Below are 43,058 nucleotides of genomic sequence, written 5' to 3'. Positions count from 1 at the left end.
GATTTGTATAAGAGACAGCCCCGACACATCGCCCGATGAAACTCGAACGACTCTGTGCCGCAATCCTGTGCGCGCTGGCCCGCACGATCACCGGCGCCCGCGCGATCTGGCAAGGCTGCCCGCCCGACATGCGCCGCCGGATCTACTTCGCCAACCATTCCAGCCACATCGACTTCCTGCTCACCTGGGCTGCGCTCCCGCCGGTGGTGCGCGCAGTGACCCGGCCCGTAGCAGGGTCCGACTACTGGCTGGCGTCGCCGCTGCGGCGCTTCATTGCCTGTCGCGTGTTCCGCAGTGTGCTGGTCGACCGCCGCCCCGGCGCTGGCGGCGACGCCGTGGCGCGGATCGGCGAAGCGCTCGCGGCGGGCGACTCGCTGATCTTCTTTCCCGAGGGCACCCGCAACACGGGCGAGGAGCTGCTGCCCTTCAAGAGCGGCCTGTTCCACCTCGCGCGCAGCCACCCGGAGGTCGAACTGGTGCCGGTCTGGATCGAGAACCTCGGCCGCGTGATGCCCAAGGGCAGTTACCTCCCGGTGCCGCTGCTATGCACACTGACCTTCGGCACGCCACTGCGGCTCGAGCCGGGCGAGACGAAGGATGCCTTCCTGCACCGCTCGCGCAAGGCCCTGCAGGCCACCGCCTCCCTCCACTGCTGACCGACGCCCGACGATGACACCCGGAAACCTGCAACTGACCGTGTTCGGCGGCGCCTTCGCGCTGCTGCTGGTCGCCAGCCTCGTCGCCGCCATCCTCCGCCTGCGCCTGGCGCCGGAAGGGCAGCACGCGCTCGTGGACAACCTCGTCGCGCGCATCAACGCGTGGTGGGTGATGATCGGCGTGCTCGCCGGCGCCTTCCTCGTCGGCGACACGGGCATCGTCTTGCTCTTCGCCTTCATCTCCTTCCACTGCCTGCGCGAGTTCATGTCGATCACGCAGACGCGCCGCGGCGACCATCGCGCGCTGCTGTGGTGTTTCTTCCTGTTCCTGCCGCTGCAGTACTACCTGGTCGCGATCGACTGGTACGGGCTGTTCTCCATCCTGATCCCCGTCTATGCCTTCCTGCTGCTGCCGATCTCGGCCTCGCTGGGCCAGGACGCGACGCGCTTCCTGGAGCGCGCGGCGAAGGTGCAGTGGGGGCTCATGATCTGCGTCTACTGCCTGTCGCACGTGCCCGCGCTGCTGACGCTGGACATTCCCGGCCACGCCGGACGCAGCCCGCTGCTGATCCTGTTCCTCATCCTCACGGTGCAGTCGAGCGACGTGTTCCAGTACGTGTGGGGAAAACTGCTCGGCCGGCGCAAGCTCGCGCCGGCGATCTCGCCGTCGAAAACCGTCGAGGGGCTGATCGGCGGCGTGCTGACCTCGACCGCCGTGGGCGCCGCGCTGTGGCAGATCACCCCATTCACGCCGCTGCAGGCCGGCCTGATCGCCTTTACCGTGAATGTGATGGGCTTCTTCGGCGGCTTCGTGCTGTCCGCGATCAAGCGCGACCGCGGCATCAAGGACTGGGGCACCCTGATCGAGGGCCACGGCGGCATGCTCGATCGCGTCGACTCGATCAGCTTCTCGGCGCCGATCTTCTTTCACATCGTGCGCTACTGGTGGGTGCCCTGAAGCCGCTCACCGGGGCCGCCTGCGGCTCCGGTGCTTGCGGCCTGCAGGCACACCGCCTCAGAACGGCGCGTCGCTCGCCGACGCGGTCGCGAACGCGACCCCCTCCGCTGCGGCCGGCACCTCGCCGCCCTTCAGTTCCCCGCCCAGCGCCGCGACGACGGCCGGCAGCAGGCGCTGCAGCTCGCCGGTCATCAGCGCGAAGCCCGCGTCGAACAGCGCGCGCGCGTCCTCGGCGCCGGCCTGGTCGAGGTTTTCCTTCACCACGTCGAGGAAGTCGAGGCGCTTGATCTCGAACTTCTCGGTGAGCACGAAGCTCACGCGGTCGTCGAAGGTCAGCGCGAGGCGGGTCGGCAGCTTGCCCGCCGTGAGGTGAGCGCGCACCTCGTCGCCTTCGAGCGGATGGCGCACGTAGCGCACCGCGGCCTTGTCCTCGCTGACCGAACGCAGTTCGCAATCCTGGTCGATCGTGAAGCCGGCGGGCGCCTCATTGCCCGCGAGCCAGTCGGCCATCGCGCTGGTCGGCGACAGCTCCGTGCGCACGAGCGCGAGCGGCAGGGTGTCCAGCGTCTGGCGCAATACCTCCAGGACGTCCTCCGCACGGGCCTGGCTGGGCGCATCGATGCCGAGCCACCCCCCGACCGGGTCGATCCATGCAAAGGCCTTCCTGCGCCGTGTAAACGCGCGCGGCAGCAATTCCTGCAAAACCTGCTCGCGCAGATCCTTCATCTGCTTGCGCCCGGGCTTGTAACCCTGCTGCTCGGCCAGCGCCTCGGCGCGTTCCTCGGCCTCCTGCTTGACCACCGACGAGGGCAGCAGACGGTTCTCCACGCCCAGCGCGATCAGCCACTGGCCGCCGACCTGATGCACGAGGAATTCGTCACCGGTGGGCGAGAGCCAGCCGCGGGTTTCCTGGTCCTGGCTGCCGCAGGGCTGGAAGCGCTTGCGCGCGAGTTGTTCCTCCAGCGTCTCGGCCGTCATCGTCCAGCCGGCGGGAACGCGATAGATCTGCAAGTTCTTGAACCACATGGGGAAATTCGTCCGTGTTGCGGGGGGTTAAATGGAAAACTCGTGAAAAACTCGCGGAAAATGCGCGAGAAATGCGGGCGCAGCGCTACTGGACGCGCCCCGACTCGGCGATCATGCGGATCACGCGCAGGGTGTCGACATCCGACTGATGGTAGGCCGACTTGATGTATTCGACATAGGCGACATCGTCGCCGATGCCCTGCTCGGTCAGCGTCGTGCGGTACTGGAAGCGCAGCACCATGGTGTCCCGGGCGGGCTCCTCGATGCCGATCGTGAGGCTGCCGCCGGCATGCGCCGCGGTGCGCTCGGTGTCGAAACGCACCCATTCCATCGGCTGCAACGTCACGCGGTCGCGGATCACGGCACTGCCGAACCTGAGCTCGCGCACCAGCTCGGTGTCGCTGCGCGACAGGATCGTGCACGCCTCCAGGCCGGGCAGGAAGGGGCGCGAATCCTCGGCGCGGCACAGCAGGCCGAACCACAGCTCCTCACGCGTGAGCGGCGCCACGAGCGGGTTGTCCGGGTCGTTGACGACCAGCAGATGTTCAAAATTCACCAGCAGGCTCCAAGTACGGGTTCGACCATGGTAGCGGGGCGATAGTGTCCCACATGTTTCGGTTAGCATCCGCCCATGCACATCGAACGACTACTCCATTCCCAGGGGTTCGGCAGCCGCAAGGAATGCCGCGCCCTGATCCGTGCCGGCCTGGTCGCTGTCGCAGGCCGGATCCTCGACAACCCAGCCGAAGACTTCGCGCCCGAGGGCCTCGAATTCAGCGTAGACGACGAAACCTGGGTCTATCGCGAAAAGGCCTACCTGATGCTGCACAAGCCCGCCGGCTACGAGTGCTCGCGCCGGCCGCAGTTCCACCCCTCGGTGTTCGCGCTGCTGCCCGACATGCTGGCGAACCGCGACGTGCAGTGCGTCGGGCGGCTGGACCAGGACACCACCGGCCTGCTGCTGCTCTCCGACGACGGCCAGTTCATCCACCGCTGGAGCTCGGGCAAGAAGCGCACGCCCAAGGTCTATGAGGTCACGACCAAGCACCCGGTGGACGACGCCTTGATCGCCGTCTTGCTCGAGGGCGTCGAACTCCTCGACGAACCGGCACCGATCGCCGCGGCAGCCTGCCTGAAAACGGGGGAGCGGAGTCTACGGCTGACGATCACCGAAGGCAAGTACCATCAGGTCAAGCGCATGCTCGCCGCAGCCGGCAACCGTGTCGAGGCCTTGCACCGCAGCGTCGTCGGCGGACTGTCCCTGCCCGACGACCTCGCACCGGGCGAATGGTGCTGGCTCGAGGAAGCCGATCTCGCACGCCTCGCCGATTACGACGAGACCGACTGAGCGCGCGGTTTTCCCGTCGGGCGGGCGCAGCGCAGCGAATCCCGCCACGACTTCCTGCGGGCGATTTACGGAGCGTGAAGCGGCGGGATCCGCCTTCGGCTCCTCCCGCCCGATGTCCCTGAACGCCCCGCCTGCATGGTCCGCAACCCGGCTTTCGGACCGTGTCTTCCTGCCTCTCCCTGCAGACCACGCTCCCCTCGAACGAGGGCAGGTCCCCGTTCCGGGGCTTGCCCCGGCCGCTTCCCGCAGTTTCAGGTTTTGTTCTTCTGTATTTCTTTAAATTTAAAAGATAAAGAAGAATATAGGCGGCCATTTTCTGTGGATAAGTCCAGATCCACCAATGCCTGCAAGCCTTTCGTCGCGGTAGAACCCCGTAGACAAGTGCCCCGTTCACCTGTGTGGCGATTGTGGCTCGTTTTGGCTGTTCACGAATTTCCGCTCCTTCCCCACAAAGTCTCCCTGTGCTCCTCCACCGACTTATCCACTGGAGGAGCCGTTCAGGAACGGGAAGGCCGCTGTGCGATGCAGTTGACGCCAGATCGGACACCTGTCCGGCATCGCGATGCCGAGCCCGAACACGAGCTGCGGCCGACGCCGGTCTTGCGACCGATTCGGCTGCGAGGTGTGCAAGGCCATAGGACGGTGTAGCCGAAGGCCGAATGGGGCGACTTCACCGCCACTGCACCGAAGGCGCCTTGCTTGCACGGACCTCTGGCGGGAGACGCTTTGCTGCTCCCGCCCTGCGAGAGCGCGTGCGATTCCCCTGGCGCCGTGCCGTGGAGGTTTTCCTTTTAGTAGTTTGTTTTATTTAAAAGATAAAGATATATATAGTGTCGCGTTTTCTGTGGATAAGTCCGTCTTCGCCAGCGCCCGCAGGCACTCCGGGACGGTAGAACTCCGTAGATAAACCCCCGGTTCACCTGTGTGGCGATTGTGGCCCGTTTTCCGGTCGATGCCGATCCAGCCCTTTTCCCACAAAGCATTCCCCTCCTTTTCCCGCACTTGTCCACCGCCATGAGCCTTGCCGACGCCGCGCCCGCCTTCGACTGGGACATCTTCTGCCGCGTTGTGGATAACTTCGGGGATATCGGCGTCTGCTGGCGGCTGGCCAAGGCATTGGCGCACGATCACGGGTGCGCGGTCAGGTTGTGGGTGGACGACTGGGGGACCTTCGCGCGCCTGTGCCCGGCGGCGGCCGATGCGGGTGACGCAGTGCGGGTGGAGGGGGTCGAGGTGCGTCGCTGGCGCGAGCCCTTTCCCGAGGTGCTGCCGGCACGTGCGGTCGTCGAGGCCTTCGCCTGCGAGCCGCCCGCCTCCTACGTCGAGGCGATGGCCGCCGCGACGCCGCGGCCGCACTGGATCAACCTCGAATACCTGTCGGCCGAGGACTGGGTCGAGGGCTGCCACGGGCTGGCCTCGCCGCATCCGCGCCTGCCGCTGGCGAAACGGTTCTGCTTCCCCGGTTTCACGGCGCGCAGCGGTGGTCTGCTGCGCGAACGCGGGCTGCTCGACGCGCGTGACCGTTTCCAGGCCGACGCGATAGCGCGGCGCGACTGGCTCGCCGGCCGCGGCATTCCCGTGCCCGCGGAGGGCGCTCGCCTCGTGTCGCTGTTCGCCTACGAGCAGCCGCAGTTGCCTGAACTCCTGCGCCTGTGGGCCGGCGCCCCGCGCCCGACCCTGCTGCTGGTGCCGGAAGGCCGCGTGCTGGGCGACGTGCTGCGCTTCTTCGGGCGCGCGGAAGCACGGGCCGGCGAGATCCTTGCCGCGGGCGCTCTGAGCACGGTCGTCCTGCCCTTCCTCGACACCGCCGACTACGACCGCCTGCTGTGGGCCTGCGAGCTCAACTTCGTGCGCGGCGAGGATTCCTTTGTGCGCGCGCAGTGGGCCGCGCGGCCCTTCGTGTGGCACATCTACGAGCAGGACGAGGCTGTGCATCACGACAAGCTCGACGCCTTCCTCGCGCGTTACCTGGCCGGACTCGACGAGGCTGCATCCGACGCGACCCATGCGTTCTGGAAGGCGTGGAACGGCGAGGGCAGCCTTGCCGCCGCGTGGCCCGCGTTCGCCGATGCGCTGCCGCAGCTTGTGCCGCACGCGCGTCGCTGGTCGGACGGGCTCGCGGCGCTGCAGGATCTCGCGTCGACCCTGGTGCAATTTTCCGAACTCACGGTAAAATAACCGGTTTTTTACATTGTGCGGCCAAAATGTCCGCGCCCGATCTACATCAGGAAACAGCATGAAAACCGCACAGGAACTCCGCTCCGGCAACGTCATCATGGTTGGCAGCGACCCGCTGGTCGTGCAGAAAGCCGAATACAACAAGTCCGGCCGCAACGCTGCGGTCGTGAAGATGAAGCTCAAGAACCTGCTCACCGGCGCTCCCTCGGAGTCGGTGTACAAGGCCGACGACAAGTTCGAAGTCGTCCAGCTCGATCGCAAGGAAGTGACCTTCTCCTACTTCGCCGATCCGATGTACGTGTTCATGGACGCCGACTACGAGCAGTACGAAGTCGAATCCGAGAACATGACCGACGCGCTGAAGTACCTCGAAGACGGCCTGCAGTGCGAAGTCGTGTTCTACAACGGCAAGGCGATCTCGGTCGAACTGCCGAACTCGGTGGTGCGTGAAGTGGTCTACACGGAACCCGCCGTGAAGGGCGATACCTCGGGCAAGGTCATGAAGCCCGCCAAGCTCGCGACCGGCTTCGAACTGCCGGTGCCGGCCTTCGTCGAAATCGGTGACAAGATCGAGATCGACACCCGCACCGACGAGTACAAGAACCGCGTGAAGTAATCCGCGCGTTCCGCGTCGCGACAGGAAGGGCCCGCCAAGTGCGGGCCCTTCGTCTTTTGCGGCGCCCGTTCGCCTTGAACTTTCGGCATCCGGCGATATCTTGAGAGCACCATGCCTGCAAGGAGTACAAGAATGAAGAAGACCCTGTTTGTCGTGCTGATCGCGGCCCTGTCTGCCGGACTGGCCGCCTGCAACCGCGAAGCCCCCGCCGAGAAGGCCGAAACCGCCGGCAGCCAGGCGATCGAGGCCGCGAAGGAGTCCGCCGCCAAGGCCGGCGAGGCGGCCCAGAAAGCCGGCGAAGCGGCGACGGCAGCAGCCCAGGCCGTGACCGAGTCCGCGAAGGAGGGCGTCGAGAAGGGCAAGGAAGTCGCCGGTGAAGTCGGCGAGGCCGCGAAGGAGAAGGCCGTCGAAGTCAAGGAAGCGACCACCGAGGCTGCGCAGAAGGCCTCGGAGCTTGCGCGCGACACCGCGACGAAAATCAAGGAGGCCGGCAAGGAAGCGGTCGATGCCGCAAAGGATGCGACGCGCAAGGAAGAAAAATAAACGATGTCCGACCGCATCCGCATCTTCGGCGCGCGCCAGAACAACCTCAAGAACCTCTCGCTCGATATCGCGCTGAACGAGCTGACGGTCGTTACCGGAGTCTCGGGCTCCGGCAAATCCTCGCTGGTCTTCGACACCTTGTACGCCGAAGGCCAGCGCCGCTACGTCGAGACCTTCTCGCCCTACGCGCGGCAGTTCCTCGACCGCATGGACAAGCCGCAGGTCGACCGCATTGAGGGCGTGCCGCCGGCGATCGCGATCGACCAGACCAACCCGGTGCGCACCTCGCGCTCCACGGTCGGCACGATGACCGAGCTGACCGACCACTTCAAGCTGCTGTACGCCCGCGCGTCGAAGTTGTATTGCCGCGGCTGCGGCAAGCCGGTGCGGCGTGACGACCCCGACAGCGTGCATGCGGCGCTCGCCGAACGCTGCGCGGCGGAGGACCCGCGCTTGGTGCTGACCTTCGCGGTGCCGGTGCCGAAGAATTTCAGCGAAGACGAAGTCACGCAGCTGCTGAACCAGCAGGGCTACACGCGCATCCATGCGCGCGAAACGACGGATAGTGGCGACCTGCTGCACGTCGTGCAGGACCGCTTCCGTTTCTCGAATGCCGAACGCAGCCGCGTCAGCGAAGCGATCGAGACGGCGATGACCCATGGCCATGGCCGCCTCGCGGTGCGCGCGCAGCATGACGAAGGCGAGACGGTGTGGCGCTTCTCGCGCGACCTGCACTGCGCCGACTGCGACATCCACTATTCAGATCCGACCCCGGGCCTGTTCTCCTTCAACTCGCCGATCGGCGCCTGCGACACCTGTCGCGGCTTCGGGCGCGTGATCGGCGTCGATTTCTCGCTGGTGATCCCGGACGAATCGAAGACGCTCGCCGAAGGCGCCGTGAAACCCTGGCAGACCGCGAGCTACCGCGAATGCCAGGACGACCTCGCGAAGATGGCGAAGAAATACGGCGTGGCGATGGACGTGCCGGTGCGCGACCTGCCGCCGGAACATCGCGCGTGGCTGCTCGAAGGCGACCCGGAATGGAAGAGCTGGGAGGCCTCGTGGCCGCGCAAGTGGTACGGTGTGCGCCACTTCTTCGACTGGCTGGAGACAAAAGCCTACAAGATGCACATCCGCGTGCTGCTGTCGCGCTACCGCAGCTACACGGAATGCCCGGCGTGCAAGGGGGCCAGGCTGAAGCCGGAGGCGCTGCTGTGGCGGCTGGGTACGGAGCCCTTGAACGACTTTCGTGGGAGCGGCTTTAGCCGCGAATCCACCGGCTCGGCTCCGTTTGACGCCGATTCGCGGCTGAAGCCGCTCCCACAGCACCGCTACGGCCTCGCCATCCACGAGCTGATGGCCCAACCGGTGAGCCGCGTGCGCGACTTCATCGCCCGCGTCGAACTCCCCTCCGGCCTCGACGAAGCCACCGAACTGCTGCTCGGCGAGATCCGCAGCCGCCTCGACTACCTCGCCAACGTCGGCCTCGCCTACCTCACGCTCGACCGCCAGTCGCGCACGCTGTCGGGCGGCGAAGTGCAGCGCATCAACCTCACGACCGCGCTCGGCACCTCGCTCGTGAACACCCTGTTCGTCCTCGACGAACCTTCGATCGGCCTGCATCCGCGCGACATCGACCGCATCCTCGCGGTGATGACGAGATTGCGCGATGCCGGCAACACGCTGGTCGTCGTCGAACACGACCCGCAGCTGATGTCCGCCGCCGACCGCCTGCTCGACATCGGCCCCGGCCCCGGCGAACGCGGTGGCGAGATCGTCGCCTACGCCCCGCCGGCCGAGCTCGCCGCCGACCCCACGTCACTCACCGGCGCCTACCTTGCCGGCCGGAAACGCGTCGATGCCGGCCGCAAGCTGCGCCCGGTCGGCAAGCACGACCCCGTGCTGCGCCTCGTCGGCGCGCGTGAGCACAACCTGCGCAGCCTCGACATCGAGATTCCGCTCGGCAAGCTGGTGTGCGTGTCCGGCGTGTCGGGCTCGGGCAAGTCCACGCTGATCCAGGACGTGCTCCACCCCGCGCTGGCGAAGCATTTCGGCCAGGCGACCGAGGCGCCCGGCGCCTACGAGCGCCTCGAAGGGCTGGACCAGCTCGCCGGTGTCGTGATGGTCGACCAGTCTGCGATCGGCAAGAGCGCGCGCTCCAACCCGGTCAGCTACGTCGGCGCGTGGGACGCGATCCGCGCGCAGTTCGCGGCGCTGCCCGAAGCCAAGAGCCGCGGCTACACGCCGGGCACCTTCAGCTTCAACTCCGGCACCGGCCGCTGCCCGACCTGCACCGGCTCGGGCTTCGAGCATGTCGAGATGCAGTTCCTGTCCGACGTCTACCTGCGCTGCCCGGACTGCGACGGCAAGCGCTACCGGCCCGAAGTGCTGGAGCTGACGTGGCGCGACAAATCGGTGTCCGACGTGCTCGACATGACCGTGTCGGAGGCGCTGGCCTTCTTCGCCGACCAGCCTGCCGTGCAGGCTGCGCTCGCGCCGCTCGCCGACGTCGGCCTCGAATACCTGAAGCTCGGCCAGCCGGTGCCGACGCTGTCCGGCGGCGAGGCGCAGCGCCTCAAGCTCGCCGGCCATCTCGCGGAAGCGGCGAAACTATCCGGCAAGAAGTCGAAGGCGAAATCGCAGCCCGGTCGCCTGCTCTTCCTCTTCGACGAACCGACGACCGGCCTGCACTTCGAGGACGTCGCGACCCTGCTGCGCGCCTTCGAAAAGCTCCTCGACGCCGGCCACGCGCTGGTCGTCATCGAACACAACCTCGACGTGCTGCTCGCCGCCGACTGGCTCATCGACCTCGGCCCCGAAGGTGGCGAGGACGGCGGCGAACTGGTCGTCGCCGGCACGCCGCAAACGGTCATGGCCTGCGCCAGCTCCCATACCGGGGTTGCGATGCGCGCCTACGCCCAATCGCTGGGCAAGCCGACGACCGCGGTGGCCGAGCCCGTCGCGCGCTACCGCCCGGTCGCCGCGCCGGCGATCGAGATCCGCCATGCGCGCGAGCACAACCTGAAGAACGTCAGCCTGACGATCCCGCGCGACCGTTTCACCGTCATCACCGGCCTGTCCGGTTCCGGCAAGTCCACGCTCGCCTTCGACATCGTGTTCGGCGAAGGCCAGCGCCGCTACCTCGAATCGCTCAACGCCTACGCGCGTCAGTTCGTGCAGCCCGCCGCGCGCCCCGACGTCGATGCGCTGTTCGGCATCCCGCCGACGGTCGCGATCGAGCAGCGCGTCTCCCGTGGCGGCCGCAAGAGCACGGTCGGCACGCTGACCGAGATCCAGCCTTTCCTGCGCCTGCTGTACGTCAAGCTCGGCACCCAGTTCTGCCCGAAGTGCGACGTCCCGGTGTCGCCACAGAGCTTCGACGCGATCGCGGCGCAGATCCTGCGCGACTACCGCGGCGCCTCGGTCGAACTGCTCGCGCCCCTGGTGACGAACCGCAAGGGCCTGTACACCGCGCTCGCGAAATGGGCCAAGGGCAAGGGCTACGCCCAACTGCGCGTCGATGGCGACTACCTGCCGACGGCGAAATGGCCCAGACTGGACCGCTACGTCGAGCACACCATCGAGCTGCCAGTCGGCCTCGTCGTCGTCGGCCCCGAGCACGAGGCGGCGTTGCGCACCCAACTGGCCGAGGTGCTCGAGCACGGCAAGGGCGTCGTCAAGGTGCTGCAGCTCGGCAAGGTCGGCGCCCAGCCGCACACCTTCTCGACGCTGCGCGCCTGCCCGTCCTGCGGCGACAGCTTCCCGGAGCCGGATCCGCGCCTGTTCTCGTACAACGCCAAGCATGGCTGGTGCGAAAGCTGCTACGGCACCGGCCAGCGCACCATCGGCCGCGTCGAGGACGCCAACGAGCTGGATCTCGCCGAGACCGAACAGGTCACGGAAGAAGTCTGCCCGAGCTGCGACGGCGCGCGCCTGAACCCGGTCGCGCGCGCCGTGCGCTTCCGCGAGCTCGGCATCCATGAACTCTCCGCGCAGCCGGTCGCCAAGGTCGCCGGCTTCTTCGAGACCCTCAGCCTGGAAGGCCGCGAGACCGACATCGCGCGCGACCTGGTCACCGAGATCCGCGGCCGGCTCGACTTCCTGCAGCAGGTCGGCCTCGCCTACCTCGCGCTCGATCGCGGCGCGCCGACGCTCTCGGGTGGCGAGGCGCAGCGCATCCGGCTGGCCGCCCAGCTTGGCTCCAACCTGCGTGGCGTGTGCTATATCCTCGATGAACCGACCATCGGCCTGCACCCGCGCGACAACCGCATGCTGCTCGACACCCTCGAAGCCTTGCGCGACCGCGGCAACACGTTGCTCGTCGTCGAGCACGACGAGGACACGATACGGCGTGCCGACCACGTCATCGACCTCGGCCCCGGCGCCGGCGTGCGCGGCGGCGAAGTCGTCGCCGAAGGCAAACTCGCCGACTTGATGGCCGCCCCGCAATCGGCCACCGGCGCCTGCTTCCGCGCGCCGCTGCAGCACCCGATGCGCCCGCCGCTGGCGATCGGCGACGACCACCCCTTCCTCGTCGTGAAGAACGCGACGCTGCACAACCTGCGCTCCGTCGAAGCGCGCCTGCCGCTCGGACGGCTGACGGTGGTGACCGGCGTGTCCGGCTCGGGCAAATCCACGCTCGCGCGCGACGTGATCCACGCCACCCTGCACGCGCTGCTCGGCGATCCCGACGCGCAGCGCGCCCGCCGCCGCGGCGAGGCGCAGACGAGCGCCGCTGAGCCGGTCGGCTGCGAACGCATCGAAGGCTGGCAGGCGGTCGGCCGCGTGCTCGAAGTCGACCAGACCCCGATCGGCAAGACGCCGCGTTCCTGCCCCGCAACCTATGTCGGTTTCTGGGACGCGATCCGCAAGCTCTTCGCCGAGACTTTCGAGGCGAAGACGCGCGGCTGGAACGCATCGCGCTTTTCGTTCAACACCGGCGCCGGCCGTTGCCCGGTATGCGAAGGCCAGGGCCAGACCACCGTCGAGATGAGCTTCCTGCCCGACGTGAAGCTGCCGTGCGATGCCTGCGGCGGCGCGCGCTTCAACCCCGAGACGCTCACCGTGCGCTGGCGCGAAAGGACGGTCGCCGAGGTGCTGGCGATGCCGGTCGACGAGGCGGTCGACTTCTTCGCTGCACATCCGTCGATAGCGCATCCCCTGGCGCTGCTGCAGGACGTCGGTCTCGGCTACCTCACGCTGGGCCAGCCCAGCCCGACGCTGTCGGGCGGCGAGGCGCAGCGCATCAAACTCGTCACCGAGCTCGCGAAAGTGCGCGGCCGCGCAGGGGAGAGCGCCAAGACCGGCGGCCGTCCGCTGCCGGCCGAAAAACATACCCTCTACGTGCTCGACGAGCCGACCGTGGGCCTGCACATGGCCGACGTCGACAAGCTGATCCGCGTGCTGCACCGCCTCGCGGATGCCGGCCACACCGTGCTCGCGATCGAGCACGACCTCGACGTGATGGCCGAGGCCGACTGGCTGATCGACCTCGGTCCCGAAGGGGGCGACGGCGGCGGCAGGATCGTCGCGCAGGGGCCGGTTGCGGACGTGTGCGCGGGCAGCGGCTCGCATACCGCGCGCATCCTCGGGGAATTTCTCGCGTCGCGCGCTGTTAACGGGGAGGGCGCTGCCGCCTCGGTAATCCCCGCCTCGGGCAAGACGAAGAAAGGAAGAAAATCGTGAAGCACCCCATCCTGCTGTGGGACCTCCCCACCCGTCTCGCGCACTGGCTGCTCGTTGCGTTGGTCGCGAGCGCGATCCTCAGCGTGAAGATCGGCGGCAACGCCATGGAATGGCACGGTCGCATCGGACTGGCGATCCTCGGCGTCGTCGTGTTCCGCGTCGTCTGGGGCGTCGTCGGCTCCACCTATGCGCGCTTCACCCAGTTCCTGCCGACGCCCGCCGCGATCGGCGCCTACCTGAAGGGGCACTGGCGCGGCGTCGGGCACAACCCGCTCGGCGCGCTGTCGACGGTCGCGCTGCTGTCGCTGATGGCGGGACAGGCGCTGGCGGGCGCCTTTTCCAATGACGACATCGCCTTCTATGGTCCCCTCTACCAGGCGATCTCGAGCGAGCTGTCGACCTGGATCAGCGGCCTGCACCGCCAGGCCGAATGGATCGTGTACGGCCTGGTCGCGCTGCACGTCGGTGCGGTGATGTGGCACACGCACGTGAAGAAGGACAACCTGATCCGCCCGATGATCACCGGCGTGAAGGCGGTGGACGACCCCGCGATCCCGCCCGCGCGCGGCGGCGGTCCGGTGGCGCTGGTTTTCGCCCTCGCGATTGCCGGACTGGCGGTGTGGGCGGTGTCGGGCGGCCTGCTGCCGCCGCCGGTCCCGGTTCCCGCCGCGACGACGCCCGCCTGGTAGGCGCGGCCTTTACTGCCGCACGTCGCTCCATGCGGCGCCGGTGAGCGCCTGCAACTGCGCCGGCGTCAGCGGGAACACCGAGAACGGCGTGCCCGCGGCGGCCCACAGGGTGTCGAAGCGCCGCAGGTCCTCGTCCAGCAGCAGCTTCACCGGCTGCGCATGGCCGAGCGGGGCGACGCCGCCGATCGCATAGCCGGTCGCGCTGCGCACGAAATCGGCGTCTGCGCGCGCGAGCGCCTCGCCCACCTGCGCGGCGACCTTCGCCTCGCTGACACGGTTGTCCCCGCTCGCGACGACGACGACCGCCTGTCCGCTTTCCTTGCCGCGGAAGACGATGGACTTCGCGATCTCGGCGACGGTGCAGCCGATCGCCGCGGCCGCCTCCGCGCTGGTGCGGGTCGGCTGTTCGAACTCGACGACGCGCGTGTCGACGCCGGCTTCAGCCAGGAGTTGTGCGGTGCGCAGGGCGGTCGGATGCTGGGCGGGTTTCATGGCGGTACGGGGGCGCAAAGCGTGGAATCTTAGCCCTGGGCGCGAGCGCGTCCAAGCCACGCGCGGGGGGGCGCTTGACGCCTGTCAATGAGCGCGGGTGCGCGGCAGGCGATCCTTTTCCAACTGGTACGACGAGCGCACGGCGATGGAGCGGACGACATGAAAGGACGGGCGGCAGCGGGGATCGCTGCGGGATTCGGTATTGCCACGCGCGCGTGGGTGCGCCGGCTCGCGTGGCCGGCACTTGCGCTCGCGCTCTTCGCGGCCGCGTCTGCGCGCGCGGAGGACCTCGCCGCCCTGTCCGCCGCGCCGGCCGCGGTGAGCGCCGCGGACACCCGTCCTGCGGTTGTCGTGCTGTGGACGCCCGGCTGTCTCGCGTGCCGGAAATCGCTGGGCGAGCTCGAGCGATTCGCCGCAGGCGCGACGCGCGAAGGGGTCGTGCTGCGCACCCTGGTCCCCGCCGACGAATACGAGGCGGCACGGTGGATGCTCGCGGACCGCGGCATCGTCCTGCACCTCGCGGTCGTCGAGGACGTCCTCGACGCGCCGACCCGCCGCCTGCTGTTCGACACGCCCCTTGCCTACGCGATCGACCGTGACGGCAAGGTGGCTGCCGCTCGCGGCGGGCTGCTACGGCTGCGCCTGCTGGAAGAGCTGGGGAAGGCTGCGCAGGGCGGCGACTGACCCGAACCCCGCGTCGCTCACTTCTGGCTTGCGAAAGCCTCCACCTTGCGCGTCGGCCCCGACACGATCAGCAGGTCGTCGGCCAGGACGCGCGAGTGCGGGGTGGCGTGCTGGAAGTCCTCGTTGGCGCGCTTGATGCCGACCACCGTGACCCCGAACTTCTCGCGCACCCCGGATTCGGCCAGCGAGAGCTGGTGGGTCGCTGCGGGCGCATGCACTTTCGCGATCGCGAAGCCGTCGTCGAACTCGATGTAGTCGATCATCCGCCCCGAGATCAGGTGCGCGACGCGCTGACCCATGTCGGCTTCCGGATACACGACGTGGTGCGCGCCGATGCGCTGCGCGATCTGGCCGTGCTCGGGCGTCATCGCCTTGACCCAGATGTCCTTGATGCCGAGTTCGGTGAGCGCCATCACGGTCATCAGGCTGGACGCGAGGTCGGTGCCGATGCCGACGATGCCGTGCGCGAAGTCGGCCACGCCGAGCTGGCGCATCACCGAGACATTGGTCGAATCGGCCTGCACCGTGTGCGTGAGCAGGTCGGCCCAGGCCTGGACCGGCTCGCCGTCGCGGTCTATGCCCATCACGTCGTGCCCGAGGCGCATCAGCGACTGCGCGACGGCGCCGCCGAAGCGCCCGAGGCCGATCACGACGACGCTGTCGCCCTTCGAGAACGAGAACTGTTCGGTAAATAGCCTAGCCAACAATGGGATGCTCCTCAGGATAGCGGAAGGGCATGCGCCGCTCGCCCAGTGCGAGCGAGGCTGCGAGCGTGATCGTGCCGACGCGGCCGACGTACATCAGCGCGGTCAGCATCAGCTGGCTAGACGGCGGCAGGTCGGCCGTGATCCCGGTCGACAGCCCCACCGTGCCGAACGCCGAGATGACTTCGAAGATGATCTTGTCGGTCGCGAACTGGGTGCTGCGCAGCAGGAACAGGGTGCCGAGCACGATCATCGCGCTCCCGAGCACCAGCACCGTGATCGCCTGGCGCTGCGCGGAGCTGCTGACGCGGCGGCCGAAAGCCTCGCTGTCCGTATGGCCGCGCACCTCGGCAACCACCAGCAGCACGAGGATCGCCGCGGTGCCGACCTTCACGCCGCCCGCGGTGCCGGCGCTGCCGCCGCCGACGAACATCAGGAAGTAATGCAGCGCCCAGCTCTCGTGCGTCATCGCGCCGATGTCGAGCGCGTTGAAGCCGGCGGTGCGCGCCGACACCGACGCGAAGGCCGCGTTGAGCAGTTTGTGCGGGATCGCCATCGGCCCCAGCGTGCCCGGGTTGGACCACTCGGCGGCGAGCAGCATCAGGAAGCCGCCGGCCAGCAGCACCGTCGTGCCGACCAGCGTCAGCTTCGTGTGCAGCGACCAGTGGCGGGGATCGCGCACGCGCATGCGCAGGTCGTGCAGCACCGGGAAGCCGATCCCGCCGACGACGATCGCCACCATCACCGGCAGCAGCATCGCGGCGTCCGACGCATAGCGCACCAGGCTGTCGGCATGGATCGAGAAGCCCGCGTTGTTGAACGCCGACACCGAGTGAAACAGCCCGCTCCACGCCGCCTCGGCCCACGGCAGCTCGTAGGCGTAGTGCAGGCGCAGGGTCAGCACGGCCGCGATCGAGCTCTCGAACAGGAAGGTCACGAGCAGCACGAGGCGTGCGACGCCGGACACGTCGCCGATGCCCAGCGTATGGGTCTCGACCTGCGTGATGAGCTTGGTGCGCAGGCGCAGCGAGCGGTTCACCATCAGCCCCAGCAGGGTCGCGGCGGTCATCATGCCGAAGCCGCCGAACTGGAACAGCATCATCACGACGAACTGGCCGAAGCCCGACCAGTAGGTGCCGGTGTCCACGATCACGAGACCGGTCACGCACACCGCCGACACCGCCGTGAAGAAGGCGGGCAGGAAAGGTGCGCCGACGCCTTCCGCGTGCGCGACCGGCAGCATCAGCAGCGCGGTCCCGGCGAGGATCGCGAACAGGAAGCTCAGCGCCACGGCGCGGGTGGGATGGAGCAGGGATTTCATCGCAAGTCGGCGGCGAACATGTCCTGATTGCGGGTCCGGCCAGGCGGAAAGGTGTGGCAGCGTAGCGGAAATGCCGGCGGGCGACTACCTTCTGCGCGTGTCTAGGAGCCTGTCGGACTTAAAGGAAATCGGCTGCAAATCCGCCTGGGCGGTCCATATTTCGCCGCTTATTTGGTCAATAGAATGACCATTGACCTGCAAAATCGACAAAATCTGTCCTCGCACAGCCGAATTTTCGCTTCGATTCTTCAAGTCCGACAGGCTCCTAGGCCTGCCACGGCGGCACCGGCTTCAGCATCGCCTCCAGCTCGTCGATCAGCACCTTCACCTTCGGCAGGCGCGCCCGGCTCGGCATGTAGCACGCGTACAGGTGTCGACCGAAGTCGATGCGCGGCGTGTAATCCGTCAGCACGCGCACGAGCCGTCCGTCGCCCAGCTCATTGCAGCACAGGTAGGTCGGCAGGATCGCCAGCCCATGCCCGGCCAGCGTCGCATCGAGGATGCTCGCCGGCTCGTTGAACTGGACGCGGCCGCGCACCGGGATCGCGACTTCGGCGCCGGCGCGGTCGACCAGGTGCCAGATGCGCTTGTCGGAGAGCAGGAAGCTGAAGCACTGGTGATCGACCAGCTCGCGCGGATGCCGCGGCATGCCGTGCCGCGCAAGGTAGGCGGGCGCCGCGCAGATCACCGTCTGCATCGTGAAGATCCGCTTCGCGACGACGTCCTCGGGCGGCGTCTTGCAGAAGCGCAGCGCGAGGTCGATGCGGTCCTCCGCGAGGTCCACGAGCGAGTTGGTGAGGATCAGCTCGCACTCCAGCTCCGGGTAGCGGGCGGTCAGGCGTGGCAGCAGCGGGGCGACCCAGATGCGGCCGAACACCACGCTCGCGCTGATGCGCAGCAGCCCGCTGGGCGCGTCGCCGAGGTTGCGCACCGCGACCTCCGTCAGCTCCACCGACTCGAGCGCGCGCAGCGCATGCTGGTAGAACACTTCGCCCGACGGGGTCAGGAAGAGCTTGCGCGTCGAACGGTCGAACAGGCGCACGCCGAAGCGTCGCTCGAGCTCGCCGATCTGCTTGCTGACCTGTGCGCGCGTGCAGTCCAGGCGGCGGGCTGCTCCCGCCATGCTGCCGCTCTCGACGACTTTCACGAAGGTGTCCCAGCTTGCCAGCCAGCTCATGTGTCAATCTCTAGTGTCAACATATCGTTGACGTAACGGCAACTATTATCGGCTTTTTGTTTCCGTAATAGTCGGTTAAATTTCCCGTGACATACGCTAGGGTATTGAACATGCACACGAGCATCACACTTCCCGAAGCCTTCTTCCTGCCGCTCGGCGACGACGCCTACCAGCCCACCGAGGCCACGATCGGCCCGTGGTCGGTGGAGAGCCAGCACGGCGGGCCGCCGATCGCGTTGCTGGCGCAGGCGCTGCGGCGTTTTCCGTCCGAGTTCGGGCTCGACATCGCGCGCATCACCTTCGAGATCCTCGGCCCGGTGCCGGTCGAGCCGTGCGAGCTCCGCGTGCGCGTGCTGCGTCCGGGCCGGCGCATCGAGCTGATCCAGGGCGAGATGCTCGTCCGCGGCAAGCCGGTCCTGCTCGCCCACGCCTGGCGCGTCGAGCGCAAGCCCGAGAGCGCCGTCGCCGTCGCCGACCCCTTTGCGGTGCCGCCGCTGCCCGAGGCGCAGGCGCAGGTGTTCTTTCAGGGCGTCGACTACTTCCCCTATGCCGACGCGCTCGAATGGCGCTTCGCCGACGGCAGCTTCCGCGAACCCGGCCCGGCGGCGGTGTGGGCACGCCCGCGCATCCCGCTCGTCGCCGGCCAGCCGACCGACGGCATCGAGGCCCTGCTGCTGATCCTCGACTCCGCCAACGGCATCAGCGCCGAACTCGACATCCGCCATTGGACCTTCGTGCCGGTGGATCTCACCCTCAACATGCATCGTCATCCGACCGGCGAATGGTTCGGCATGTCCGCGCGCACCATCATCGACCCGGGCGGCATCGGCACCGTGACGACGGCGGTGTTCGACCGCGACGGCGCGCTCGGCCGCAGCCTGCACACGCTGTTCGTGCGCAAGAAGTAGCCGGGAAGCACGCCCCCGACCCCAATCCGACCATAACGATAAAGAAAGAAGGCCCCCATGCTGCGATCCCTCAACAGCCGCGCCGCGCTGATCGTCACCCTCTCCGCCGCCGGCATCCTCATGGTGACGATGGGCGCGCGCCAGTCGCTGGGCCTGTTCGTGTCCCCGCTCAACACCTCCACCGGGCTGGGCATCGCGACGATCAGCTTCGCGCTCGCGGTCGGCCAGTTCATGTGGGGCGCGATCCAGCCGGTCGCCGGCGCCTTCGCAGACCGCTACGGCGCCGCGAAAGTACTCGTCGCCGGCCTGATCGTCCTCGCGTTCGGCAGCGCCCTCACGCCCTTCATGGGCTCGGGCTTCGGCCTGGTCGTGTCGCTGGGCCTGCTCTCGGCAATGGGCGCGGGTGCGGGCAGCTTCTCGGTGCTGATCGGCGCGGCGGCACAGCGCCTGCCGCTCGAGGCGCGCGGCACCGCGTCGGGCGTGATCAACGCCGGCGGCTCCTTCGGCCAGTTCGTGTTCGCGCCGGTGCTGCAGAAGCTGATCCAGTCGATCGGCTGGATGGGCGCGATGTGGTCGATGGCGCTGATGACGCTGGCCGCGCTGCCGCTGGTGCGCGTGCTCGTCGATCCCAAGCACGCGACGCACCACCACGGCGCGCACGAGGACGCGGGCCTGTGGCGCACGGTGCGCCAGGCGATGGGCGACCGCAGCTACCTGCTGCTGCACGCCGGCTTCTTCACCTGCGGCTTCCATATCGCCTTCCTCGTCACCCATCTGCCGGGCGAAGTGGACCTGTGCGGCCTGCCGCCGACGGTCGCGAGCTGGTCGCTGGCGATCATCGGCCTGTCCAACATCGTCGGTAGCCTGTATGCGGGATCCTGCGTGTCGCGCTACCGCAGCAAGCACATCCTTGCGGCGATGTACGGTTCGCGCGCGCTGCTCGTCGCGATCTACCTGATGGCCCCGAAGACCGCGCTGACCTTCTACCTCTTCGCCGCCGGCCTCGGTTTCACGTGGCTCGCGACCGTGCCGCCGACCGCGGCCATCGTCGGCAAGCTGTTCGGCATCCGCTACCTCGGCACGCTGTTCGGCCTCACGCTGCTGTCGCACCAGATCGGCGGCTTCCTCGGCGCGTGGCTGGGCGGCATCGCGATCACCGAGTTCGGCGACTTCTCGTGGATGTGGTACGCGGACATGGCGCTTGCCGCGATGGCAGCAGTGGTGAACCTGCCCATCCGCGAGGCGCCGGTGCTGCGGCCCGCGGCGCAGCCGGCCTGAATGCCGTCCCCGAAATGAAGATGGCCACCCCGCAGGGTGGCCATCTTGCCGTTCACCGAATTCGCTGGACCGGCGCGGCGCGCCTCACTCCTCGACGCGGTACTTGTCGTGACAGGCCTTGCACGCCTTGCCCATCTCGCCGAACTGGGCCTTGATCGCGGCCTGGTCGCCGGTCATCGCGACCTTCTGCAGCGTGTTGGCCTGCTCGATGAAGTTCTTCGCGATCTTGCCGACTTCCTCCTGCTCCTTGAAGAACTCCGCCTTCACGCGCGTGTCCTTCCAGCCCTTGCCCTTGTCGGTGCCGGGCAGGTACAGGGCGCCCATGCCGGAGTTGGCCGTCGCCGCGATCACGTTCGCGGCGGCGATGACCTGGTCCTTGTTGTACGGCGTCGTGCCGTCGACGACCTGCGCCTTGATCTTGCCCATGTTCCACGCCATGAAGGTGTAGCCGGACTGGCGGTTCTTGATCGCGTCCTCGGGCTTCATCTGCGCGGCGGCGAGGCCGGCGAGGGACAGGGCGAGGAGGCCGGTGGCGGCATGGGTGAGGAGCTTCTTCATTGTTCGTTCTCTCATTCAGGTGGTTGGAAAAAAGCCGTAAGGCGCGAGCGGCCGCATGCGTGCCGGCTCGCAATGATCCTGCGCGAATATGAACAGCAGTCTATCGGGATTTATTCCACGGCCAAGACGCGTGTGACCCAGGTCACACAGGGCCGCTGTCGGGGCCGTCTGCAGCGGGGTCCGCCGCCGCCACGTGTGCGGCGCGGACCCGCTGCGGCGGGCTTCAGCTGCCCGTGCGGATCGGCACGAAGATGCGCGTGCCGCCGCGTTGCACCAACAGCGCGAAGCGGTTGCCGACCTTCTCCATCATCTGGCGGAAGGCCTGCACCGTGGTCACCGGCTGGTTGTTAACGGCCAGCACGACGTCGCCCTGCTGCAGGCCCGCCTGCGCCGCCGGACCATTCACGCGCTCGACCAGCAGGCCGCCGCGCACGCCCAGCTGCGCCGCCTCCTCGTTGGTCAGCGCCCGGCCCGCCAGACCCAGCTTGCCGCCCGCATCCTCGCCGCGCGGCTTGTCGCCACCGCCCTGCACCTCGGCCAGGGTCTCCGGATTCATCTCGCCCAGGGTCGCGCTCACCGTGCGGCTCTTGCCCTCGCGCCAGATCTCCAGCTTCACGCTCGTGCCGGGGCGCTTGTCGCCGATGATGCGCGGCAGGTCTGCCGACTCGCCGACGCTGGTGCCGTCCACGCCCAGTACCACGTCGCCCGGCTTCAGGCCCGCCTTGTCGCCGGCGCTGTCGGGCTCCACGCTCGCGATCAGCGCGCCGCGCGGCTCGGTCAGCCCGAAGGACTGCGCAAGCTCCTTGTCCAGCCCCTGGATCGCGATGCCGAGCTTGCCGCGCTGCACGCGGCCGTACTTCACGATCTGGTCCTTGACCTTCAGCGCGACGTCGATCGGGATCGCGAACGAGATGCCCATGAAGCCGCCGGAGCGCGAATAGATCTGCGAGTTGATGCCGATCACCTCGCCGCCGAGGTTGAACAGCGGCCCGCCCGAGTTGCCGGGGTTGATCGCGACGTCGGTCTGGATGAAGGGGACGTAGTTCTCGTCGGGCAGGCGTCGTGCCTTGGCCGAGATGATGCCCGCCGTCACCGTGTTGTCGAAACCGAAGGGCGAACCCACGGCGACCACCCACTCGCCCACGCGCGCGCGTTCGGCGTCGCCCGTGCGCACGGTCGGCAGTCCGGTCGCGTCGATCTTCAGCAGCGCGATGTCGGTGCGCTTGTCGGTGCCCACCACCTTGGCCTTGAACTCGCGCTTGTCGATCAGCTTCACCGTCACTTCCGACTCGCCTTCGCCGACCACGTGCGCGTTCGTCAGCACGTAGCCGTCGCTGCTGACGATGAAGCCCGAACCCACGCCGCGCTGGGTGCGCGGCCCGCGGTTGCCGTGCCCCGGCTGCCCGGGCATGCCCGGCATCGGCACGCCGAAGCGGCGTAGAAAGTCGTAGAACGGGTCGTCGGGCGACAGGCCCGGCACGTCCTCGCCCATCGGGCGCGCCTTTTCCTTCTGCGTCACCGCGATATTCACCACGGCGGGGCCGACCTGCTCGACCAGATCGCCGAAATCGGGCAGGCCGAAGCGGTTGAGCTGTGCCGCCTGGGCCGTCGGCACCGGGCTCGCGGCGAGCGCCGACGGCACCGCGAGGCCGTCAATGAAGGCGGAGCCGAGGCCCAGCGCCAGGGCGGTGACAAGGATCGTCTTGCGCATGTTGTGCTTTTCCCCTGAGTTGTCATCAATCCGTCGCGTAGACGCACCACGGCGGCCGGTGTTCCCGGCCGCGGCATGCAACACAGATTGGGGGCGAAGCGCACCGGACTCAAGTCCGGCGTGTAGCGAAATGCGTCAGAAGCTCGCCGAGACGCTCAACATCACGATCGGTTCGAGGCGATTGACCGGGTCGTCGTCCCCGGAGGCCTGCTGCACCGGGAAATTCGCCAGTTCCTGGTGGCGGCCGAGCAGGTTGAGGCCGGTCAGCCGCACTTCCAGCGTCTGTCCGCCGTCCAGACGGAACTCGCGCGCGATGCTGGCGTCCAGCGTCGTGTAGTCCGGCACGGTGTAATGGAAGCTCGGCGTGAACCCGTTGCCGGCGCGCACCGGCCCGACGCGCAGCAGGGTCAGCGCGCTCTGCCATGCACCCATGCGCTGCAGCCAGGTGATGCTCGCCGAATACGGCGCGACGCTGTCGGCGGTGCCGTCGTCGTCGGTGCGCACGCGCATCATCGTGTGGCGCAGCAGCAGCGTGCCGTCGTTCCACGGCTTGAAGTCGAACTGCGTCTCGATGCCTTCGATCTTCACCGTGCCATGGCTGTTTCCCCACTGCGAAGGCGGCAGGAAGCGCTGCACGAGCCCCTGGAACGGATTCTCGATCGGAACCTCGGCCTGCTCGCGCACGAGCTGATCGCGGATGCGCTCCTGGAACACGCGCACGTCGAGGCTGCCCTGCACAGCGGGGAAGCGGCGCGCATGGCCGATCTCGAAGGTGTCGAGGCGCGCCGGGTCGATTCCCGGGTTGGGTACGAAGCGGTGCTGCAACAGCAGGCCGGCGATTGGCGTGCCGGCCGGAGCGAAGATGCGCACGTCGCTATAGCGGCCGAACACCCCCGGGTTGCGCCACGCGCGCGCGTATCCGGCGCGCCAGGTTTCGGCTTCGTTCGGCAGCCAGTTGAGGAACACGCGCGGCGACAGGCGGGTCCGGTCGTGTTGGAAGCGCTCCGCCATCGCGCCGAAGTTCCATTGCCACTGCGGTGCCGCCCGCCATTCGAGGTTCGCGTATACGCGCCGGCTTTCCTCGGCCGGATCGGAGCGGCCGAAGAAGATGAACGGTGCATGGACCTGGTCGCGCCGCCACTCCGCGCCCCAGCTCAGCCGCAAGCCCTGCAGGGGCGAGAGGTTGTGCTGGAATTCGAGGTTCTGGCGCCGTGTCGTGAAGTTGTCGTTCACCGGAATCGAGGCGGGGCCAAGGATCGCCTGCAACGGTCCCGTGTTGACCGCCCACTCGTTGCTGGTGTGCTCGTACGCGTAGTAACCCGACAGCAGGAACTCCTCGTCCGGGCTGACGGCATGGCGCCAGCGCAGGTGGCCGAAGTGCTCGCGCGTGTCCATGTCGCGCTCGGGGTGGGAGTTGAACGGCGTGTTCGGATAACCCGTTCCGCGCGCGATGTCGGTGAGGCCGGCGAGCAGGCTCAGCTCGTCGTGTTCGCCCAGCTGCAGGTCGCTGCGCAGGGTCACGCGGTGGCGGTCACGGCTGTCGTTGAGGTCGTGCACGCCCTCGTCGCGCAGGTGCTGCGCCGTGATGCGCAGGCCCAGGGGCCCCGAATGCGTGACCACGCGGCCGCTGAGTTCGGAATATTCCCCCGTGCCGCCCGCGACCGAAACCGTCGCGCCGCTCTCCTCCGCCGTGTGGCGCGTGATGATGTTCACGACCCCCATGTAGGCGTTGGTGCCATAGGAGGCCGCATCGGTGCCGCGCACCACCTCGATGCGCTCGATGTCCTCGATCGCCAGCGGGAAGGAATTGCGCCCGAAGCTGCCGAAATAGGCCGCGCTCACCGAGCGTCCGTCGATGAGGATCTGCAACTCCTGCGGCACGTCACGATTCGGCCCGTGGTAGCTCACCCACTGCTCGCTGCCGCGTTCCTTCGCCACCAGCATGCCCGGCACCAGGCGCAGCAGGCGGTCCAGGCTGCGGTAACCGGTCGCGCGGATCGTCTCGCGGTCGAGCACGGTCAGTGCCGCGGGCACCTCGTTCTGCGGCCGTGGCATGCGCGACACGGTGAGCACCACCGGGAGCGAGTCGAAATAGCTCGATTCCGGAATCAGCGGATCCGGCGAGGTTTCCGGCCCGACGCCGGACTGGGCGGCCGCGATGCAGGAGCACGCGGCGATCGAAGCCGCAGCGACGGCGCGTGAATATAAGCAGAAAGACATAGATTGTTATTGTTCGAAGCCCCGCGGCGCGGGGCATTGACGCAAACCGGAGTATAAGCTGCGGCGAGTCGTCGCGGTTGCCGGAGGTGTCCCGATCTGCCCATGCGGAGTAACATCTTCGGCGCATGCCAACGCCCAGCGCACCCTCATGACCCTCACCGATCTCCGCTATCTCATCGCCCTCGCCCACGAGCGCCACTTCGGCCGCGCCGCCGAGAAGTGCCATGTCAGCCAGCCCACGCTCTCGGTCGCGATCAAGAAAGTCGAGGACGAGCTCGGCGTGCAGCTGTTCGAGCGCAGCGCGACCGAGGTCAAGATCACCTCCACCGGCCAGCGCATCGTCGCCCAGGCCGAGAAGGTGCTGATGGAGGCGGCGCAGATCCCCGAGATCGCCGCCGCCGGCAAGGATCCGCTGTCCGGGCCGCTGCGGCTCGGCGTGATCTACACGATCGCGCCCTACCTGCTGCCGCGGCTGATCCCGCGCGTGCACAAGCTCGCGCCGCGCATGCCGCTGATCATCCACGAAAATTACACCACACGCCTGCTCGAAGCGCTCAAGCGCGGCGAACTCGACGTCATCGTGCTGTCGCTGCCCTTCGACGAGGCGGGCGTGGTCGCCCAGCCGGTGTATGACGAACCCTTCCGCGTGCTGATGCCCGCGACCCACCCCTGGACGGCGCTGGAGCACATCGACCCCGACAAGCTCGCCGACGACCAGCTGCTGCTGCTCGGGGCGGGCAACTGCTTCCGCGACCAGGTGCTCGAAGTGTGCCCGCACTGCCGCAGCGTCAGCGGTCTGCAGCGCACGCTGGAAGGCAGCTCGCTGGAGACGATCCGCCACATGGTCGCTACCGGCCTCGGCGTCACCGTGCTGCCCAGCACCGCCGCCGACGACCTGCCGGCGCAGAACGCACTGGTCGCCGTGCGGCCCTTCTCCGACCCCGAGCCCTCGCGACGGGTCGTGCTCGCGTGGCGCGTCACCTACCCGCGCAGCGGTGCGATCGACGTCCTGCGCACCGCCATCCGCGAGAGCGAGCTGCCCGGCGTGCGCCCGATCGGGCGTGCGGCGCCGCTGGAGCTCGCCTGACGCTGGCGACGCGGCAAGTCGGATCCATCCGTTCGCCCTGAGCCTGTCGAAGGGCTCGGCCAGAAAGGCATTCGCCTGCGGAACAAGTGTCTGCCACAAGCCCCGGCGCTGGCCGGCGTGAACGATTGCCTCGCCCTCGCTCGCATTGGGGGCTAGGTTGAAACCATGCCTTCCCCGGGGGAGCGCCGTGGCTGCACCGCTCATGATCGTCGGCACCGGCTTCGCCGGCTACGCGCTGTTGCGTGCCTTGCGCCAGCGCGACCGCCACTGCGCGATCCACATGATCGGCGCCGACGACGCCTCGGCCTACTCCAAGGACCAGCTCCCCGCGGGACTCGCGCATCGGCGCGACGACGACGAGCTGGTGATTGCCACCGCGGAGCAGATGGCCTACCGCTTCGAGGCCACCATCACCCCGCGCCGCCGTGCGCTGGCGATCGACCTCGCCGGCCGCGTGCTGCGCACCGACAACCCCGCGCAACCGGAGCAGCCCTGGTCGCAACTGGTGCTCGCGACCGGCGCGGAATCGGTGCGGCCGGCGAACGTGCGCGGCAGCGCCGCAGCGGCCGTCCTCACCGTCGGCAGCCTCGCCGAGTACGCCTACCTGCGCTCCGAACTCGCCGGGCGCGGGCGCGTCGCCGTTCTCGGCGGCGGCATTCGCGGCTGCGAGCTGGCGGAAAGCCTCAAGCGCGGCGGCTGCGACGTGAGCCTGCTGGACGCGGGCCCGAACCTGCTCGCAGGCAGGGTTCCCGCCCTGTGTGCGCAACGCATCGCCGACGCGCTCGCGGCGGCCGGCGTCCGCATCCGCATCGAGGACGGCGTGCAGCGCATCGACCAGGGCATGCACGAGCTCGAGGTCACGACCCTGGGCGGCCAGCCGCTCGCCGTCGACGTCGTCGTCGCCGCGCTGGGCACCCGCCCGCGCGTGCAGCTCGCGCGGGCCGCGGGGCTGGACGTCGCCGCGGGAATCGTCGTCGATGCGCTCATGCGCAGTTCGGCCGAGGGCATCCACGCGCTGGGCGGCTGCGCGGAATTCGAGGGACGCGTGTTCGAGCTCGGGGAGGACATCGAAACCGGTGCGCAGGTGCTCGCCGACGTGCTCGCGGGGCACACCGCGCGCATGCGCTGGAAGGCGCGCGTGCGGCGCCTGAACCTGGAATGCTGCCCGGTGGCGCTGTGCGAACCGCCGCCGGTGGCCGGCGAATGGCACGAATCGGCCACTGCCCGCGGCGTGCGCGCGCTGTTCCATGACCGCACAGGGGCGCTGCGCGGATTTGCGCTGGTCGGGGAGCCGGTCGGCGAAAGCGCCAGCCTGCTCGGCCGCGTCGCGCGCTGAAGCGCGCCCCCGTTCAGGCTTCCTTGCGGGCCCGCGGGCTGGCCTTGCGCGCGGCGGGCTTGGCCTTCTCGGCCGAATTGGCCCCTGCGCCTTCCTTGGCGGCTCCGTCGCCCGCCTTGGCCTTCGCTCCGGCCTTGGGGGTCTTCGGCTCGAACTCGAAGCCCACCTTGCCGTCCGCTCCACGCACGAGGAAGGCCGAGAACTTGCGCTTGGTGCGCGTCGACACGAAGCCCTTGAGCAGGTCGGTGCGGCCGTCGGCGAGCAGCTTGGTCATCTGCTCGCGCTCGACCGGTTGCTGCAGGATCACCTTGCCCGAGCGAAAGTCGCAGGCCTTGTCCGGCCCCACCGATTTCGCGCACACGTAGGCCATGCCGTGCTCGTACACCGGCGAGGCGCACTTCGGGCACGCGCCCAGCGCCTCCTGGCCGGAGAAATCGACCGGCTCGGCGCCCTCGCCGTCGTCCTTCGGCTGGCCGAAGTCGAACTCCGGCTGCTTGTCGTCGTTGAGCCGGATCTCGGCGTTGAAGAGCCGCCCCATCTTGCTGCGGAAGCCCATCAGCGGCCCGACCTTGCCCTCGCGCAGCAGGGTCTCGATCTCGTCGATCTCGAACTGCCGCCCCGCGACGATCTTCCACGCGCTCCACTCGCAGCCCTGGCAGGCGAACTTCTTGTAGTTCTCCTTCACCACGCCGCCGCACTTCGGGCAGGGGGTCGCCAGCGTGACGAAATCGCCCGGCACCGTGTCCGACTCGTAGCGCTTCGCGCGCTCGACAACCTCGCGCGCCATCTCGGCGATCTCGCGCATGAACTCGGGGCGCGACAGCTGGCCGCGCTCCATCTGTGCGAGCTTGTGCTCCCACTCGCCGGTGAGTTCCGGCGAGGTCAGCGCGGACACGTCGAGGCCCTTCAGCAGCGTGATCAGCGAGAAGGCCTTCGCGCTCGGGATCAGCTCGCGCCCTTCGCGATGGATGTACTGTTCGGCGATCAGGCCCTCGATGATCTGAGCGCGCGTCGCCGGCGTGCCGAGGCCGCGCTCGGCCATCGCTGCGCGCAGTTCCTCGTCGTCGACCATCTTGCCCGCGCCTTCCATCGCCGAGAGCAGGGTCGCTTCGTTGTAGCGCGCGGGCGGCTTGGTCACGAGCGATTTCACGAGGATGTCGTCGGTCGACACCGTCTCGTTCGGCTGCACCGCGCACAGCTGCGCGCCGCCGCCGTCCTCGTCGTCCTTGACGCCTTCCTTGCCGTACACCGCGAGCCAGCCCGCATTCACCAGCACCTTGCCCTCGGTCTTGAAGGCCTCGCCTGCGACGCGCGTGATGCGCGTCGTCACGCGGTACTCGGCCGCCGGGTAGAACACCGACAGGAAGCGGCGGGTGACCAGGTCGTAGATCTTGTGCTCGGCTTCCGACAGGCTCTTCGGCACGGTGCCGGTCGGGATGATCGCGAAGTGGTCGGAGATCTTGGCGTTGTTGAAGATGCGCTTGTTGGGCTTCACCCAGTCCTTCTTCGCGATCTCGTTCGCGAACGGCGCGTACTCGATCGGCAGCGCACGCATCACATCCTTGACCGAGCCGAGGTAGTCCTCCGGCAGCGCGCGCGAATCGGTACGCGGGTAGGTCAGCACCTTGTGCTTCTCGTACAGCGCCTGTGCGATCTGCAGCGTCACGCGCGCCGAGAAGCCGAAGCGGCCGTTGGCCTCGCGCTGCAGGCTGGTGAGGTCGAAGAGCAGCGGCGAGAGCTGGGTCGAGGGCTTGGACTCCTCCGTGACCGTGCCCGGCTTGCCGTCGCACTTCGCCTTGATCGCCTCGGCCTGGGCCTTGTCCCACAGGCGGAACGCGGTCGCGTGCTCGTCGCCCTCGGGCTTCCTGAACTTCTCGTCGAACCAGCGCCCCGCATAGCTGCCGGCCTGGCAGCCGAAGGAGGCCTCCAGTTCCCAGTAGTCGCGCGGCTTGAACTGGCGGATCTTCTGCTCGCGCTCGACGACGATCGCCAGCGTCGGCGTCTGCACGCGCCCGACCGTGGTGAGGTGGAAGCCGCCGGTCTTGGAGTTGAACGCGGTCATTGCGCGCGTGCCGTTGATGCCGATCAGCCAGTCGCTCTCGGCGCGGCACACCGCGGCCTGGCGCAGGCCCTCGACCTCCTGCGCCGAGCGCAGCTGGGCGAAACCGTCGCGGATCGCGTTCGCCGTCATCGACTGCAGCCACAGGCGGCGCACCGGCTTGTCGCTCTTCGCGTGCTGCACGATGAAGTTGAAGATCAGCTCGCCCTCGCGGCCCGCGTCACAGGCGTTGATCAGGCCGGTGACGTCCTTGCGCTTGATCAGCCGCGTCAGCAGCTTGAGGCGGTCGTCGGTCTTCTCGATGGGTTTCAGCGCGAACTGCGGCGGGATCACCGGCAGGTGGGCGAAGGTCCATTTGCCGCGCTTGACCTCGTACTCGTCGGGCACCACCAGCTCCAGCAGGTGGCCGACGGCCGATGAGAGCACGTACTCGTCGGACTCGAAGTAGTCCTTTTCCTTGGTGAAGCCGCCCAGCGCGCGGGCGATGTCCTGCGCGACCGAAGGTTTCTCCGCGATGATCAGTTGCTTGCTCATGCCGCTTGGCCGCCTTGGAAAACCCTGCCGGTTTTCATGTATGGGGTGATCGAGCGGCGCATGATAAGCAGGCCGCCGTCAAGGGTGCAAGCGCCGCCGGCTCGCTCAGTGCAGCAACAGCCCGCCTTCTTCGGCTTCTTCGCCGAGCAATTCATCGACGATCAGGCTGTCGAGCGGCAGCTCGCGCTGCCACAGCACCATCAGCACGATCACCTTCAGGCGGGCGAGGCTGGCCGTGACACCGTTCAGCGCCAGGGTACGCTCGATGATGATCTCGCGCGTTCCGGCGTCGAGGGCACCGGCATTCTCCAGGAAGGCGAGGAAGCCGCGGCACTCGGGGCCGAGCCGCGCCTCTTCCTCGGCCGCATACACGCGGAAGGCGCCCGCGGCGGGGGTCGTCGCGAGCGGCGAGGCACCGGAGATGCTGCGCAGGCCCGAAAGCCAGTCGAGGGCTTCGGTGATCTCGTCCTCCTCGAAACCGGCCGCCGAAAGCTTGCGGGCGAGCTGGTCGATTTCGGGGCAGGCGGCGGCGTGAACGTAGTTCTCGAAGAGGTATACAAGGATGTCGAACATGGCGGCACACCGTCAGTCATTGGCGCTGGAAGCGCCCGCCGGGGAGTCGGCTGATCCGCCCGTCGAGCTCCAGTGACAGCAGAATGGCGTAGAGCGCATCGAGCGTCAAGCCGCTGCGTGCGGCCAGGGTGTCGACATCGAGCGGGTCGTGCCCCAGGGCGTCGAGCACCGCGGCCTGCTCCGGCGGCAGGCCTGTCTCTGGCGCGGGCGGGGGGAACAGGGCTTGCGAAGCGGCCTCCGCGGCGCGCTTGCGTCCCCGTGCCGCGCTGCGCGGGGACGGCTGCACGGGTGGGCTGGCGCTCCCGCCCCAGGCGAGTTCGTCGAGCACGTCGGCGGCCGTCTCGACCAGCTTGGCGCCGTCGCGGATCAGGCGGTGGCAGCCGCGCGCGAGCGGCGAATGGATCGAGCCGGGGATCGCGAGCACCTCGCGCCCGCATTCGGATGCGAGCCGCGCGGTGATCAGCGAGCCGCTGCCGACAGCTGCCTCGACGACCAGCACGCCGCGCGCGAGGCCGGCGATGAGGCGGTTGCGGCGCGGGAAGTTGTGCGGCAGCGCGGGCGTCCCGAGCGGCAGTTCGCTGACGATGGCGCCGCGCCGGGCGATTTCGCGCGCGAGCGCCTGGTGGCGGGCGGGATAGACGCGGTCTGCACCGGTGCCGATGACCGCGACGGTCTTGCCGTCGGCCTGCTCGAGCGCCCCGCGGTGGGCCGCGGCGTCGATGCCGAGCGCAAGGCCGCTGACGATCGTGAGGCCGGCGCCGGCGAGGTGTTGGGCAAAGGCCTGGGCGTTCGCGACGCCGCCCGGCGTCGCCGAGCGGGCGCCGACGATGGCGAGCGCGTTCGACGACAGCAGGGCCGGATCGCCCTTCACGTACAGCAGCACCGGCGGGTCGGGGATCTCGAGCAGGCCGCGCGGATAGGCGGTGTCGCCGAGGGTGAGGATGTGGTTGCCCGGTTCCGCGGCCCACGCGAGGGCCGCGGCGATGCGCGCCTCGTCGGGCGCGGCGAGGAGGAGATCGGCGGTGTCCGCGCCGGCCACCGCGGCGACCGCGCTGCGCCCGGCGGCGAAGACCTGCGCGGGCAGTCCGAACGCCGCGAGCAGGCTGCGCTGGCGTTCGGGGCCGATGCCGGGGAGGAGGGTCAGCCGCAGCCAGGCGGCGAGATCGTCCTCCACCGCCGGTGCGTCAGGGCTTGCGCACGCTGTCGCCGACCGAAACCTGGCCGTCGGTTTCCATCACCAGCGCGTAGGACACGCGGTCGAACACGCGGAACACGAAGGCGAGGCCGTAGCGCTTCTCCGGTAGGTTGTAGGTTTCCTTGTTGCCGTCGTCGTCCTTGTACACGACCGAGCCGCGATTGCGGTGCAGTGCCAGCACGTGGCCACGCTCGATGCCTTCGCGGGCGCCGACGTTGAGCGTCACCACATGATTGCGGCCGGTTTCGGCGACGCCGCGGTAGATGCCGATCAGGCGGCCGGCAACCTGGCTCTCGGGCGCGTGCGGCATGTACGAGAAGATCTCGGGCTTGTCGCTGACCAGCAGGCGGTCGCCGGTGCCGATCTCCTCGACCGCGCTGAGGATCTCGAGCGTGGCCGGCGTGCCGTTCTCGGTGACGCGCGCGGCGCCGAGGTACATGGCCTCGTAACCGAGGACTTCCTTGGTGACCGGGTCGACGAGCGGCTTGGCCGGGCGCAGCACCTGCCAGACCTTCTGGTCTTCCTTGATGTTCTTGGCGAAGATCGTGTCGCCGGGGCCCATGTAGACGCGGCTCGTCTCGGTCGCGACCACGGTGCCCGCGTCGGCCAGGCGTGCTTCGTCAACGACCAGCGGCTTGGTCAGGAAGGGCTCGATGTCCTGCATCGGGATGCTGGCCACGGCGTCCCTGAGGTCTTCGTGATAGGCCTGCGGCTGCAGCTTCTGGTCGCCGACGCGACGGCCGATCGACAGGTAGGGGCCGCTGCGGTCGAGCACGATGATCTGGCCGGGGTAGATCAGGTGCGGGTTGCGGATCTGGTCGCGGTTGAGCCGCCACACTTCGGGCCAGCGCCAGGGTTCCTTGAGGAACTTGCCCGAGATTCCCCACAGCGTGTCGCCGCGCACGACCGTGTGGCTGTCGGGGGCGTCGTCGGCGATCGTGGCCGGTGCCGCGAGCGCGGGCGCGCCGAGAAGGGTCGCTACGCTGAAGAGGAGAGGGAATATAATGCGGGTCATCGCTCGCTTCCGATTGGAACGGACCGGATTTTCCGCTACCGGAACGCGTTCCGCCGGTCGAGGATCCAATCCGCAGACTCGATTCGAATGCCGGGGCGACCCCGACAGCATGCCAAAGCACTTGAAATTCTGCACGTAATGACTTAACCCGGCAAGCATTTATGGCGCTACTACCGATCCTTCGCTATCCCGACCCCCGTTTGCACACGCGCGCCGCCCCGGTCGCGCAGGTGGACGATTCGATCCGTCAGCTCGTCAAGGACATGGCCGAGACGATGTACGAGGCGCCCGGCATCGGGCTCGCGGCGACCCAGGTCGATGTGCACAAGCGGGTGGTGGTGATCGACGTCAGCGAGGATCGCTCCGACCTGCGCGTGTTCATCAACGCCGAGATCCTCGAGAAATCCGGCGAGCACATCGGCGAGGAAGGCTGCCTGTCCGTGCCCGGCATCTACGAGAGTGTGCGTCGCGCCGAGCGCGTGCGCGTGAAGGCGCTCGACGCCGACGGCAAGCCCTTCGAGCTGGAGGCCGACGGCCTGCTGGCGGTGTGCATCCAGCACGAGCTCGATCACCTCGAAGGAAAGGTCTTCGTCGAATACCTGTCGCCGTTGAAGCTCGGCCGCATCAAGACGCGGCTGGCGAAGAAAGCGCGGATCACCGCGTGAGCGCGGCCGCTCCGCTGCGCGTTGCCTTCGCGGGCACGCCCGAATTCGCCGCCGCGGCGCTGGAGGCGATCCTCGCCGCGGGTTTCGAGGTGCCGCTGGTGCTGACCCAGCCGGACCGCCCGGCCGGGCGCGGCATGAAACTCAGCGCGAGCCCGGTCAAGCAGGTCGCGCTGGCGCACGACATCGCCGTCGACCAGCCCGAGAAGCTGCGCACCGAGGAGCAGCGCGCGGCGCTCGCCGCCTGCGCGCCGGACATCCTCGTCGTCGCGGCCTACGGCCTGTTGCTGCCGCCGGCGGTGCTGGAGCTGCCGCGCCTGGGCTGCATCAACATCCACGCCTCGCTGCTGCCGCGCTGGCGCGGCGCGGCGCCGATCCATCGCGCGATCGAGGCGGGCGATGCCGAGACGGGCATCACGATCATGCAGATGGACGAGGGCCTCGATACCGGCGCGATGCTGATGAGGCGTGCGCTGGCGATCGGCCCCGACGAGACGACGGCGACGCTGCACGACCGCCTCGCCGCGCTGGGCGCCGAGATGGTGGTGGACGCGTTGCGCGCGCTGCCGCAGGGCACGCTCAAGGCCGAGCCCCAGCCCGAGGCCGGCGTGACCTACGCGGCAAAGATCGGCAAGGCCGAGGCGGCGATCGACTGGTGCCGTCCGGCGGTCGAGATCGGCCGCGCGGTGCGGGCTTTCAATCCCTTCCCGGGCGCGGTCGGCACGCTGCGCGAGGTTGCCGTGAAGGTCTGGCGCGCGGAGCCCGTCGCCGGAACCGGCGAGCCGGGTACGGTGCTGTCGGCGGACGACTCCGGCGTCGTCGTCGCCTGCGGCGAAGGCGCGCTGCGCCTCGTCGAATTGCAGAAGCCGGGCAGCCGGCGCATGCCCGTCGGGGAATTTCTGCGCGGATTCCCGGTCAGTGCAGGCGAACGCTTCGGCAGCGGAGCCTGAGGGCGCGCGGGGAGAAATCCCCGCCCCGCATTGAAGCCGCGGCGTTCGGCCCCACATGGGGTCATACAAGCCCAATCACTGAGGAAGGAAATACGCACATGTTCGGCAACTGGCTCAAGACCTCGATCCTGATGGCAGGTATCGTCGCCCTGTTCGGTGCCGTGGGTGGCATGCTCGGCGGCAAGCAGGGCATGCTGATCGCGCTGCTGTTCGGCGGCGCGATGAACGTGTGGGCCTACTGGTTCTCCGACAAGATGGTGCTGCGCATGTACAACGCGCGCGAAGTCGACGAGACCAGCTCGCCCTACCTGTACAACATGGTGCGCGGGCTCGCGCAGCGCGGCGGCCTGCCGATGCCCAAGGTGTACATCATCGACGAGGACCAGCCCAACGCCTTCGCGACCGGGCGCAACCCGGACCACGCGGCGGTCGCGGCGACCAGCGGCATCATCCGCATGCTGTCCGAGCGCGAGCTGCGCGGCGTGATGGCGCACGAGCTGGCGCACGTGAAGAACCGCGACATCCTGATCTCGACGATCTCGGCCACCGTAGCGGGCGCGATCTCGATGCTGGCCCAGTTCGGCATGTTCTTCGGCGGCAGCCGCGACGACGAGCGGCCCAACCCGGTGCTGTCCATCCTCGTGATGATCCTCGCCCCGCTGGCGGCGATGATCATCCAGATGGCGATCTCGCGCACCCGCGAGTTCGGCGCGGACCGCGGCGGCGCGGAAATCTCGGGCGACCCCGAGGCGCTCGCGAGCGCGCTGGCGAAGATCGACGCCTACGCGCGTGGCATCCCGATGCACGCCGCCGAGGCGCATCCCGAGACCGCGCAGATGATGATCATGAACCCGCTGTCGGGCGGCGGCCTGCGCGGGCTGTTCTCGACCCACCCGTCCACGCAGGAGCGTGTCGCCCGCCTGCGCGAGATGATGGTGCGTCGCTAGGCTTCCCATCCTTGTCCGGTGGGAGCGGCTTCAGCCGCGCAACGGTCCCGTTCGCGGCTGAAGCCGCTCCCACGCAGACGGGTCGCGCTGCGGATCGTGAAGCGCCGCAGCGTCCGCGCTGGACCGACCGGCTGCGCGGCTCGGTCCGCGCCAAGCTGCTCGCGCTGGTGCTCGCCCCGCTGGTCGTCGGGGTGCCGGTGCTGCTGGGGTTGGTATGGACCTGGGGCAGCGAGGGCTACGAGCGCCTGCTGAACTTCAAGATCAGTTCCGACCTCGTCACCGCGCACGAGTATTTCGATCGCGTGCGCATCGGCGTCGGGAGCGACGTGCAGGCGCTCGCCGAGTCGCACCGCCTGGTCGGGCTGCTCGCCGCGCAACCGTCCGCGCTGCCGGCACTGCTCGCGGAGCTCGCCCCGGCGCGGCGCCTGGACTTCCTGCTGCTGCTCGACCGCGAGGGCCGTCCGCTGGCGGCGTCGCAGCCGCTCGCGGGCGCGGCCGCCCCGCGCCTCGTCTGGCCGGCGGTGGCGTCGGCGCTCAACGGCTCCGCGCTGACGACGGTAGAACGATTCGCGCCCGAGGCGCTCCAATATTTGTCCCCGGCGCTGCGCGAGCGCGCGTGGCTGCCGCTGGTGGAAACGCGTGCGGCCGCACCCGATGCGCGCACCGCAGAGGACCGGGGACTGGTGATTCACGCCGCCGCACCGGTGTATGACGAAAAGCGCAACCTCGTGGGCGTGCTCGAGGGCGGCGTGCTGCTCAACGGCAATCTGGAAATGGTCGACCGCATCAACGCCATCGTCTATCGCGACGGCTCGCTGCCGCTCGGCAGTCGCGGGACCGCCACCCTGTTCCTCGACGACACGCGCATCGCCACCAACGTGCGCCTGTTCGGCGACACGCGGGCGCTCGGCACGCGCGTGTCGCAGGCGGTGCGCGAGCGCGTGCTGGGGAGCGGCGAGACCTGGCTGGGCACGGCCTTCGTTGTGAACGACGATTACGTCTCGGGCTACGAGCCGATCGCGGACGGCCGCGGCGAGCGCGTCGGGATGCTGTACGTGGGCTTTCTCGAGGAGCCTTTCCGCAGCGCGGGACGCATGGCGATGGGGGCGCTGTTCGCGTTGTTTATCGCCATCAGCGCGGCCGGCGCGGTGCTCAGCCTGCGCTGGGCGCGCAGCGTGTTCCGGCCGATCGAGCGCATGAACGCGGTGATCCAGCGCGTCGAGCAGGGTGAAGCGGACGCGCGCGTCGGCGCCGTGGCGAGCCGCGACGAGCTGGGGCGGCTGGCGGGCGAGTTCGACCACCTGCTCGACACGCTGTCGGCCAAGCGCGAGGAATTGCAGCGCTGGGCCGAGGAGCTCGACTGCAAGGTCGCCGAGCGCACCGCGGAGCTGAGCGAGGCGAACGAAACCTTGCGGCGCGCGCAGCAGCAGCTGGTGATGAGCGAGAAGCTGGCGGCGATCGGCGAATTGACGGCGGGTGTCGCGCACGAGATCAACAATCCGGTGGCGGTGATCCAGGGCAACCTGGACGTGATGCGCGATGTGCTGGGGCCGGCCGCCGAGCCCGTGCGTCAGGAGATCCGCCTGATCCACGAGCAGACCGACCGCATCCGCCAGATCGTCACCAAGCTGCTGCAGTTCGCGCGCCCGGGCGAGTTTGCGGGGTACGCGGAGGCGGTGGATGTGAACGAGGTCGTGGCCGACTGCCTGTTCCTCACGCAGCACAACTTCGACCGCCGCGCGATCGAGGTCGCGACCGACTTCGGCGCCGGCGAGCGCATCGAGATCAACCGTAGCGAGCTGCAGCAGGTGCTGATCAACCTGATCGTGAACGCCGTGCAGGCGATGCCCGAGGGCGGCCGCCTGAGTCTCGCGACGACGGACTGGCGCGAGGACGGCACGGCGGTGGGTGCGGTGATCCGCGTGCGCGACACCGGCCAGGGCATCGCGCCGGAGGACCTGACGCACATCTTCGACCCCTTCTTCACGACCAAGAAGGGCAGCGGCACCGGTCTGGGGCTGTCGATCAGCTATACGATCGTCGAGCGCTACGGCGGCCGCATCGAGGTCGACAGCCGGCCCGGCGAGGGCACGGAGTTCGCGCTGTGGCTGCGGCGCGACGCGCGCTATGACGAAACCCCGAGCGCTCCGGGGTTTTTGCGGCGCTGGTGAGCCGAAGTTGGGGCGCAGGCGGCGGATGCTCGGTTATTATCAAAATGTAACTGCAGGCCGGGCATTCGCAGAGACGAGCGACTCGTGAAAAGGACAGCGATGCAGCATGAGCGGGACGGGGGCGCGCCGGGCCACGGCGGAACTCCGGAATTCAACTGGCAGGCGCATTCGATCCTTATCGTCGATGACGAGGAGGGCATGCGCAGCTTCCTCGAGCGTGCGCTCAAGCCGCGCTGCGGCCTGGTGGAGACCGCGCCGGACGCCGAGCACGCGATGCGCCTGATGGCGCGCCTGCACTTCGACCTGCTGATCCTCGACATCGCGCTGCCGGGCAAGTCCGGTCTCGACTGGCTGCACGAGCTGCGCGAGTCGGGCTTCGTCGGCGACGTGATCCTGATCACCGCCTTCGCCGACCTCGACACCGCGATCAATGCGCTGCGCGGTGGGGCTTCGGATTTCATCCTCAAGCCCTTCCGTGTCGACCAGATCCTGAATTCGATCAAGAACTGCTTCCAGCGCGCCCACCTCGCGCGCGAAAACTTCATCCTGCGGCGCGAGCTCGCGGGCCTTTCGGCCGACGTCGAAGGCCTGGTCGGGCACTCGACGGCGATGGAGGAGCTGCGCACGGTGCTGCGGCGCGTCGCGCAGATGCCCAGCACGGTGCTGCTGCTGGGCGAATCGGGCACCGGCAAGGAGGTCGCGGCGCGCGCGCTGCACCGCATGAGTCCGCGCGCGCAGCGCCCCTTCGTGCCGGTGAATTGCCCGGCGATCGCCGCCGGGCTGATCGAGAGCGAACTCTTCGGCCACGTGAAGGGCGCCTTCACCGGCGCGACCGAGACGCGCAACGGGCTTTTCTACTATGCTCACGGCGGCACGCTCTTCCTCGACGAGATCAGCGAGCTGCCGCTGGCGCTGCAGACGCGCCTGCTGCGCGTGCTGGAGGAGCGCAGGCTGCGCCCGGTCGGCTCGGAGCGCGAGGTGCCGGTGGATGTGCGCATCATCGCGGCATCGAACCGCGACCTCGCCGCGGAGGTCGCCGCGGGGCGCTTCCGCCAGGATTTGTACTTCCGCCTGGCGGTGGTCGAGGTCGTGATCCCGCCGCTGCGCGAGCGTGTCGAGGACATCCCGGACCTGGTGCGCCATTTCATGCAGCAGCTGACGGCGCAGCTGGGGGTGCCGCCGCTGGCATTGTCGAACGCGCTGTTCGCGCGCCTAGAGGCCTACGGCTGGCCGGGCAACGTGAGGGAGCTGCGCAACTTCATCGAGCGCTCGCTGATCCTCGGCGGCTTCCCGGTGGAGGCGCTGGGCGCGCGTGGCGACGTGCTTGCGGGCGGGACGGACCTGCCGCTCGACGAGGTCGAGAAGCGCCACATCCTGCGCATGCTGGATGCATGTGGCGGGAACAAGTCGGAAGCGGCGCGGCGCCTGGGGGTGTCGCGCAAGACGCTGGAGCGCAAGTGCGCGGAGTGGGGCGAGTCGGTCGCGTGAGTGCGCGCCGGCGCTTGTGAGACAGGACAGAGCATTGAAAGTGATCGGATTTGCCGGCTGGTCCGGCAGCGGCAAGACTTCGCTGATCGAGAAGGTCGTCGCGGTGCTGTGCGGGCGCGGCCTCGACGTGTCGCTGATCAAGCACGCGCACCACAGTTTCGACATCGACCACGAGGGCAAGGACTCGTGGCGCCACCGCAATGCCGGTTGCCGCGAGGTGCTGATCAGCTCGGGGCGGCGCTGGTCGCTGATGCACGAGCTGCGCGGCGATCCGGAGCTGCCGCTGGACGAGCTGCTGCAGAAACTCTCGCCCTGCGACCTCGTGCTGGTCGAGGGCTTCAAGCGCGCGCAGATTCCCAAGATCGAGGTGCGCCGCACCGAGGTGCGCGAGGCGCCGTTCTACCTGCAGGACCCGCACATCGTCGCGGTCGCGACCGACGTCGAGCTCGACACCGCGTTGCCGCAGCTCGACATCAACGACCCGCAGGCGGTCGCGGACTTCGTCGTCGATTACGCGTTCAGGATGGCGCAGGCCTAGTCATGGCGCGGGCGGCCCGTCAGGGCCGCATCTCGCTGCAGGCTTGCTGGACGAGCTTCAGGCCCGCGCCGCCCAGGATCACGCCGACCGCGGCGGACAGCCGGTGCGAGTGCGCGGAGTACCAGCTCCGCACCGGCTCGCGCGAGAACAGGTAGGCGACCAGCCCGTACCAACTCAGCGCGTTCAGCAGGACGATCAGGATCGCTGCGCCGGACAGCCAGTCCGGGGGATCGGCGGGAAACGCCGCCGCGAAGATGCTGCCGAAGAATACGACGGCTTTCGGATTCGTGAGATTGGTCAGCAGGCCGACGCGAAAGGCACGGTCGTGCCGGCCGATGCCGCAATCCGGCGCCGTGCGCGCGGACAGGCAGAACTTCCCGCCCAACCATGTCAGGTAGGCACCTCCCGCCGCCTGTATCGCCGTGCGCACGTCCGGAAATGCGTCGAACAAGGCACCGACACCGGATACCGCGAGTGCCGCCCAGAGGGTGGAACCCGCGGCGATCCCTGCGGCAGCGCGCGCCGCGGCACTGCGCATTCCGGTGGCGGCGACCTGCATCACGAGGACGGTGTTCGCGCCCGGCGTCACCGTTGCGACGAGGTGCAGGATCCAGATGGTGGCGAGTGCGGAAAGCATCATGGATTTTCCGGCCGGAATGAGTATTTATATGTTATACGCATTATTGTTTTATCTTGCTTGACATGAAGTACAGCAAATTTGCGTAGTAACGAAAAATCTTGACGCCGGGAATTGTTGTTACCACAATAAACATGAAAGCGCACATCGTCTGGGACGAGGCCAAGCGGCAGGGCAACCTCGACAAGCACGGCCTCGATTTCCTCGATGCGGTTCTGGTGCTGGACAGCCCCTATCGCCTGGACGTGGAATGTGTGCGCAGCGGCGAGAGCAGGACACAATCGTTCGCCTATGTATTCGATGTCCTGGCGGTTCTCACGGTGGTGCATGTGCAACGCGACGATGCCCGGCGGATCGTCAGTTTCCGCCCGGCAAGTGAGGTAGAAAGGAGCGCATATCATGACTGGCTCGAAAACGACTTCGACGACGCTCGACCGGATGCGGGCTGCGCGCGCGCGGGGCGAGAGCAGGACTGATGCGGTGAAGGTTCGCGCAGTGGCGCCCTACGTGTGGGACGGCGAGAGCGAAGACGAAAGGCCGTTGACGCGCGAAGAGATGCAGGCGGGTATCGCGGCGGACCGCAGACGACGCGGGCGGCCGGCGGGCAGCGACAAGGAGTCGACGACGATACGTCTCGACCGCGACATCCTCGCGGCGTTCCGCGCCAGCGGGCCCGGCTGGCAGACTCGCATGAATGCGGCGCTGCGCGACTGGCTCGAGACGCATACACCGACATGATCGGTGGTGGGCGTCCGGCGATTGCAGGCGGGGCAGTGCTCAACCCAGCGGTAGTAACCGTCCCAGCGCCGTGAGATCGTAGCCGCCGAGCTGCTGCGCGAGATCGTGCAGCTCGGCGCTGCCGAGGCGCGCGAGCAGACGCTGGAAGAGGTGGCGGAAGTAGATTTCCTTGGGCAGTGCGAGGTCCAGCGCTTCCCAGCCGAGCGGCAGGAAGTCGAGACCGAATTCCGTGGCGGTCGCGCGCGTGCCAGGGGTGCAGTCGGCGGCGTCGCGCACGAGCAAGGCGGCGGCTTCGCGTTCGCCATGCACGGTCGCGACGGCGCTGCAGTCGTCCGCGCGCAGGCCACGGGCCTTGAGTGACGAGGCGAGGAAGTGCGCGGCGCCCGACCCTGCTTCGCGCATCGCCCAGCGCACGTCGAAGGCGGCCAGCGTGTCGAGCTGGTCGATGTCGAGGCCGGGGCGCAGCAGCACGCCCTGCTCGCGCTGGCCGATGCGCACCAGCGTCCAGCGGGTGTGGCCGGGATGGGCGCGCAGCAGCGTCGCGTGCAGGGCGGCGCTGTGCTCGACGTCGCCCCAGTGCACCACGCTGAGGTCGGCGCGGCGGCGGGCGAGCTGTTCGAGGCCGGGCAGGGTCGCGGTCGGGCTGTAGGCGACGAAGGCCTCGGCGCCGAGTTCGGCGGCGAGCTGGCGCACCGCGGCGGCGAGCAGCGCGTCGTCGCCCCCGGCGATCAGCAGGCGGTCGGTGAACACCCCGCCGTGCGCCTGTTCGAGCAGCCACTCGTCGAGCAGCCGGCGCGGGAACAGCCACTTGCCGCCGACGCGCGCGGCCGGGACCTCGCCGCTGTTGGCGAGCTCGTACAGTTTCTTCTCGTTGAGGTGCAGGTAGGCCGCCGCCTGCTTCGCGGTGAGGCAGGGGCTCTGCGGCGTGCCGGGCGGCGCGGACGCGCTCATTGCTGCACGCCGTCGAGTTCGTCGCGCGTGTTGATGTTGCGGAAGGCGTCTTCCTCGTCGTCGAAGCGCACCTCGACGATCTTCAGCGTCGCGTACCAGAAGTCGATCTTGCGCCCGCCGCCGGCGAGGAAGGCGTCGAGGTGCGGGAGCACGTCGCGCCGGCACAGGCAGAACACCGGGTGGGGCTGGTCGAAGGTGCGTGCGACGGCGAGCTGCGCGCCGGCTGCCGCGAGGCCGCCGTGGAGGCGCGCGACGAGGTCGGCGGGGAGGAAGGGGGAATCGCACGGCGCGGTCGCGACCAGCGGGTGCTGCGCGCGTGCGAGCGCCGCGTGCAGCCCCGCGAGCGGCCCGGCGAAACCGCCGATGTCGTCGGGGAACACGGGGTAGCCGAAGTCGGCGTAGCGCCCGGCGTTCTGGTTGGCGTTGATGATCAGCTCGTCGACCTGCGGGCCGAAGCGCTCGATCACGTGAGCGACCATCGGCCGACCGCGCAGCTCGACCAGGCCCTTGTCGACGCTGCCCATGCGCCGTCCCTGCCCGCCGGCGAGGATGACGCCGGTGATGCTTTCGCGCGTGCTCATCGCGTGAATCGCTCCTCGCCGGTGAATAGTAGGTAGTGCTTGCCCTGGGCGCGCCCGATCATCGTGAGGCCGATCTTGCGCGCGATCTCCCAGCCCATCTGCGTGAGGCCGGAGCGCGAGACGAGGAAGGGGATGCCCATCTGCGCGGTCTTGATGACCATCTCGGAGGTGAGGCGGCCGGTCGTGTAGAAGATCTTGTCGCCGCCGTCGAGGCCGTCCAGCCACATCTGCCCGGCGATCGCGTCGACGGCGTTGTGGCGGCCGACGTCCTCGACGAACATCAGGATCTCGCAGCCGTCGGCGGTGGGTCGCGCGAGCGCGCAGCCGTGCACGGCGCCGGCCTGCTTGTAGATCGACTCGTGGTGGCGCACCGCGTCCATCAGCGCATACAGGGTCGCCTGCGTGAGCCTGCGGTCGGCCGGCAGATGGATCGCCTCGATCTCGTCCATCAGGCCGCCGAACACCGTGCCCTGGCCGCAGCCGGTGGTGACGGTGCGGCTGCCGAGGCGCTCTTCGACGTCGATGAGGCCGTTGCGCGTCTTCACCGCGACGGCGCTGACCTCCCAGTCCACCTGTACCGCCTCGATGTCGTCGAGGCTCGCGACCAGGCGCTGATTGCGCAGCCAGCCTATCGTCAGCGCCTCGGGTGCGGCACCCAGGGTCATCAGCGTGACGATCTCGCGTTTGTCCACATAGATCGTCAGCGGGAACTCGCCGGCGATCTGCGTCGGCACGTTGTCGCCGTTCTCGTCGACGGCCGGGATCGTCACCGTCAGCGGGTGGCTGGCGTGGCTGAGCAGCGGTCGGCGCGGCGTGTCGGGGGCGAGGGGCATGGGATTGGGCG

Annotated in this window: 38 protein-coding genes; 21 read left to right on the top strand and 17 right to left on the bottom strand. The window is 68.6% G+C overall.

Going from position 1 to position 43,058, the window contains the following annotated elements; all coding sequences use genetic code 11:
* The first annotated feature begins 35 nt into the window (after positions 1–35).
* On the top strand, positions 36–656 hold the full coding sequence (locus GO615_RS20395; protein ID WP_169131451.1) for a lysophospholipid acyltransferase family protein: 621 nt from the start codon (positions 36–38) through the stop codon (positions 654–656).
* Between the two features lie 13 nt (positions 657–669).
* Positions 670–1,614, top strand: a complete 945-nt coding sequence (locus GO615_RS20390; RefSeq protein WP_169131449.1) for a phosphatidate cytidylyltransferase — start codon at positions 670–672, stop codon at positions 1,612–1,614.
* A 57-nt stretch (positions 1,615–1,671) separates the two neighbouring features.
* Here GO615_RS20390 and GO615_RS20385 read toward each other — a convergent pair whose 3' ends face one another.
* Complete coding sequence (locus GO615_RS20385; RefSeq protein ID WP_169131447.1) at positions 1,672–2,640, bottom strand: recombination-associated protein RdgC; 969 nt, start codon at positions 2,638–2,640, stop codon at positions 1,672–1,674.
* An 85-nt stretch (positions 2,641–2,725) separates the two neighbouring features.
* Positions 2,726–3,196 carry an AtaL-like protein gene (locus tag GO615_RS20380; RefSeq protein WP_169131445.1) on the bottom strand — a complete coding sequence of 157 codons (471 nt, stop codon included), beginning with the start codon at positions 3,194–3,196 and terminating at the stop codon, positions 2,726–2,728.
* A 75-nt stretch (positions 3,197–3,271) separates the two neighbouring features.
* On the opposite strand from GO615_RS20380, the gene GO615_RS20375 reads away from it, so the two are divergent.
* The 6 genes from GO615_RS20375 (at position 3,272) to GO615_RS20350 (ending at position 13,699) form a co-directional block, all read left to right on the top strand.
* Positions 3,272–3,988, top strand: coding sequence for a 16S rRNA pseudouridine(516) synthase (locus GO615_RS20375; protein ID WP_169131443.1), 717 nt, complete (start codon positions 3,272–3,274; stop codon positions 3,986–3,988).
* Positions 3,989–5,002: 1,014 nt separating this feature from the next.
* Positions 5,003–6,166: an elongation factor P maturation arginine rhamnosyltransferase EarP gene (gene earP / locus GO615_RS20370; RefSeq protein ID WP_169131441.1), complete on the top strand. Its 1,164-nt coding sequence runs from the start codon at positions 5,003–5,005 to the stop codon at positions 6,164–6,166.
* 58 nt (positions 6,167–6,224) lie between these two features.
* Positions 6,225–6,782 (top strand): elongation factor P, encoded by a 558-nt coding sequence (gene efp, locus GO615_RS20365; RefSeq protein ID WP_169131439.1) that lies wholly within the window; start codon positions 6,225–6,227, stop codon positions 6,780–6,782.
* Between the two features lie 132 nt (positions 6,783–6,914).
* Positions 6,915–7,325, top strand: a complete 411-nt coding sequence (locus tag GO615_RS20360) for a hypothetical protein (protein ID WP_169131437.1) — start codon at positions 6,915–6,917, stop codon at positions 7,323–7,325.
* 3 nt (positions 7,326–7,328) lie between these two features.
* A complete protein-coding gene (gene uvrA, locus GO615_RS20355) occupies positions 7,329–13,010 on the top strand; it encodes an excinuclease ABC subunit UvrA (RefSeq protein WP_169131435.1) in 5,682 nt (1,893 codons plus the stop codon).
* Positions 13,004–13,699 carry a cytochrome b/b6 domain-containing protein gene (locus GO615_RS20350; RefSeq protein ID WP_169131457.1) on the top strand — a complete coding sequence of 232 codons (696 nt, stop codon included), beginning with the start codon at positions 13,004–13,006 and terminating at the stop codon, positions 13,697–13,699. Before uvrA ends, GO615_RS20350 begins: the two co-directional genes overlap by 7 nt.
* 9 nt (positions 13,700–13,708) lie before the next feature.
* Here the strand turns inward: GO615_RS20350 and GO615_RS20345 are convergent, their stop codons facing one another.
* The gene (locus GO615_RS20345) at positions 13,709–14,191 is read right to left on the bottom strand and encodes a YbaK/EbsC family protein (protein WP_169131433.1); all 483 of its coding nucleotides are present in this window, start codon (positions 14,189–14,191) and stop codon (positions 13,709–13,711) included.
* 159 nt (positions 14,192–14,350) lie between these two features.
* Between GO615_RS20345 and GO615_RS20340 the strand changes: the two genes are divergently transcribed.
* A complete protein-coding gene (locus GO615_RS20340; protein ID WP_169131431.1) occupies positions 14,351–14,875 on the top strand; it encodes a thioredoxin domain-containing protein in 525 nt (174 codons plus the stop codon).
* Between the two features lie 17 nt (positions 14,876–14,892).
* Here the strand turns inward: GO615_RS20340 and GO615_RS20335 are convergent, their stop codons facing one another.
* The 3 genes from GO615_RS20335 to GO615_RS20325 form a co-directional block, all read right to left on the bottom strand.
* On the bottom strand, positions 14,893–15,579 hold the full coding sequence (locus GO615_RS20335) for a potassium channel family protein (protein WP_169131429.1): 687 nt from the start codon (positions 15,577–15,579) through the stop codon (positions 14,893–14,895).
* Complete coding sequence (locus GO615_RS20330; RefSeq protein ID WP_169131427.1) at positions 15,572–16,900, bottom strand: TrkH family potassium uptake protein; 1,329 nt, start codon at positions 16,898–16,900, stop codon at positions 15,572–15,574. The genes GO615_RS20335 and GO615_RS20330 overlap by 8 nt, the downstream gene beginning before the upstream one ends.
* 265 nt (positions 16,901–17,165) lie before the next feature.
* The gene (locus GO615_RS20325; protein WP_169131425.1) at positions 17,166–18,077 is read right to left on the bottom strand and encodes a LysR family transcriptional regulator; all 912 of its coding nucleotides are present in this window, start codon (positions 18,075–18,077) and stop codon (positions 17,166–17,168) included.
* A 110-nt stretch (positions 18,078–18,187) separates the two neighbouring features.
* Between GO615_RS20325 and GO615_RS20320 the strand changes: the two genes are divergently transcribed.
* Positions 18,188–18,985, top strand: a complete 798-nt coding sequence (locus tag GO615_RS20320) for a thioesterase family protein (protein ID WP_246262387.1) — start codon at positions 18,188–18,190, stop codon at positions 18,983–18,985.
* A 57-nt stretch (positions 18,986–19,042) separates the two neighbouring features.
* Entirely contained in the window at positions 19,043–20,263 is a 1,221-nt protein-coding gene (locus GO615_RS20315; RefSeq protein WP_169131421.1) for an MFS transporter, read from the top strand.
* 84 nt (positions 20,264–20,347) lie between these two features.
* Here the strand turns inward: GO615_RS20315 and GO615_RS20310 are convergent, their stop codons facing one another.
* The 3 genes from GO615_RS20310 to GO615_RS20300 all read right to left on the bottom strand — a co-directional run bounded on the left by GO615_RS20310 (position 20,348) and on the right by GO615_RS20300 (position 24,752).
* On the bottom strand, positions 20,348–20,821 hold the full coding sequence (locus GO615_RS20310) for a c-type cytochrome (RefSeq protein WP_169131419.1): 474 nt from the start codon (positions 20,819–20,821) through the stop codon (positions 20,348–20,350).
* Between the two features lie 223 nt (positions 20,822–21,044).
* Positions 21,045–22,532: a DegQ family serine endoprotease gene (locus tag GO615_RS20305; RefSeq protein WP_169131417.1), complete on the bottom strand. Its 1,488-nt coding sequence runs from the start codon at positions 22,530–22,532 to the stop codon at positions 21,045–21,047.
* A 135-nt stretch (positions 22,533–22,667) separates the two neighbouring features.
* The gene (locus GO615_RS20300) at positions 22,668–24,752 is read right to left on the bottom strand and encodes a TonB-dependent receptor plug domain-containing protein (protein WP_169131415.1); all 2,085 of its coding nucleotides are present in this window, start codon (positions 24,750–24,752) and stop codon (positions 22,668–22,670) included.
* Positions 24,753–24,900: 148 nt separating this feature from the next.
* Between GO615_RS20300 and GO615_RS20295 the strand changes: the two genes are divergently transcribed.
* Entirely contained in the window at positions 24,901–25,839 is a 939-nt protein-coding gene (locus tag GO615_RS20295) for a hydrogen peroxide-inducible genes activator (protein WP_169131413.1), read from the top strand.
* A 187-nt stretch (positions 25,840–26,026) separates the two neighbouring features.
* Entirely contained in the window at positions 26,027–27,175 is a 1,149-nt protein-coding gene (locus tag GO615_RS20290) for an FAD-dependent oxidoreductase (RefSeq protein ID WP_169131411.1), read from the top strand.
* A gap of 13 nt (positions 27,176–27,188) precedes the next feature.
* Here the strand turns inward: GO615_RS20290 and GO615_RS20285 are convergent, their stop codons facing one another.
* The 4 genes from GO615_RS20285 to GO615_RS20270 all read right to left on the bottom strand — a co-directional run bounded on the left by GO615_RS20285 (position 27,189) and on the right by GO615_RS20270 (position 32,551).
* The gene (locus GO615_RS20285; protein ID WP_169131409.1) at positions 27,189–29,768 is read right to left on the bottom strand and encodes a DNA topoisomerase III; all 2,580 of its coding nucleotides are present in this window, start codon (positions 29,766–29,768) and stop codon (positions 27,189–27,191) included.
* A 105-nt stretch (positions 29,769–29,873) separates the two neighbouring features.
* Complete coding sequence (locus GO615_RS20280) at positions 29,874–30,341, bottom strand: Smg family protein (RefSeq protein ID WP_169131407.1); 468 nt, start codon at positions 30,339–30,341, stop codon at positions 29,874–29,876.
* Positions 30,342–30,357: 16 nt separating this feature from the next.
* Positions 30,358–31,515 carry a DNA-processing protein DprA gene (gene dprA, locus GO615_RS20275; protein WP_169131405.1) on the bottom strand — a complete coding sequence of 386 codons (1,158 nt, stop codon included), beginning with the start codon at positions 31,513–31,515 and terminating at the stop codon, positions 30,358–30,360.
* A gap of 10 nt (positions 31,516–31,525) precedes the next feature.
* A complete protein-coding gene (locus tag GO615_RS20270) occupies positions 31,526–32,551 on the bottom strand; it encodes a LysM peptidoglycan-binding domain-containing protein (protein WP_169131403.1) in 1,026 nt (341 codons plus the stop codon).
* Between the two features lie 161 nt (positions 32,552–32,712).
* On the opposite strand from GO615_RS20270, the gene def reads away from it, so the two are divergent.
* The 6 genes from def (at position 32,713) to mobB (ending at position 39,307) form a co-directional block, all read left to right on the top strand.
* On the top strand, positions 32,713–33,216 hold the full coding sequence (gene def, locus GO615_RS20265; RefSeq protein WP_169131401.1) for a peptide deformylase: 504 nt from the start codon (positions 32,713–32,715) through the stop codon (positions 33,214–33,216).
* The gene (gene fmt / locus GO615_RS20260; RefSeq protein WP_169131399.1) at positions 33,213–34,163 is read left to right on the top strand and encodes a methionyl-tRNA formyltransferase; all 951 of its coding nucleotides are present in this window, start codon (positions 33,213–33,215) and stop codon (positions 34,161–34,163) included. The genes def and fmt overlap by 4 nt, the downstream gene beginning before the upstream one ends.
* Positions 34,164–34,261: 98 nt before the next feature.
* Entirely contained in the window at positions 34,262–35,110 is an 849-nt protein-coding gene (gene htpX, locus GO615_RS20255) for a zinc metalloprotease HtpX (RefSeq protein WP_169131397.1), read from the top strand.
* 131 nt (positions 35,111–35,241) lie between these two features.
* Entirely contained in the window at positions 35,242–37,281 is a 2,040-nt protein-coding gene (locus GO615_RS20250; protein WP_169131455.1) for a sensor histidine kinase, read from the top strand.
* Between the two features lie 99 nt (positions 37,282–37,380).
* A complete protein-coding gene (locus GO615_RS20245) occupies positions 37,381–38,769 on the top strand; it encodes a sigma-54-dependent transcriptional regulator (protein ID WP_169131453.1) in 1,389 nt (462 codons plus the stop codon).
* Positions 38,770–38,803: 34 nt separating this feature from the next.
* A complete protein-coding gene (mobB, locus tag GO615_RS20240; protein ID WP_169131395.1) occupies positions 38,804–39,307 on the top strand; it encodes a molybdopterin-guanine dinucleotide biosynthesis protein B in 504 nt (167 codons plus the stop codon).
* A gap of 19 nt (positions 39,308–39,326) precedes the next feature.
* Here the strand turns inward: mobB and GO615_RS20235 are convergent, their stop codons facing one another.
* Entirely contained in the window at positions 39,327–39,947 is a 621-nt protein-coding gene (locus GO615_RS20235; RefSeq protein ID WP_169131393.1) for a LysE family translocator, read from the bottom strand.
* Positions 39,948–40,078: 131 nt separating this feature from the next.
* On the opposite strand from GO615_RS20235, the gene GO615_RS20230 reads away from it, so the two are divergent.
* Together GO615_RS20230 and GO615_RS20225 are read left to right on the top strand one after the other, a co-directional pair.
* A complete protein-coding gene (locus tag GO615_RS20230; RefSeq protein ID WP_169131391.1) occupies positions 40,079–40,420 on the top strand; it encodes a BrnT family toxin in 342 nt (113 codons plus the stop codon).
* Between the two features lie 4 nt (positions 40,421–40,424).
* The gene (locus GO615_RS20225) at positions 40,425–40,682 is read left to right on the top strand and encodes a BrnA antitoxin family protein (RefSeq protein WP_339380092.1); all 258 of its coding nucleotides are present in this window, start codon (positions 40,425–40,427) and stop codon (positions 40,680–40,682) included.
* 39 nt (positions 40,683–40,721) lie between these two features.
* Here the strand turns inward: GO615_RS20225 and GO615_RS20220 are convergent, their stop codons facing one another.
* Genes GO615_RS20220 through GO615_RS20210 form a run of 3 tightly spaced genes read right to left on the bottom strand, consistent with a single transcriptional unit; the run spans position 40,722 to position 43,047 of the window.
* On the bottom strand, positions 40,722–41,633 hold the full coding sequence (locus tag GO615_RS20220) for a substrate-binding domain-containing protein (RefSeq protein WP_169131387.1): 912 nt from the start codon (positions 41,631–41,633) through the stop codon (positions 40,722–40,724).
* Positions 41,630–42,214 carry a molybdenum cofactor guanylyltransferase MobA gene (gene mobA, locus GO615_RS20215; protein ID WP_169131385.1) on the bottom strand — a complete coding sequence of 195 codons (585 nt, stop codon included), beginning with the start codon at positions 42,212–42,214 and terminating at the stop codon, positions 41,630–41,632. Before mobA ends, GO615_RS20220 begins: the two co-directional genes overlap by 4 nt.
* Positions 42,211–43,047, bottom strand: coding sequence for a formate dehydrogenase accessory sulfurtransferase FdhD (locus GO615_RS20210; RefSeq protein WP_169131383.1), 837 nt, complete (start codon positions 43,045–43,047; stop codon positions 42,211–42,213). The genes mobA and GO615_RS20210 overlap by 4 nt, the downstream gene beginning before the upstream one ends.
* Between the last annotated feature and the right edge of the window lie 11 nt (positions 43,048–43,058).

Origin of the sequence: Aromatoleum evansii, assembly GCF_012910805.1 — a bacterium.
GTDB classification, from domain to species: domain Bacteria; phylum Pseudomonadota; class Gammaproteobacteria; order Burkholderiales; family Rhodocyclaceae; genus Aromatoleum; species Aromatoleum evansii.
This window is presented reverse-complemented; position numbering and strand designations above follow the sequence as displayed.

What these genes read in the sequence shown, in the direction of transcription:
- GO615_RS20235 (WP_169131393.1), bottom strand. Translation starts at nt 39,947, where the DNA reads ATGATGCTTTCCGCACTCGCCACCATCTGGATCCTGCACCTCGTCGCA.
- GO615_RS20385 (WP_169131447.1), bottom strand. Translation starts at nt 2,640, where the DNA reads ATGTGGTTCAAGAACTTGCAGATCTATCGCGTTCCCGCCGGCTGGACG.
- GO615_RS20305 (WP_169131417.1), bottom strand. Translation starts at nt 22,532, where the DNA reads ATGCGCAAGACGATCCTTGTCACCGCCCTGGCGCTGGGCCTCGGCTCC.
- GO615_RS20320 (WP_246262387.1), top strand. Translation starts at nt 18,188, where the DNA reads ATGCACACGAGCATCACACTTCCCGAAGCCTTCTTCCTGCCGCTCGGC.
- GO615_RS20390 (WP_169131449.1), top strand. Translation starts at nt 670, where the DNA reads ATGACACCCGGAAACCTGCAACTGACCGTGTTCGGCGGCGCCTTCGCG.
- earP (WP_169131441.1), top strand. Translation starts at nt 5,003, where the DNA reads ATGAGCCTTGCCGACGCCGCGCCCGCCTTCGACTGGGACATCTTCTGC.
- uvrA (WP_169131435.1), top strand. Translation starts at nt 7,329, where the DNA reads ATGTCCGACCGCATCCGCATCTTCGGCGCGCGCCAGAACAACCTCAAG.
- GO615_RS20300 (WP_169131415.1), bottom strand. Translation starts at nt 24,752, where the DNA reads ATGTCTTTCTGCTTATATTCACGCGCCGTCGCTGCGGCTTCGATCGCC.
- GO615_RS20220 (WP_169131387.1), bottom strand. Translation starts at nt 41,633, where the DNA reads ATGAGCGCGTCCGCGCCGCCCGGCACGCCGCAGAGCCCCTGCCTCACC.
- GO615_RS20315 (WP_169131421.1), top strand. Translation starts at nt 19,043, where the DNA reads ATGCTGCGATCCCTCAACAGCCGCGCCGCGCTGATCGTCACCCTCTCC.
- def (WP_169131401.1), top strand. Translation starts at nt 32,713, where the DNA reads ATGGCGCTACTACCGATCCTTCGCTATCCCGACCCCCGTTTGCACACG.
- GO615_RS20395 (WP_169131451.1), top strand. Translation starts at nt 36, where the DNA reads ATGAAACTCGAACGACTCTGTGCCGCAATCCTGTGCGCGCTGGCCCGC.
- GO615_RS20285 (WP_169131409.1), bottom strand. Translation starts at nt 29,768, where the DNA reads ATGAGCAAGCAACTGATCATCGCGGAGAAACCTTCGGTCGCGCAGGAC.
- GO615_RS20330 (WP_169131427.1), bottom strand. Translation starts at nt 16,900, where the DNA reads ATGAAATCCCTGCTCCATCCCACCCGCGCCGTGGCGCTGAGCTTCCTG.
- GO615_RS20280 (WP_169131407.1), bottom strand. Translation starts at nt 30,341, where the DNA reads ATGTTCGACATCCTTGTATACCTCTTCGAGAACTACGTTCACGCCGCC.
- GO615_RS20340 (WP_169131431.1), top strand. Translation starts at nt 14,351, where the DNA reads ATGAAAGGACGGGCGGCAGCGGGGATCGCTGCGGGATTCGGTATTGCC.
- GO615_RS20230 (WP_169131391.1), top strand. Translation starts at nt 40,079, where the DNA reads ATGAAAGCGCACATCGTCTGGGACGAGGCCAAGCGGCAGGGCAACCTC.
- GO615_RS20210 (WP_169131383.1), bottom strand. Translation starts at nt 43,047, where the DNA reads ATGCCCCTCGCCCCCGACACGCCGCGCCGACCGCTGCTCAGCCACGCC.
- mobA (WP_169131385.1), bottom strand. Translation starts at nt 42,214, where the DNA reads ATGAGCACGCGCGAAAGCATCACCGGCGTCATCCTCGCCGGCGGGCAG.
- GO615_RS20375 (WP_169131443.1), top strand. Translation starts at nt 3,272, where the DNA reads ATGCACATCGAACGACTACTCCATTCCCAGGGGTTCGGCAGCCGCAAG.
- GO615_RS20295 (WP_169131413.1), top strand. Translation starts at nt 24,901, where the DNA reads ATGACCCTCACCGATCTCCGCTATCTCATCGCCCTCGCCCACGAGCGC.
- GO615_RS20325 (WP_169131425.1), bottom strand. Translation starts at nt 18,077, where the DNA reads ATGAGCTGGCTGGCAAGCTGGGACACCTTCGTGAAAGTCGTCGAGAGC.
- GO615_RS20360 (WP_169131437.1), top strand. Translation starts at nt 6,915, where the DNA reads ATGAAGAAGACCCTGTTTGTCGTGCTGATCGCGGCCCTGTCTGCCGGA.
- GO615_RS20345 (WP_169131433.1), bottom strand. Translation starts at nt 14,191, where the DNA reads ATGAAACCCGCCCAGCATCCGACCGCCCTGCGCACCGCACAACTCCTG.
- GO615_RS20270 (WP_169131403.1), bottom strand. Translation starts at nt 32,551, where the DNA reads ATGACCCGCATTATATTCCCTCTCCTCTTCAGCGTAGCGACCCTTCTC.
- GO615_RS20245 (WP_169131453.1), top strand. Translation starts at nt 37,381, where the DNA reads ATGCAGCATGAGCGGGACGGGGGCGCGCCGGGCCACGGCGGAACTCCG.
- efp (WP_169131439.1), top strand. Translation starts at nt 6,225, where the DNA reads ATGAAAACCGCACAGGAACTCCGCTCCGGCAACGTCATCATGGTTGGC.
- GO615_RS20310 (WP_169131419.1), bottom strand. Translation starts at nt 20,821, where the DNA reads ATGAAGAAGCTCCTCACCCATGCCGCCACCGGCCTCCTCGCCCTGTCC.
- htpX (WP_169131397.1), top strand. Translation starts at nt 34,262, where the DNA reads ATGTTCGGCAACTGGCTCAAGACCTCGATCCTGATGGCAGGTATCGTC.